General features: G+C 67.4%; 45 protein-coding genes and 1 pseudogene (1 of these 46 only partly in view). 22 read left to right on the top strand and 24 right to left on the bottom strand.

The annotated features are described in order from the left end of the window. Positions 1 to 705 precede the first annotated feature (705 nt). Positions 706 to 1,137 carry an RrF2 family transcriptional regulator gene (locus tag CVUC_RS19675; protein ID WP_010920478.1) on the top strand — a complete coding sequence of 144 codons (432 nt, stop codon included), beginning with the start codon at positions 706 to 708 and terminating at the stop codon, positions 1,135 to 1,137. 136 nt (positions 1,138 to 1,273) lie between these two features. Here CVUC_RS19675 and CVUC_RS19670 read toward each other — a convergent pair whose 3' ends face one another. Both CVUC_RS19670 and CVUC_RS19665 read right to left on the bottom strand, forming a co-directional pair. Beyond that, entirely contained in the window at positions 1,274 to 1,705 is a 432-nt protein-coding gene (locus tag CVUC_RS19670) for a CBS domain-containing protein (RefSeq protein WP_012640541.1), read from the bottom strand. A gap of 72 nt (positions 1,706 to 1,777) precedes the next feature. Then, complete coding sequence (locus tag CVUC_RS19665; protein WP_010920480.1) at positions 1,778 to 2,434, bottom strand: rhomboid family intramembrane serine protease; 657 nt, start codon at positions 2,432 to 2,434, stop codon at positions 1,778 to 1,780. Positions 2,435 to 2,580: 146 nt separating this feature from the next. On the opposite strand from CVUC_RS19665, the gene hfaA reads away from it, so the two are divergent. The 11 genes from hfaA to CVUC_RS19610 all read left to right on the top strand — a co-directional run bounded on the left by hfaA (position 2,581) and on the right by CVUC_RS19610 (position 16,825). Continuing rightward, positions 2,581 to 3,024, top strand: coding sequence for a holdfast attachment protein HfaA (gene hfaA, locus CVUC_RS19660; protein WP_010920481.1), 444 nt, complete (start codon positions 2,581 to 2,583; stop codon positions 3,022 to 3,024). Further along, on the top strand, positions 3,021 to 4,034 hold the full coding sequence (hfaB, locus tag CVUC_RS19655; RefSeq protein ID WP_010920482.1) for a holdfast anchoring protein HfaB: 1,014 nt from the start codon (positions 3,021 to 3,023) through the stop codon (positions 4,032 to 4,034). The genes hfaA and hfaB overlap by 4 nt, the downstream gene beginning before the upstream one ends. Then, positions 3,952 to 5,199 carry a holdfast anchor protein HfaD gene (hfaD, locus tag CVUC_RS19650; protein WP_096033921.1) on the top strand — a complete coding sequence of 416 codons (1,248 nt, stop codon included), beginning with the start codon at positions 3,952 to 3,954 and terminating at the stop codon, positions 5,197 to 5,199. The genes hfaB and hfaD overlap by 83 nt, the downstream gene beginning before the upstream one ends. 117 nt (positions 5,200 to 5,316) lie before the next feature. Continuing rightward, positions 5,317 to 7,143: an ABC-F family ATP-binding cassette domain-containing protein gene (locus CVUC_RS19645; protein WP_096033922.1), complete on the top strand. Its 1,827-nt coding sequence runs from the start codon at positions 5,317 to 5,319 to the stop codon at positions 7,141 to 7,143. A gap of 214 nt (positions 7,144 to 7,357) precedes the next feature. Further along, on the top strand, positions 7,358 to 9,439 hold the full coding sequence (locus CVUC_RS19640) for an MASE1 domain-containing protein (protein WP_096033923.1): 2,082 nt from the start codon (positions 7,358 to 7,360) through the stop codon (positions 9,437 to 9,439). A gap of 92 nt (positions 9,440 to 9,531) precedes the next feature. After that, positions 9,532 to 10,536 (top strand): ABC transporter substrate-binding protein, encoded by a 1,005-nt coding sequence (locus CVUC_RS19635; protein ID WP_096033924.1) that lies wholly within the window; start codon positions 9,532 to 9,534, stop codon positions 10,534 to 10,536. Further along, on the top strand, positions 10,533 to 11,282 hold the full coding sequence (locus CVUC_RS19630) for an ABC transporter ATP-binding protein (RefSeq protein WP_096033925.1): 750 nt from the start codon (positions 10,533 to 10,535) through the stop codon (positions 11,280 to 11,282). The genes CVUC_RS19635 and CVUC_RS19630 overlap by 4 nt, the downstream gene beginning before the upstream one ends. Next, positions 11,279 to 12,037: an ABC transporter permease gene (locus tag CVUC_RS19625; protein ID WP_096033926.1), complete on the top strand. Its 759-nt coding sequence runs from the start codon at positions 11,279 to 11,281 to the stop codon at positions 12,035 to 12,037. Before CVUC_RS19630 ends, CVUC_RS19625 begins: the two co-directional genes overlap by 4 nt. 61 nt (positions 12,038 to 12,098) lie before the next feature. After that, complete coding sequence (locus CVUC_RS19620) at positions 12,099 to 12,713, top strand: hypothetical protein (protein ID WP_096033927.1); 615 nt, start codon at positions 12,099 to 12,101, stop codon at positions 12,711 to 12,713. After that, positions 12,710 to 13,798, top strand: coding sequence for a DUF2336 domain-containing protein (locus CVUC_RS19615; RefSeq protein ID WP_096033928.1), 1,089 nt, complete (start codon positions 12,710 to 12,712; stop codon positions 13,796 to 13,798). Before CVUC_RS19620 ends, CVUC_RS19615 begins: the two co-directional genes overlap by 4 nt. Positions 13,799 to 13,894: 96 nt before the next feature. After that, positions 13,895 to 16,825 (top strand): M16 family metallopeptidase, encoded by a 2,931-nt coding sequence (locus tag CVUC_RS19610; protein WP_096033929.1) that lies wholly within the window; start codon positions 13,895 to 13,897, stop codon positions 16,823 to 16,825. 61 nt (positions 16,826 to 16,886) lie between these two features. Here the strand turns inward: CVUC_RS19610 and CVUC_RS19605 are convergent, their stop codons facing one another. Next, a complete protein-coding gene (locus CVUC_RS19605) occupies positions 16,887 to 17,801 on the bottom strand; it encodes a hypothetical protein (RefSeq protein WP_096033930.1) in 915 nt (304 codons plus the stop codon). Positions 17,802 to 17,975: 174 nt separating this feature from the next. Here CVUC_RS19605 and CVUC_RS19600 point away from each other — a divergent pair, with 174 nt between their 5' ends. Further along, entirely contained in the window at positions 17,976 to 18,521 is a 546-nt protein-coding gene (locus tag CVUC_RS19600; protein ID WP_024265825.1) for a PAS domain-containing protein, read from the top strand. On the opposite strand, the gene CVUC_RS19595 is transcribed toward CVUC_RS19600, so the two are convergent. From CVUC_RS19595 to CVUC_RS19585, 3 genes are all read right to left on the bottom strand, one after another. Beyond that, the gene (locus tag CVUC_RS19595) at positions 18,518 to 19,462 is read right to left on the bottom strand and encodes an aldo/keto reductase (protein ID WP_096033931.1); all 945 of its coding nucleotides are present in this window, start codon (positions 19,460 to 19,462) and stop codon (positions 18,518 to 18,520) included. The two genes, CVUC_RS19600 and CVUC_RS19595, sit on opposite strands and share 4 nt — an antisense overlap. 9 nt (positions 19,463 to 19,471) lie before the next feature. Then, positions 19,472 to 21,139, bottom strand: a complete 1,668-nt coding sequence (locus CVUC_RS19590; protein ID WP_096033932.1) for a choline dehydrogenase — start codon at positions 21,137 to 21,139, stop codon at positions 19,472 to 19,474. Positions 21,140 to 21,429: 290 nt separating this feature from the next. Beyond that, entirely contained in the window at positions 21,430 to 21,960 is a 531-nt protein-coding gene (locus CVUC_RS19585) for a gamma carbonic anhydrase family protein (protein WP_096033933.1), read from the bottom strand. A 179-nt stretch (positions 21,961 to 22,139) separates the two neighbouring features. Here CVUC_RS19585 and CVUC_RS19580 point away from each other — a divergent pair, with 179 nt between their 5' ends. From CVUC_RS19580 to CVUC_RS19565, 4 genes are all read left to right on the top strand, one after another. Next, entirely contained in the window at positions 22,140 to 22,298 is a 159-nt protein-coding gene (locus CVUC_RS19580) for a hypothetical protein (protein ID WP_024265826.1), read from the top strand. Then, positions 22,286 to 23,074, top strand: a complete 789-nt coding sequence (locus tag CVUC_RS19575; RefSeq protein ID WP_012640545.1) for a PhoH family protein — start codon at positions 22,286 to 22,288, stop codon at positions 23,072 to 23,074. Before CVUC_RS19580 ends, CVUC_RS19575 begins: the two co-directional genes overlap by 13 nt. Before the next feature lie 84 nt (positions 23,075 to 23,158). Further along, entirely contained in the window at positions 23,159 to 25,159 is a 2,001-nt protein-coding gene (locus tag CVUC_RS19570) for an OPT family oligopeptide transporter (protein ID WP_096033934.1), read from the top strand. Positions 25,160 to 25,165: 6 nt separating this feature from the next. Beyond that, positions 25,166 to 25,813, top strand: coding sequence for a glutathione S-transferase family protein (locus CVUC_RS19565; RefSeq protein WP_096033935.1), 648 nt, complete (start codon positions 25,166 to 25,168; stop codon positions 25,811 to 25,813). On the opposite strand, the gene CVUC_RS19560 is transcribed toward CVUC_RS19565, so the two are convergent. The 5 genes from CVUC_RS19560 to CVUC_RS19540 all read right to left on the bottom strand — a co-directional run bounded on the left by CVUC_RS19560 (position 25,810) and on the right by CVUC_RS19540 (position 29,499). Beyond that, positions 25,810 to 26,499, bottom strand: coding sequence for a GNAT family N-acetyltransferase (locus tag CVUC_RS19560; RefSeq protein ID WP_096033936.1), 690 nt, complete (start codon positions 26,497 to 26,499; stop codon positions 25,810 to 25,812). The genes CVUC_RS19565 and CVUC_RS19560 overlap by 4 nt on opposite strands. 115 nt (positions 26,500 to 26,614) lie before the next feature. After that, positions 26,615 to 26,821, bottom strand: a complete 207-nt coding sequence (locus CVUC_RS19555; RefSeq protein ID WP_012640547.1) for a DUF3126 family protein — start codon at positions 26,819 to 26,821, stop codon at positions 26,615 to 26,617. A gap of 262 nt (positions 26,822 to 27,083) precedes the next feature. Further along, a complete protein-coding gene (locus tag CVUC_RS19550; RefSeq protein ID WP_010920502.1) occupies positions 27,084 to 27,866 on the bottom strand; it encodes a glutaminyl-peptide cyclotransferase in 783 nt (260 codons plus the stop codon). Then, positions 27,867 to 28,706, bottom strand: a complete 840-nt coding sequence (gene cysE, locus CVUC_RS19545) for a serine O-acetyltransferase (protein WP_164468180.1) — start codon at positions 28,704 to 28,706, stop codon at positions 27,867 to 27,869. It abuts the gene before it with no gap. Positions 28,707 to 28,782: 76 nt separating this feature from the next. Continuing rightward, the gene (locus CVUC_RS19540; RefSeq protein WP_096033938.1) at positions 28,783 to 29,499 is read right to left on the bottom strand and encodes an NUDIX domain-containing protein; all 717 of its coding nucleotides are present in this window, start codon (positions 29,497 to 29,499) and stop codon (positions 28,783 to 28,785) included. Between the two features lie 4 nt (positions 29,500 to 29,503). On the opposite strand from CVUC_RS19540, the gene CVUC_RS19535 reads away from it, so the two are divergent. Next, positions 29,504 to 30,118, top strand: coding sequence for a nitroreductase family protein (locus tag CVUC_RS19535; protein ID WP_096033939.1), 615 nt, complete (start codon positions 29,504 to 29,506; stop codon positions 30,116 to 30,118). Positions 30,119 to 30,127: 9 nt separating this feature from the next. Here the strand turns inward: CVUC_RS19535 and queF are convergent, their stop codons facing one another. Continuing rightward, positions 30,128 to 30,583 carry a preQ(1) synthase gene (gene queF, locus CVUC_RS19530; RefSeq protein WP_010920506.1) on the bottom strand — a complete coding sequence of 152 codons (456 nt, stop codon included), beginning with the start codon at positions 30,581 to 30,583 and terminating at the stop codon, positions 30,128 to 30,130. A gap of 68 nt (positions 30,584 to 30,651) precedes the next feature. Between queF and CVUC_RS19525 the strand changes: the two genes are divergently transcribed. Together CVUC_RS19525 and CVUC_RS19520 are read left to right on the top strand one after the other, a co-directional pair. Continuing rightward, positions 30,652 to 31,473, top strand: a complete 822-nt coding sequence (locus CVUC_RS19525) for an SDR family NAD(P)-dependent oxidoreductase (protein ID WP_164468181.1) — start codon at positions 30,652 to 30,654, stop codon at positions 31,471 to 31,473. A 245-nt stretch (positions 31,474 to 31,718) separates the two neighbouring features. Further along, positions 31,719 to 32,411: a TorF family putative porin gene (locus tag CVUC_RS19520; RefSeq protein ID WP_010920508.1), complete on the top strand. Its 693-nt coding sequence runs from the start codon at positions 31,719 to 31,721 to the stop codon at positions 32,409 to 32,411. A 180-nt stretch (positions 32,412 to 32,591) separates the two neighbouring features. Here the strand turns inward: CVUC_RS19520 and CVUC_RS19515 are convergent, their stop codons facing one another. The 5 genes from CVUC_RS19515 to CVUC_RS19495 form a co-directional block, all read right to left on the bottom strand. Then, positions 32,592 to 33,863 (bottom strand): CynX/NimT family MFS transporter, encoded by a 1,272-nt coding sequence (locus CVUC_RS19515; protein ID WP_096033941.1) that lies wholly within the window; start codon positions 33,861 to 33,863, stop codon positions 32,592 to 32,594. Beyond that, positions 33,860 to 34,012: a hypothetical protein gene (locus CVUC_RS19510; protein ID WP_024265828.1), complete on the bottom strand. Its 153-nt coding sequence runs from the start codon at positions 34,010 to 34,012 to the stop codon at positions 33,860 to 33,862. The genes CVUC_RS19515 and CVUC_RS19510 overlap by 4 nt, the downstream gene beginning before the upstream one ends. Continuing rightward, positions 34,012 to 36,420: a TonB-dependent siderophore receptor gene (locus CVUC_RS19505; protein ID WP_096033942.1), complete on the bottom strand. Its 2,409-nt coding sequence runs from the start codon at positions 36,418 to 36,420 to the stop codon at positions 34,012 to 34,014. Before CVUC_RS19505 ends, CVUC_RS19510 begins: the two co-directional genes overlap by 1 nt. Before the next feature lie 171 nt (positions 36,421 to 36,591). Then, positions 36,592 to 37,308 carry a GntR family transcriptional regulator gene (locus CVUC_RS19500; RefSeq protein WP_096033943.1) on the bottom strand — a complete coding sequence of 239 codons (717 nt, stop codon included), beginning with the start codon at positions 37,306 to 37,308 and terminating at the stop codon, positions 36,592 to 36,594. A gap of 358 nt (positions 37,309 to 37,666) precedes the next feature. Further along, on the bottom strand, positions 37,667 to 38,308 hold the full coding sequence (locus tag CVUC_RS19495; protein WP_096034803.1) for a TetR/AcrR family transcriptional regulator: 642 nt from the start codon (positions 38,306 to 38,308) through the stop codon (positions 37,667 to 37,669). A 75-nt stretch (positions 38,309 to 38,383) separates the two neighbouring features. Between CVUC_RS19495 and CVUC_RS19490 the strand changes: the two genes are divergently transcribed. After that, the gene (locus tag CVUC_RS19490) at positions 38,384 to 39,400 is read left to right on the top strand and encodes a hypothetical protein (protein WP_164468183.1); all 1,017 of its coding nucleotides are present in this window, start codon (positions 38,384 to 38,386) and stop codon (positions 39,398 to 39,400) included. Positions 39,401 to 39,614: 214 nt separating this feature from the next. Here the strand turns inward: CVUC_RS19490 and CVUC_RS19485 are convergent, their stop codons facing one another. Next, on the bottom strand, positions 39,615 to 40,427 hold the full coding sequence (locus CVUC_RS19485; RefSeq protein WP_164468282.1) for a MetQ/NlpA family ABC transporter substrate-binding protein: 813 nt from the start codon (positions 40,425 to 40,427) through the stop codon (positions 39,615 to 39,617). A gap of 134 nt (positions 40,428 to 40,561) precedes the next feature. Here CVUC_RS19485 and CVUC_RS19475 point away from each other — a divergent pair, with 134 nt between their 5' ends. Then, a complete protein-coding gene (locus CVUC_RS19475; protein WP_096033945.1) occupies positions 40,562 to 40,810 on the top strand; it encodes a hypothetical protein in 249 nt (82 codons plus the stop codon). Positions 40,811 to 40,813: 3 nt separating this feature from the next. On the opposite strand, the gene CVUC_RS19470 is transcribed toward CVUC_RS19475, so the two are convergent. The 6 genes and pseudogenes from CVUC_RS19470 to CVUC_RS19445 form a co-directional block, all read right to left on the bottom strand. Beyond that, complete coding sequence (locus tag CVUC_RS19470) at positions 40,814 to 41,161, bottom strand: hypothetical protein (protein ID WP_193343181.1); 348 nt, start codon at positions 41,159 to 41,161, stop codon at positions 40,814 to 40,816. A gap of 146 nt (positions 41,162 to 41,307) precedes the next feature. Next, positions 41,308 to 41,982: a methionine ABC transporter permease gene (locus CVUC_RS19465; protein ID WP_096033947.1), complete on the bottom strand. Its 675-nt coding sequence runs from the start codon at positions 41,980 to 41,982 to the stop codon at positions 41,308 to 41,310. After that, positions 41,979 to 42,977, bottom strand: coding sequence for a methionine ABC transporter ATP-binding protein (locus tag CVUC_RS19460; protein ID WP_010920519.1), 999 nt, complete (start codon positions 42,975 to 42,977; stop codon positions 41,979 to 41,981). Before CVUC_RS19460 ends, CVUC_RS19465 begins: the two co-directional genes overlap by 4 nt. 93 nt (positions 42,978 to 43,070) lie before the next feature. Continuing rightward, positions 43,071 to 45,143 (bottom strand): hybrid sensor histidine kinase/response regulator, encoded by a 2,073-nt coding sequence (locus tag CVUC_RS19455; protein WP_096033948.1) that lies wholly within the window; start codon positions 45,141 to 45,143, stop codon positions 43,071 to 43,073. A 168-nt stretch (positions 45,144 to 45,311) separates the two neighbouring features. Then, positions 45,312 to 47,758: pseudogene (locus tag CVUC_RS19450) on the bottom strand (prolyl oligopeptidase family serine peptidase). Positions 47,759 to 48,250: 492 nt separating this feature from the next. After that, a protein-coding gene (locus CVUC_RS19445) for a Xaa-Pro dipeptidase (protein WP_096033949.1) crosses the window boundary here: on the bottom strand, positions 48,251 to 49,205 show its 3' portion. Its footprint extends 344 nt past the window's final position; 955 of the gene's 1,299 nt are visible here — the last part of the coding sequence; its start codon lies off the right edge, out of view; it ends in the stop codon at positions 48,251 to 48,253.

Below are 49,205 nucleotides of genomic sequence, written 5' to 3'. Positions count from 1 at the left end.
CAATTCAACAATGTCAAAGACCCGAACCGCCTCAGCGGCCCCATCGTTTAGCGCCCGATGTCGGCGGAGGCGGCTATCTATCCAACCCCGAATTCCGTGTCAAATCGTTTTTTTCAAAACTCTCTGACTTTCTCCGCCGGTCCGGCCCGAAGGCTTTCTGCGGAGCCGGCAGCTTCTAAAGAAGTCACCGGAGCCAGTCAAGCGACTTTTTCAAAGAAAAAGCTGAGCTCTTCTGGGAGAAATACTTGGAAGCTCTTGCGAACATCTTTTGTATTTCAAGGAGCGCGGCTTCTAGCGAAACCGAATTCCTGGGTCAACCGAACTTTTCATTTTTGTTTTCCTCACCAGCCAGGCCAGATCGGAGCGCAAAAAACACCGTTGGCGCGCCATAGGAGCGCCGCGAGATCGAAGAGATTCGACTGAGGCTGCGGAGATTAGCGATCCACGTTTCGAAACACAAGCCCCGAGAGACTTAAGTTCCGGTCCGTGGCGCGCCGCCCCGAAGCGAGGGGCGGCTTCTAGGCCCCCTCCCCCGAGGCGGCAAGCGCGAAATCAGCGTTTCATCCCCATCCGCCCGCATTCCCTGTGCATGAACAACGTCATGCAAGACTTGCGCGGCGACCGCGCCTCGCTCAGAACGCGGACCAGTCTATAGAGCGCGCGCGCTATAGACCCCTGCTCGCTCGATGAAGGCGCCCTGCAACCATGCTGTCTCAGAAGGCTCGCTACGCGCTCCGCGCCATGATCGAACTGGCGCGGGCCGATACCCAGGTCACCGCCGGCGAGCTCGCCGAGCGCGCCGACGCGCCGCGCAAGTTCCTGGAAGCGATCCTGCTGTCTCTCTCGCGCGAAGGACTGGTCATCAGCCGGCGCGGCAAGTTCGGTGGCTATGTGCTGGCGCGCGACGCCGACGCGATCAGCTTCGCCGAGATCATCCGCCTGGTCGACGGCCCCCTGGCGCTGACCCCATGCGTCAGTCGAACCGCTTTCCGACGCTGTGAGGACTGTCGCGACCTGGCCACCTGCGCCTTGCGCGAGGCCTTGCTGCGTGCGCGCGACGCCACGGCTGCGGTGCTCGAAGGCTACAGCCTGGCTGACGCCGCCAACGGGGCGGGCGCAGAACTCATAGAAGGCTGACAGCGCTTCATGTTCGGATCGGACACATATAGAGCGCCTTGAAGAGAGCGCCCGACGCTGCCGTCAGGTCGCCCCCGTCTCTCTCTATATATAGACGACCAGCCTTCAGACGCCGTCGAACGTCCGTCGGCTGGCCTTAGCCCGCGGCGATATAGGCCTTCAGCCCCTCAGCCTCGGCTTGGGTCGCCTGGATCTTGTACTTCACCAGATCGCCGATCGAGATGATCCCCGCCAAACGATCGTTCTGTACGACCGGCAAGTGGCGAATGCGGCGGTCGGTCATCCGCTCCAGCAGCGCATCGATGGTCTCGTCGGGCTGAGCGAAGACCACATTGGCGCTCATGCAGCCGCTGATCGGCTTGGTAAGCGCCGCCGCGCCTTCCTTGGCCACCATCCGGACGATATCGCGCTCGGAGACGATGCCGACGACGGCTTCCTTGTCGTCGACCACCACCATGGCGCCGACCTTTCGGGTATGCAGCAGCGCCGCCGCAGCGCCGACCGTCTCCTGAGGCGAGGCGGTAAACACGAGATCACCCTTGTCTTTGAGGATCTGAGAAACCAGCACAGCATGTCCTCCCTTGTTCTTTATAGAACGAGGGTCCTCCAAAGCGGCCTTTCAATCAATGGGGCTCGACGATCAGTGCGGATCGGCGATCTGAGCGCTCGGTCCGGCCCAGCGGGCGAAAGGCCCGATCAACAGGACGCCGACCGCAAAGCCGATCAGATGGGCCTCCCAGGCGACGCCGCCCGCGCCCATGGTCAGAAGACTGCCCGTGACGGCGAGGACCAGGTTGACCACCAGCCAGCCGAGGCCCAGCGAGATCACACGCGGACCAAACATCGGTCCAAGCTGGCCGGGCGCGCTATCCATCGTGCGCGCGGCTGCGCCCATCAGGCCAGCGATCGCACCGGAAGCGCCAACCACCGGGCTCATGCCCTCAGGATGGATCGCGGCGAAGCCCACCCCCGCGATCACGCCGCAGACGAGGTAGAACAGGCAGAAGATTCCGCCTCCCCGGACATTCAGTCCCAGCACGCGGGAGACCGGCGCCCCGAAAGCGAGACCAAAGGCGGCGTTCATGATCGCGTGAATCCAGCCGCCATGCACGAACAGCATGGTGACCGCGCCGGTCCAGCGTCCTTCCCAGAACTCGCGCGGGACCAGGGCCAGGGAGTAGATCACCTCCTGGCTGGCGCCCTGCAGCAGAAGGTGCGGAATGATCACGGCCGCCGCCACCAGCAGCGCCGGCCAGGGCGCGTTCAAGATCGGCTCGGGGCGCTGGGGCTGGTCCATGACTTCTATCTAGGGGCTCGCGCGACGATTCGAACCCCGTCGCGGGGCTTAACCATTTTTTCGAGACCTTGGGGCTATCCCTCATGCTGTATCTTTTTGGCACGAGGGTTGCTTGCCGCTCCGTGTCGACAGTCGCGGAGCCTCTCATGGCCTGGCATCGGAACATCAAGACGCGTGGGGCGATGGTCGTCGCCGCCGTCACGCTCGGCGCAAGCGGCGTCGCCGCGGCCCAATCGATGTCGACCAATTCGGCTTCGTTCAACGCCGGCTATGGCCGCAGCTCGGGCCAGGAAAGCCGGATGGTCGAGTATTCGACCCGCGACGCCAACGGCAACCGGGTGGTCGTGGACGGCGTCATGCTGACCGGCTCGGACCAGAGCGTTTTCTCGTCCAGCCGCAGCTCGGGCTCGCTGGACGCCTATTCGGGCGTCGGCGCCGTGGGCGGTTACGCCGGCTCGACCGCGATCGGCAACAATCTGACGGTCATCACCCAGGGCAACAACAACACCGTCATCGTCAATTCCAGCCAGGTGAACAGCGGCAATGTCACCGCCGGCGCGAACGTCGTGAAGGGCGGTACTCCGAAATGATGGTCAAGCGCACAGGCGCGGTCCTGGCCCTGCTGGCCACCGCGGCGCTCAGCGCCTGCGGCAGCACGCCGGTGGCTTCGACGGCGGGCAACTACGCCAAGCCCATTGGCACAGCGCCGGTGACGGCCAATCCCACCGACTACTCTTCCGCGCTCGTCTGCCTGAACCAGTATGCGCGCACGAACCGTATCGTCGCCCCGCGCATCGCGATCGGCCGGATCGCCGACTATACCGGTAAGGAAGAGTCCGACGGCTCGGGCCGCAAGGTCACCCAGGGCGCCTCGCTGATGGCGGTCTCGGCCTTCGCCAAGGCCGGCATGCCGCTGGTCGAACGCTTCGACACCTCGGTGTCGGAGTTCGAGCTGAAATACGCCAACAACAAGCTGATCTCGGATCGCCCCAACCCCGCGCCCGACGCGCCGGCCGACTTCCGCAAGATCCTGGCCGGCCAGGTGCCGGGCTCGGACTTCTATGTCATCGGCGGCATCACCGAGCTGAACTACAACATCCGCTCGGCCGGCATTGACGCCTATGCCGGCGACAAGGACACCGACGGCCTGAAGGGCAACTTCCGCCGCCGCGTCTTCATCATGAACATCGCGCTGGACCTGCGGCTGGTGAACACCCGCACCCTCGAGGTCGTGGATGTCATCTCCTATCAGAAGCAGGTGGTCGGTCGCGAAGTCAGCGCCGGCGTCTTCGACTTCCTCAATGGCAATCTCTTCGACATCTCGGCCGGTCGCGGGGCGCTGGAGCCGATGCAGCTGGCGGTCCGCGCCCTGATCGAGCGCGCCACCGTCGAGATGGCCGCCAATCTCTACGGCATGCCCGGTCCGGAAAGCTGCCTGCGCTTTGATCCGTTCGGTGACGCCACCGTCGGTCAGACGGGCGCCTTCACGCCGGCCTACAACAATCTGGGAACGAACAATGCGCAGACCCGCGATGACCCGTCTCGCTGGAACGCTCGCCGCGATCCCGATATCCGTGATGCTAAGCGGGGTCGCTACTAGCCAGACGACGACGCCGAGCCCGGTTCTCAACAACCAGATCAATCTGGGCGAGATCTTTTCGGAGCAAAGCCTCAACGTCCAGACGGTGAGCGACGGCGTCACCGCCAGCACCACCGCCCAGGCCAACGGCGTCTCGGTCGGCGTGACCAACGCCGACGCCGCTGTGACGTCGAACCAGGACAATCAGGGCGTGGTCTATGGCCATAGCGTGGTCGATGTCGCCGCCAGCGCCGGTGCGTCGAGCGCGGTTCGAACCACGGCGGTCGGCAACGCCGCCGCCCTTTCGGCCTCGAACGGCACGATCTCGGCCTTTGCGGTGCAGACCAACTCGGCCGGCGTCACCGCGCGTGGCCAGGTCGAGGCCGCCACCGCCGAGGCCGCCGACCTGACCGTCTCGACCCTGGCGATGGGCAACAGCGCCGGGGTGACCCTGGACAACGGCTCGGCGGGCGCGCGGATCAGCCAGTCGACCACGGCCAACGTGCTGGCCGACGGCGGCGCGATCGTCGGCTACGTCTCGGGAACCAGCGCGGTGACCGCCACCACGGCGGGCAACAACATCAACGTGACCGGCGCCAACCAGTCGGCGGTCCGGGCGATCACCGACCAGGCCAACACCGCCGACGTGACCCAGGCCAGCAAGTTCACCGCCTACGGCAACAGCTACATGACCGCGACGGCGGCCACGGCGACGGGCAACAATCTGGCGGTCAGCAATGACGGCCCGCTGGCCGACGTGGCGGCTCACCAGTGGAACACGTCGTATGTCCGCGGTCAGGCCGAGGGCACGTCGTATCTGTTCGGCGCGGCCCAGACCACGGCCTACGCCGCGGGTAACTCCGCCCAGGTCAACAATGTCGGGGCCGAAATCGTGCTCGACAACATTCAGACCAATACGGGCGGCGGCGTCGAGGCGACCGCCAGCTTCGGCGGGCACGAGGGCTATGACGCGGTGACGACGGCGACCGCCATGGGCAATGCGGTGACCGGCTACGCCTGCTCGCGCTGCAACGGCCGCATGAGCGTGACCAACACCCAGAACAACAGCGCCGATGTCGGCGCCAGGTCCTCGACCACCGTGTCGTCCAGCGGCCGCCAGGTGACGGGCGTCTCGACCGCGATCGGCAACAACGCCAGCTTCAACGTCAACGCGCCCGGGAACTGAAGTCCCGGGCCCTCGACGCGCTGCGATCGAGAATTTGGCGTTCCTTCGGTCGCGGGCCTGCTATAGGCCCTCTCCTCCCGCGACATTCCGCAGCCTAGACCCAGTATCCAGACGATCATGGCCTCTCCCGCCCGCGCGCCCGTACTCGCCCTCAAGGATGTCCGTCTCGCCGACGGCGCCAAGCCCCTGTTCGATGGGGTGGACCTGGCCCTGGAGCCGCGCGTGCGCGCCTGCCTTGTCGGTCGCAACGGCGCAGGCAAGTCGACCCTGCTGAAGATCCTGGCCGGCCAGGGCGTCGAGGCCGACAGCGGCGAACGCGCCGTCCAGCCCGGCGCCAAGGTCGTCTATGTCAGCCAGGAGCCGGAGATCACCGGCGAGACCCTGCTGGACTATGCGACGGCGGGCGGCGCTCAGGACTACGAGGCCCAGGCCGCCCTGGCCGATTTCGGCCTGGACCCCGACAAGAGCGCCAAGGGTCTGTCCGGGGGCGAGACCCGCCGCGCCGCGCTGGCCCGCGCCTTCGCCGAGCAGCCCGACGTGCTGCTGCTGGACGAACCGACCAACCACCTCGACATCTTCGCCATCCAGACGCTGGAAGACGAACTGGCCGCCTCCAAGTGCGCGGCCCTTATCGTCAGCCACGACCGCGCCTTCCTCAACCGCGTGACCGAGCGCTGCTTCTGGCTGGAGCACCGTAAGATCCGCCGCCTGGACAAGGGCTTCTCGGAGTTCGAGGCCTGGGCGGAGTCGATCATGGCCGCCGACGCCGAAGAGGCGCGGCGCCTGGACAAGGTGCTGGAGCGCGAGAACGCTTGGCTGGCCCGAGGCGTCCAGGGCCGCCGCGCCCGCAACGAGGGCCGCCGCCGCGCGCTTCTGGCCCTGCGCGCCGAGAAGAAGGACCGCCAGAGCGAACTGCGCGGGACCATGACCATGGCCGTGGAGTCGGCCGGGACCTCCGGCAAGCGGGTGGTCGAGGCCAAGGGCGTCACCAAGCGTTTCGGCGACCGGACGATCGTCGAGAACTTCTCGACCCGCATCCTGCGCGGAGATCGCGTGGCTCTGGTCGGCCCCAACGGCGCGGGCAAGACCACCCTGGTCAAGCTGCTGCTGGGCGAGCTGGAGCGTGACGCGGGCACGGTGCAGTTGGGGACCAATCTGGAGGTCTCCTATATCGACCAGGCCCGCATGGCCCTGTCGGACAAGATCACCGTCTGGGACTTCCTGACGCCCGGCGGCGGGGACTCGATCATCGTGCGCGGCCACCCCAAGCATGTGGCCGGCTACGCCAAGGAATTCCTGTTCACCGACGCCCAGCTGCGACAGCCCGTCACCAGCCTGTCTGGCGGCGAGCGCAACCGCCTCTTGCTGGCCCGCGCGCTGGCCAATCCCACCAATCTGATGGTGCTGGACGAGCCGACCAACGATCTGGACATGGACACGCTGGACCTCCTGGAGGACCTGCTGGCCGATTTCGACGGCACGCTGATCCTGGTCAGCCACGACCGCGACTTCATCGACCGGCTGGCCAGTTCGACCATCGCTTTGGACGGCAAGGGCGGTGTCGTGGAGACACCCGGCGGCTGGACCGACCTGATGGACCAGAACCCGGACTTCTTCAAAGCCTCCAAGTCCGGAACCGCCTTCGCGCCCGTCTCCAAGGCGGCGACCAAGCCCGCCCCCGCCGCGCCGGCCGCTCCGAAGAAGAGCGCCAAGCTGTCCTATAAGGACCAGCGCCGCCTGGAGGAATGCGAGGCCCTGATCGCCAAGAGCCCGGCGATCATCGCCAAGCTTGAGGAAGCCCTGGCCGATCCGAACCTCTACACCCGCGATCCCGCGACCTTCGACAAGACGATGAAGGCCCTCGACAAGGCGCGCGCCGACCTGGAGCAGGCCGAGATGGAGTGGCTGGAGCTTGAGGAGAAGAAGGAAAATCTGGCGGGCTGACCGGACGGCGCACGGCCAAGCTCAGCGCCAAGCTGTGCGACGAAATGACACATCCGGCGATTGCTAGGCCCCTGGGGCGCGTCCGGTCTTAATGTGGGCGCCGTGACGGTCGTCTGATCACGGCGTGACCGATGCAAGGCCCTGCACAGATCTCGGGCCTGAACTGGATCAACGCCGAGGCGTGAGGCGCGGATCGCTTGGGGACAGTTTCAAGATGGCGCAGCGTATAGCGTCTCACGAGGAACGGCGGCAGACAGCGCTTCTGTTAGCGCTATCGTTCGCGGTCGCCGCCGCGATCGTGTTCAGCGAGAACCTCACCCGCACGACGCTGGGCGTCGCCGCCTTCTGGCCCGCCAACGCCTTTCTGGCCGCCGGCCTGCTCACCCTGACAAGCGTTCGCCGCCTGGTTCTGATCGCGGTGTTCGTCATCTTCCATGTGGCGGTGTGCCTGCAGGCAGGCGACGGGCCGCTCAAGGCTCTGGTTTTCGCCACGGTGGACGGACTGGAGGCCGGCGCGGTCTGGGCGGCGTTCCGCAGGTTCTGGAACGGCGCGCCTCGGGTGCGAACCCTTCGCGCTCTGGCCCAGCTGCCCGCGATCACAACGCCCATCGCGGCCGGTTCGGCGCTGATCTGCGCGACCGTCCTGCATTTCGGTTACGGCGCGCCCTTCGCCGAGAGCCTGGTGGATTGGCTCCTGCGCAGCGCCTTGGGCCTGGCTGTCGCGCTTCCGGCCACGCTGGTGCTGATCGACGCCGAACATCGGCGTTCGTTCCAGCGCCCTTGGTCAGAGAAACTGCTGCTGATGTTCAGCGTCGTGACGGTGGCCCTGCTCTGCGCGCATCCGGCTGCGGGCGCGCCCCCCGTCTTGATGTTTCCGGTGACTCTGGCCGCCGCCTACAGGCTTGGCGCACGCGGCGCGGCCCTCGCGGCGTTTCTGACGATCGGGATCATCATGCCGATGGTCATATCGGTCGGCTCTTCCTCCTTCAACTCGGCCCAGGACCCCGTCATCCAGGCCCGGACGATCCAGGTGTTCATGGGCGTCCTGTTCTACACCTGCCTGGCCGCCGGGCTGGCGTTCGGCCAGCAGAACCGGCTCAAGCGCCTGCTGTTGCGCCGCGAGCAGTTGACCCGCGCCGCGCGCGGCCGCGCTCTGGCCGCCACAGAGGCCAAGACCGAGTTCCTGGCCACCATGAGCCACGAAATCCGCACGCCGCTGAACAGCGTGCTGGGCTTTGCCCAGCTGCTTGCGGCGCGCGAGGACTTGCCCCCGGACGCTCGGCGCCAGGTCAATCTGATCGACAGCGCCGGCGCGGCGCTGCTGACCGTGGTCGACGACATCCTGGACTTCTCGCGCGTCGAGGCGGGCCAGATCGAGCTGTTGCCGGGACCCACATCGGCCGCCGCGCTGCTGCGCGACACGGTCGCGATCATGGCCCCCGAGGCGCGCGCCAAGGGCTTGTCGATGGATGTGGAGATCATCGACCCCATCGGGGTCTTGCACGATCTCGACGCCGACCGCCTGAGGCAGGTTCTGATCAACCTGCTGAACAATGCGGTGAAGTTCACCGAAGAGGGCCGCATCGACGCTCGGCTGATCATCGAACCGGGCGATATCGAGGACAGGCTGCGCTTCGAGGTTCTCGACACGGGTGTCGGGATCGAGCTCGACAAGCAGGGTCTGCTGTTTCAGCGCTTCTCGCAGACGGACAGCTCACCCAGCCGCCTGCACGGCGGCCCGGGCCTTGGACTGGCGATCGCCAAGGCGCTGATCGACGTTATGGGCGGCAAGATCGGCGTGGACAGCGTGCCCGGTCGCGGGTCGTGCTTCTGGGTGGAGCTCAGCGCCCCGGTCGCCGAGCCGGCCCCAGCGCCTGAGCCCGCGAAACCGCCGGCCCCGGGCGCGGCGCGGATCCTGATCGTCGACGACCATCCCATCAACCTCGAGATCGGCGCAGCCTTGCTCACGCTGGTCGGATACGAGGTCGATCTGGCGGAGAACGGCAAGCAGGCCGTGGAGAAGGCGGAAGCCGGCGCCTACGACCTGATCCTGATGGACATCCACATGCCGTTGATGGACGGGCTGCAGGCGACACGCGCGATCAAGGCCCTGCGCACGTCCACCGGAAAGGCGCCGATCATCGCCATGAGCGCCGACGCCCTGCCCCGCCAGGTGGAGCGCTGCTACGCCGCCGGCATGGTCGATCACGTCGCCAAGCCCATCCAACGCGAGGTGCTTTACGCCAAGATCGAGCGTTGGCTGCATCCGCTCCGCGATGGCGACAAGCCCGCCTAGGCTCGCCGGACGCGGCCGTTGCGTCTGGGTAGTTTGGGTTGTGGCTTGGAACTGCCCGCCGACACCCCTAACTTGGCCGAGGATAACGGGAGATGTCCTCGATGCAGCGCCGCGCCTTTGTCGCTCTGGGCCTGATGGCCATGCTCGCCGCCTGTTCGCCCGCGAAGAAGGAAGACGCCGCCGCCGGTCAAACGCCCATCAAGCTGGCCACCGACTGGCGCGCCCAGGCCGAGCTGGGCGGCTACTATCAGGCGCTGGCCACGGGCGAGTACAAGAAGCGCGGACTGGACGTGACCCTGATCCAGGGCGGCCCGGCCGTGAACGTGCCGCAACTGCTGGCCACCGGCGCGGTCGATGTGGGCGTCGGCTCCAACAGCTTCATCATCATGAACCTGGCCAAGGAGAACGCCCCGGTCAAAGCCGTGGCGGCCTTCATGCAGAAGGACCCCCAGGTCCTGATCGCTCACCCGGACCAGGGCATCAACGGCATCGCCGACATGAAGGGCCGCCCGATCCTGCTGTCCGACGCCTCGGTCACGGCCTTCTGGGTCTGGCTGAAGGCCAAGTACGGCTTCACCGACGATCAGGTACGCAAGTACAACTACTCGTCCGCGCCGTTCCTGGCCGACAAGCGGGTCGTCCAGCAGGGCTACGCCACCAGCGAGCCGTACCTCATCGAGAAGGAAGGCAAGATCAAGCCGGCGGTGTTCCTGCTGGCCGACAGCGGCTATCCGGCCTACGCCTCGTTCGCCCTGGTTCCCGACAGCCTGATCGCCAAGAACCCGGCCGCCGTGCAGGCCTTTGTCGAAGCCACCGCCGCAGGCTGGACCTCGTATCTCTACGGGGACCCCAAGCCCGGCGACGCGGCGATCCTGAAGGACAATCCGGAGATGACCCAGGATGTCCTCGACCAAGCGCGCGAGAAAATGCGGTCCTACGGCATCGTCAGCGCCAACGGCGGCAAGGGCGATGTGGGCCAGATGACCGACGCGCGCTGGGCCGAGTTCTTCAAGGTGACGTCCGAACAGGGCGTCTATCCTGCGGACATGGACTACAAGAAGGCCTACACGCTGCAGTTCCTGCCCAAGGGCCCATGAGCGCGCCCATCGCCAGTCTCTCCGCCGTCGAGGTCGACTACGCCCGCGGGCGCGCGCTAGGTCCGTTCGATCTGGCGCTCGCGCCGGGCGAGATCGTCGCTCTGGTGGGCCCCTCCGGCTGTGGAAAGTCCACGGCTCTGCGCCTCCTCGCGGGCCTGGAACAGCCCACGCGCGGCGCCGTCTCCCGCCTCGCAGGCAAGGGCGAGACCTCGGTGGTGTTTCAGGCGCCGACCCTGGCGCCGTGGCTTTCGGCGCGCGACAATGTCGCGCTGCCGCTGGTCCTGGCGGGAACAGGCAGGGCCGAGGCCCTGGCGGCCGCTGACGCCGCGCTCTCGAAAGTCGGCCTTGGCGCTGCGCTGAGCGCCAGGCCCAGCCAGCTTTCCGGCGGCATGGCCATGCGGGCATCCCTAGCCCGAGCGCTAGTGACACGCCCTCGACTGCTGCTGCTGGATGAGCCCTTCGCGGCCCTCGACGAGATCACCCGCCGGGCGCTGGCCGACGATGTGCTGGCCCTGGCCGCAGAGCGCGCGCCGGCCCTTGTGTTCGTCACCCACAATGTCGAGGAGGCCGTCTATATGGCGCGGCGGGTGGTGGTCATGACACCGGGCCCCGGCCGCATCGCCGGCGAGGTGGCGATCGACGGGCCGCTTCAGCGTCCTGCCGGCTTCCGCACCACCGAGACCTTCCGCACCGCCGCCGAAGCGGTGTCGACGCTTCTGGCGGCGGCCTCGGAGCGCGCGGCATGAGCCGGATCCTCGCGCCGCTGATCCTGATCACCGCCCTGCTGGCCGGCTGGGAACTGGCCTGCAAGGCCCTGGCGGTTCCGGCCTATCTGCTTCCGCCGCCCAGCGCGATCTGGGAGGCCTTGGTGGCGTCCTGGCCGCTTCTGCTCGGCTCGGCCTGGGCCACCCTGTCCACCGCCTTGCTGGCGCTGATCATCGCCAGTCTGATCGCCTGCGGGCTCGCGCTTCTGGTAAGTCTCAACGGTTTCCTCGAAGACGCCGTCCGCCCGATCGCGGTCACCCTGCAGGTCACCCCCCTGGTCGCCATCGCGCCCCTGGTCACGATCTGGGCGGGCATCGACCATCCCGAGCGCGCCGTCATCGGCCTGGCGGCCGTCGTGGCCTTCTTCCCGATCTTCTCCGGCGCTCTCAGCGGCCTGAAGTCCGTTGATCCCGACCTGGCGCGTTTGTTCGATCTCTACGGCGCCACGCCGCTGCAACGGCTGGTGCGCTTGCGCCTGCCCTCCGCCGTTCCGGCGCTCCTGGAGGGGCACAAGGTCGCCGCCGGCCTGGCCGTCATCGGCGCCGTGGTCGCCGAGTTCGTGGCGGGTTCGGGCGGCGCCCAGGGCCTGGCCTGGCGAATCCTGGAGTCCTACAATCGCCTGCAAACCGCCAAGGTCTTCGCGGCCCTGTTCACGCTGGCATTGCTGGGCGTGGTCCTGCATGCGGCGATGGAAGCGCTGGAACGTCGACTGCTGAACTTTTGGCGGGGGCGTTAGGCCAAGATTAAACGCCGCAGCCTAGGAGAGGAGTCTGACAAGACTCCGCCTGGATTGCGCCATGCGCTTCGCCGTTCTCATCGCCGCCCTTGCCTGCGCCTCTGCTGCGCACGCGGACGGCGCGCGCGAGAACCGCTACGGCCCCGCGCCCGCCCGTGCGCCGACTGCGATCGACGGTCGCGCCCCGCTCTATAACGGCGCCAGCTATGGCGGCCGCACCCTCGGTTGGACCGGCAAGCGGGACACCGCCGCCGCCACCGCTGGAACGGCGCAGCAGCAGCAGCCCTGGTGGTCGCGCCAGCAGGCGCAACCGCAAGCCCAGCGCCCGCAGGCGGCCGCCGCGACCGGTCCGGCCGGCGTCACGCCTCAGGCCCCTGCGCCCAGGGCGCCATTGCCGCAAAGCCTGTACGACACCCCGCCGCCGAACGCCCTCGGCGCGTCGGCGCAGCCCGCCGTAGCCGCCGCCCCGGCGTTCCAGCCGGGTCAGGTGGGCGCTCGGACCTACTCGGTCGGGCGTCAGTTCGGGATGTCGCCCGACCCGATCCCCGCCGCCGGCCCGTCCCGCATGGTGCTCATCGCGCCCCCTCCCGTCGAAGACGAAGAGGAGGCGAGGCCGAGCGTCCAGAACGGCGGTGAGTGGTCTGGCCCCGCCGAAAAGGATGGCGACCTGCAATGAAGTCGCGCATCCACGACCTCATCGCCCTGGCCAACGAACCCTCCAGCGCCAAACGTCGCGAGCTGCTACGCGGCGTGACGGACCTGTTCTTCCAGGGCGAAGGGTACAACAGCGTGGAGATGGGCCTCTTCGACGAGGTGCTCAGCCAGCTGGCCGGCGACATGGAAGAAGCGGTCAAGATGGAGCTGGCCCAACGCCTGGGCGAGGCGGAAACCCCGCCGCGCGGCCTGTCTCGCGCTCTGGCGGCCGACACGATCACCGTGGCCGCGCCCATTCTGCGCAACTCCCGCGCCTTGACCGACGACGACCTGCTGCACGTGGCCCGCACCCAGGGTCAGGATCACCTGCGGGCGATCTCCCAGCGCAGCAGCGTTTCCAGCGTGGTTTCCGACGCGATCGTCGCGCGTGGCGATGACCAGACGCTGGGGGTTCTGCTCCGCAACGAGGGCGCGGTCCTGTCGCGCGAGGCGCACGAGACCGTCGTCGATCGCGCCGCCGCCAACCCTGCGCTCCATGAGGCGGTGATCGACCGGCAAAGCCTGCCCGTCGACCTGTTGAACGAGATGTACTTCATGGTCGAGGCCCGGCTTCGGGATCGGATCATGGAGAAGAACGCGGGCATGGACCCCGCGACGCTGGAGGAAGCGCTGGCCGCCGGCCGCAAGCGGGTCGCCGAGCAGGACGGCGCCCTGCCTCCCGATCACGCCGAGGCCGAACGCGAGTTCCGCACCCTGCGCGCCAAGGCGCAGATCTCGCCGCAGATTCTGGCCAACATGCTCCGCGGCAAGAAGACGACGCTTTTCCTCGTCGCCCTGGCCGACATGGCGCAGGTGGACTTCCATACGGCCCGCAAGATTCTCGAGCGGCGCGAGATGGACGCCCTGGCGGTCATCTGCAAGGCCGCCGACTTCGACCGGTCGCTGTTCCTGACCTTCGCCCTGCTGATCCTCGAGCAGACCGACGACGTGATGATGCGGGCCAAGGCGTACGGCGAGCTCTACGCCAATCTGCCCCGAGACTCGGCCCTTCGCACGATCCGCTTCTGGCGTCTGCGTCGTCAGACCGGCGACGTCGCCGCCGCTTAGGGGCGACCGGGCGCAAAGCCGCCCACCTCGCGCCTTGCGTGCGCCATGCGGGACCGTCAAGGTGCGCGCCTTGTTCTCTCCTGCTCTGGATTCTCGATGATCAGCGCTTCGCGCCTGGCGATTGTCGCCGCCGCCGGTCTTTCGGTCGCTGCCTGCTCGCAACTTCCCAAACCTTCGATCCCGCTTCTGAAGAAGGACGCGGGTCAGGCGTCCGCGCCCAAGTCTCCCGACGCGCCGGCGTTGGCGGGCCCCAAGGTCACCGATCTGAAGCCGGGACAGTGGGCGCAGGAGCTTTCCGACGTCGCGCCCGATCCGGCCTGGCGCTTTGGGGTGTTGCCGAACGGCATGCGTTACGCCCTGCGCAAGAACGCCACCCCGCCCGGTCAGGCCGCGCTGCGTCTTTGGATCGACGCCGGTTCGATGATGGAGGCCGACGATCAGCAGGGCCTGGCCCACTTCCTCGAGCACATGGCCTTCAACGGCTCCAAGAACGTGCCCGAAGGCGAGATGATCAAGATCCTGGAGCGTCATGGCCTGGCGTTCGGCGCCGACACCAACGCTTCGACCAGCTTCGACGAGACGATCTATCAGCTGGATCTGCCCAAGACCGACGACGACACCGTCGACACCTCGCTGATGCTGCTGCGCGAGGCGGCCGGCGAATTGACGATCGCGCCCGAGGCTGTCGATCGCGAACGCGGCGTGGTGCTGTCTGAAGAGCGCACGCGCGACACCCCCGGCTATCGCGTCGCCATCAAGACCCTGTCGGCGCAGATGGAAGGCCAGCTGCCGCCCAAGCGCATTCCGATCGGCAAGACCGAGGTGCTCAAGACCGCCCCGGCCCAGCGGATCCGCGACTTCTATGAGGCCTATTATCGCCCGGAACGCACTGTTCTGGTGGCCGTCGGCGACTTCGACGTCGACGCCATGGAAGCCAAGATCAAGGGCAAGTTCGGCGACTGGGTCGGCAAGGGTCCGAACGGCAAGGATCCCGATGTGGGGCCGGTGGCCAAGCGTGGCCCCACCGCCAAGATGTTCGTCGAGGCGGGCGCGCCCTGGTCGATCCAGATGACCTGGACCCGCAAGCCGGACGGCCTGCTGGAGACCAAGGCGGTCGATGAGCGCGACACGCTGGAGAACCTGGGCTTCTCGGTTCTGAACCGCCGCCTCCAAGCCGTTGGCCGCTCGGCCGAGCCGCCGTTCATCGCGGGCGGCGCCTTCAAGGGCGATCAGTTCGGCGCCGTGCGCGTCACGACCTTTGGCGCGACGGCCCAGCCCGGTCGCTGGCGCGAGGCCCTGACCGCCCTCGACGCCGAGCAACGCCGCGCCATCCAGTACGGCGTCCGCCAGGACGAACTGGATCGCGAGATCGCCAGCCTGCGGGCCGGCCTCGTCGCCGCCGCCGCCGGTGAAGCCACCCAGCGCACGCCAAGCCTCGCCAACCAGCTGGTCGGCACTCTGGGCGACGGCGAAGTGGTCACCTCGCCCAGCCAGAACCTCGCGGCCTTCGACCTCTTCGTGAAGGGCCTGACGGCCGAGCGCGTCAACACGGTGCTCAAGAGCGCCTTCGTGGGTTCGGGCCCGCTGCTGGTGCTGGCTGCGCCCACCGCCGTCGAGGGCGGCGACCCCGCGATCCTGAAGGCCTATGAGGAGCTGAAGGCCCAGCCCGTCGCGCCGCCTGTCGCGCCAGGGGTGACGGTCTGGCCGTACTCCAGCTTCGGCCCGACCGGCAAGGTCGCCGAGCAGAAGGAGGTCAGCGACCTGGACGCCGTCCTGGTGCGGTTCGACAATGGCGTCCGCCTGACGGTCAAGCCGACCAAGTTCCGCGACGATCAGGTGATCGTGAAGGTCCGCGCCGGCCACGGCCTGCTGGACATGCCGTCGGACAAGCAAAGCCCGCTGTGGTCCGGCTCGGCCTTCATCGAGGGCGGCCTCAAGCAGATCACCGCCCAGGACATGGAGCGCGTCCTGACCGGCAAGATCTGGAACGCCCAGCTGGGCGTCGAGGACGACGCCTTCACCCTGAACGGCCGCACCCGGCCCGAGGACCTGTCGACCGAACTGCAGGTTCTGGCGGCCTTCGCCACCGAACCGGGCTGGCGTCCCGAGGCGTTCAACCGCATCAAGACCAGCTACGGCACGCTGCACGATCAGCTGCAAAGCACCACGGGTGGCGTGCTGGGCCGCGATCTGGGCGGCCTGATGCATGGCGGCGACCAGCGCTGGACCTTCCCGTCGCGCGAACAGATCGCCTCGGCCTCGCTGGACGACCTGAAGGCCGCCGTCGCCAATCCGTTGGCCAAGGGCGACCTGGAGGTGGTGATCGTCGGCGACACGACGGTGGACAAGGCGATCGCTGCGGTCGCCGACACCTTCGGCGCCCTACCCGCGCGGCCGGGCGATCCGCCGCTGCCCGGCGCCGAAAAGGCCCCCTTCCCCGCCCCGTCGAAAGAGCCGGTGATCCGCACCCACAAGGGGCGTCCCGATCAGGCGGCCCTGTTCATGACCTGGCGGACCGACGACCTGTTCTCGAACCTGCAACGCTCGCGGGACGTCTCGGTGCTGGGTCAGGTCATGCAACTGCGCCTGACCGACGAACTGCGCGAGAAGCAGGGCGCGACCTACTCGCCCAACGCCACGGCGACCGCCAGCGTGGTCTTCGAGGACTGGGGTTATCTGGCCGTCAGCCTGGAGGTCCCCCCGGAGAAGCTTGACGGCGTGGTGGCGTCGATCCGCAAGATCGCGGCCGACCTGCGCGACAAGCCGGTGAGCGCCGACGAGCTTGATCGGGCCAAGAAGCCGCGCATCGACGCGATCGAAAAGGCCCGCGTCACCAACGAGTACTGGGTCGGCGCCCTGTCGGGGGCTCATACCGATCCGCGCCTGCTCGACGCGACGCGCTCGGTGATCGCGGGCCTGTCCCGCGTGACGCCGGCGGACGTGCAGAAGGCGGCTCAGACCTATCTCGCCGACGAGAAGTCCTGGCTGCTGCTGGTGAAGCCGGAAGCCGCGGCGGCGACCAAGTAGAGCCAACAAAAAAGGCCCCGGTGCAAACCGGGGCCTTTCCGTTTTCTGGGACCGTCAGCGTCTAGTAGACGACGCCGCCCACGCCCCCGTCGAGGCTGAAGCTGGTCGAAAGCGTCTGACGCTCCTGCACCGTCTCCTCGCGATAGGCGGTGTAGGTTTCGGTGGTCAGCATGTTGAGGATCTTCACGCCGGCGCCAAAGCGGCGCAGCAGCGAGCGCTCATTGCAGTCGCGGGCGGGAAGCTGCGGCCGGCACGAGACGATCGCCTGACCGGCGGCGGCGCCGCGCGCGTAGTAGAGCGCCTCGCCCTTGCGGCAGATGAAGGTCTGTCCCGGCGCGCCGGTCGAGATGTCGATGTGACCGCCATACTCGGCGATCACGTACTGAAGCCGGGCGCCGGCGATGCAGCGGTAGAGTTCGCCGTCATAGGCCTCGTCGATCTCGCGATCGGGCGTGACCTGCGAGGCCGCATGCGGCACGTCGCGATCATCCAGGCAGACGGCGCGGACGATGACGCGGCGGGTGCGCGTGCGGGTCGCCTCATAGGCCTGACGACGGCGAACCTCGGCGCCCTCGACATTGAGGCCCTGGATGTATCCGGTCGCCATAGGCCCCGAATAGTAGCCGCCGTGGCCACCACCGCCGTAATAGTTGACGACGCCGCCGGCGGTCGAGCCGGCGCCGGACGTCGCGCCCGAATTGGCGATGGCCGTGGCGTTGGTGGTGGCGTTGACGATCACGGTCGAGCCGATGTTCACGTTGACGCCGGGAATATTGACGTTGTGACCGCCCCCGCAGCAGCCCGTCGGCGGCGCAGGCGGCTTGGGCGGCGGCGGCGGCGGCTTGCAGCACACCGGCGGCGGCGGGCACGCCTTGGTGCAGCCGGCGGCGTAGGCCGCGCCTCCCAACAGCAGGCCGCCCAGCATCGCCCCCAGGGCGATCGTCCATGCGCGCGTGTTCAGTTTCGGCGCCTTCATCCGGCGTTTCCCTTCACCTCGGGTCGTACCGCTTACGGTTAAGCAAGAATCGGGCCGAGGCGGCCGCCCCCCTGGATCTGCGCCAGAATGGGACGGTCGAGCCCTTGGCCCGGTTCTCCCAGCAAGCCCCGTGCGGTCGAAAACAGCCGCGCAAGGACCCGCCAGGGGACGACGATGTTCCATCCAAGCACGGAACGGTTGATAGACTATTGGCGCGCCAAGAAGGGCCAGGCCGCCCTGCCCCGCCGCGCCGACATCGATCCCGGTGAATTCCTGGAGCTTTTGCCCCAGGTGTTCGTGCTGGGCCGCGAGGGCGGCAAGCTGCCCTTCCGACTGGCCGGCGGCTTTGTGTCGGACCTCCACGCCCGCGACCTGCGCGGCCATGACGCCCTGTCGCTGTGGGCCCTGGCCCATCGCCTCGAACTGAAGAGCGCCCTGGACGTGGCCCGCAAGCGGCGCACGCCCGTGGTGGTCACCGCCGATATTCGCGCCCACGGCGTGCCGTCAGTGGGGATGGAGGTGCTGTTCGCCCCGCTTCAAGGGGCGAGCGGGGAAACCGACCGGTTCCTGGGTCTCTACCAGCCGATCGCCATGACGGCCCGCCTTATGGGCCGTCCCGCCTATGAGCTGGGCCTGCGGGAGATCAAGCCGCTGGGCGACGGCAACCAGGACATGCCGCGTCTTCGCCTGGCCACGCTGGACGGTCGCCGGATCGCTTAACGCCCCGCCGCATCCAGCGTCGCCCAGATGTCATCCGGCAAGTCCAGCCGGGCCGCGCCCATCAGGTCGTCGAGTTGTTCGACCGTCGTCGCGCTGGCGATCGGCGCAGTGATCGACGGATGGCGCATGATCCAGGCGAGCGCCACCTGAGCTGGCGAGGCGCCGACCGCTGCGGCGGCCTCGTCCAAGGCCGCTAGCACCGCCCGCCCCTCGTCGTTCCAGTAGTCGCGCAGGATGGTCCGGCCTCTCGCCCGCCCCTCCAGGTCGCCCTCGCTGCGGTACTTCCCGGTCAAGAACCCGGCGGCCAGGCCGTAGTAGGGGATGATCCCCAGCCCCTCGGCGTTGGCCAGCTCGGCCAGGGCGCCTTCGACCTGGTCACGGTCCACGAGATTGAACTTTGGCTGGATCGTCTCGTAGCGCGCCAGTCCGCTCGCCGTGGAAACATCCAAGCTGGCCTTCAGACGTGCGGGCGAGACGTTGGAAGCGCCGACCGCGCGCACCTTGCCCGCCCGGATCAGACGATCGAACGCGCTCAGCGTCTCATCCTGCGGCGTTTCGGCGTCATCCTGATGGGACTGATAGAGATCGATATAGTCAGTCTGGAGACGGCGCAGAGACTCCTCGACGGCCGCTTCGATGTTGGCCGCCGAGAGGCCTGGCCGCTTGGGCCACATCGCCACCTTGGTCAGGACCAGCACGCTGTCGCGCTTGCCGGAAGCCTTGAGCCAACGACCAATGACCGCCTCGGACTCCCCGCCCGCATGGCCAGGAACCCAGGCGGAATAGACATCCGCCGTGTCGACGGCGTTGAAGCCGCCGTCGATGAAGGCGTCGAGTAATCGATGCGACATCGCCTCATCGGCGGTCCAGCCGAAGACGTTACCGCCAAAGATCAGCGGCGCGGTCGACAGGCCCGAACGGCCCAGCGGGCGATGTCGCATGAAGGTCCCCTACTCCGCCGCCACCGCGCGGCCGTCCTCGAACACGGGCACGTCCATCGGCGCGGCCGGCGTCTTGCCGCGGATTAGGTCGGCGGCGCGTTCGGCGATCATGATGGTCGGGGCGTTGGTGTTGCCGCCGATCAGGGTCGGCATCACCGAGGCGTCGATCACACGAAGCCCCTGGACGCCCTGAACCCGAAGCTGGTCGTCGACCACCGCCATGGGATCGCCCGCCACGCCCATGCGGCAGGTGCCGACGGGGTGATAGATCGTCTCGGCCTTGGACCGGATCCAGGCGTCGAGATCAGCGTCCGACTTCACGTCCGCCCCCGGGGCGTACTCGGCGTCGCGATAGGGATCGAAAGCGGCCTGGGCGACGGTTTCGCGGGCGATACGCACCCCCTCGCGGATGGCGCGGCGGTCCTCCTCCGTGGCCAGATAGTTGCCCAGGATGGTCGGATCATCGAACGGATCGGCCGAGCGCAAACCAACCTTGCCCCGGCTTTCCGGACGCAGCTGGCAGACGTGCAGGGTAAAGCCGTCCTTCTCGACCACGACCTTGCCGTGGTCCTGCATGATGGCGAGCACGCCGTGGATCTGCAGGTCGGGGCGGTCAAGGTCGGGGCGCGACTTCAGGAAGGCGCCGCTTTCCAGGAACTGCTGCCGGCCCAGCCCCTTGCCGAAGAACATGTAGTTCATGCCCACGCCCAGCTTGTTCAGCCCCTTGTTGGCCGAATAGGCGGTCTTGAGGTTCTTGGCGGTCCAGGAGACGCAGACGTCCAGGTGATCCTGCAGATTGGCGCCGACGCCCTTAGACTCGTGGGCCACCGCGATGCCGTGCGGCGCCAGGTCTTCCGGCGCGCCGATCCCCGACAGTTGCAGGATCTGCGGCGACTGCACCGCGCCTGCGCTCAGCAGCACCTCGGCGTCGGCATAGGCGACCTGCTTCTCGCGCGACTTGCCGACCACGTACTCGACGCCGACGGCCCGGCGCTTGTCCAGGATGATCCGCGTGGTGCGGGCCTCGGTGACGCAGGTCAGGTTCGGCCGCGACAGGGCGCCCGACAGATAGGCCATGGCGGCGCTCCAGCGCTGACCATCGCGGATGGTCAGGTCGTAGGGCCCAAAGCCCTCCTGCTGATAGCCGTTGAAGTCCTTGGTGGTCTTGTGCCCCGCCTGACGGCCGGCCTCGACCAGGGTGCTGTAGAACGGGCTGTCGGACTCGCCCTTCGACACATGCAGCGGCCCCGAACCGCCGTGATAGGCGTCGCCGCCGGCGTGGTGGGTTTCCGAGCGCTTGAAATAGGGCAAGACCTCCGAATACGACCAGCCGGTCAGGCCCATCTGGCGCCACTGGTCATAGTCGCGCGCATGGCCGCGGATATAGATCATGCCGTTGATGGCCGAGCTGCCGCCCAGGCCCTTGCCGCGCGGCCACCAGAGCTTGCGGTTGTCGAGGTGCGGCTCGGCTTCCGTCCAGAAGCCCCAGTTCTGCTCGCCCTTGTCCTTGATCAGCTGACCAACCCCGGCCGGCATCTTCACCAGGATCGACTTGTTCTTGCCGCCGGCCTCCAGCAGCAGGACCTTGATGTTCGGATCCTCGGTCAGGCGCGCGGCCAGGACGCAACCGGCCGAGCCGGCCCCGATGACGATGTAATCAAAGCGCTCGCTGGCCATAGCCCCGACGCCCTCCCTCGAAGGTTATCATTGTTAAGGCAGAGATTGGTCTGGGTTTGAGCCGCGCGCAAGCGCTTGCTGAACGCGCCGCCCTCGCGCCGCGCGTTTCCGCCTTTCCGCCGTCTCCAATACGGCCTATACTACTTATGCACGAATTTGGGCGCCATTCGCCCCTACCCACTCGCCGCGACCTGGATCGCCGCGAGAACTTCTCGCGCTCATGTGCCCAGCGCGAGAAGCGGGAGCGCCGCCTTGCATCCCCCCAAGCAAGCGGGCGGCGCTCCCAACCCCTATTCGACGATCTTCAGATCGCGCGCGTAGCGCTTCCAGTTCTCGACATAGTGCAGCGCCGAGGCCTGCAGGATCATGGCGTGTTGTTCGCCGATCTCGCGGACGACCTTGCCGGGCGCGCCCATCACCATCGAGTTGTCGGGGATCTCCTTGCCCTCGGTGATCAGGGCGCCGGCGCCGATCAGACAGTTCTTTCCGATCTTGGCGCCGTTCAGGACGATCGAACCAATGCCGATCAGCGAGCCGTCACCGATCGTGCAGCCGTGAAGCATCACCATGTGACCGATGGTCACGTTGGCGCCGATGGTCAGGGGCGCGCCAAGATCAGTGTGGAGAACCGAGCCGTCCTGGACATTGCTGTTCTCGCCGATCGTAATCGGATCGTTATCTCCGCGCGCGACCGCACCCCACCAAATACTCGCGTTCTTCTTGAGAATCACGTTCCCCATCACGCTCGCCGACGGGGCGATCCAGTATTCGCCTTGCGCGGGAAGCGTCGGCGTCGTGGCGCCCAAGGAATAGACAGTCATCCGTATGCCTCGTTTTCTTGCGCGCGATTTCCGAGTTAACGACCCGGAAACCATGATGCGCCATTGTAGTTGGGCGATTCGAGAGGGAACATTCCTCCAGCGGGAATCATTTTCCTTTCGTACCGGGCCTGGAGACAAGCGCTTCTCGCCCGCCCGCTGACGAAGACGAGGTGTGACTCTTGGCGTTTCGGCGTACAGCACCGTCTCCTGGGACTTCCCCCTTGGGAAGCGCGCCCGAGCCGCCCCGCCGCGCACGCGACTTCGTGAAAACCCAGCTCACCGCCAAGGACGACGCCTCACGGGCTCGTCCTTTTTTCTTGTCTGAATGGAGGCTTTGATGACCAAGCGAGCCCTGAAGCGGATGGCGCGCGAAGGCGCACACGAGACCGGCCAATATGACGACGCCAAGGTGCGTCGCCTGCCGGTCGATCATCGCGGTTGGTCACCCCTGCCCCAGGACGGAGCCGCGAGCGGCGACAGTCGGGACCAGAGCTACCTAAAGACCATAAAACCCAAATCGCCGGGCCAGGCGCAGCTGATGGAAGCCATCGACGAGAAGAACCTCGTCATGGCCCTGGGCCCGGCCGGCACCGGCAAGACCTATATCGCCATCTCCAAGGCCGTGGAGGCGCTGGAGGCCGGCCGCGTCAGCCGCATCGTGCTCTCGCGTCCCGCCGTCGAAGCCGGCGAGTCGATCGGCTATCTGCCCGGCGACATGGAGGACAAGCTGGCCCCCTATCTGCGCCCGCTCTACGACGCCCTGACCGATCGCCTGTCGGTCAAGCGCATGCGAGCCCTGATGGCCGAGGGCGCCATCGAGATCGCGCCGGTCGGCTTCATGCGCGGCCGCACCCTGAACAACGCCTTCGTGGTGATCGATGAGGCCCAGAACTGCACCTACATGCAGCTGAAGATGCTGCTGACGCGGCTGGGCTGGCATTCGACCATGGTGGTGACCGGCGACCCGAACCAGTCCGACCTGCTGCCCGGCATCTCGGGCCTCGCGGAAGTCGCGGCCAAGTTCGACGCGGTCCCCAACATCGCCGTGGTGCGCCTGGCTGATCGCGACATCGTCCGCCACCCGCTGGTCGCGGAGATGCTGGGCGTCCTGTGATTTCGTAACAGCACACGACACTGAAGGCTTGAGTTTGAGGCGGTCGGGCGTGCAAGGTCCGGCCGCCTTAAGCTTTTGTTGGACATGTTGATGGCCGATACGACTGCGCCGCGCACGGAACTCACCCTTCGCGGGGTCCTGCTCGGCATTCTGATCACCTTGGTGTTCACCGCCGCCCAGGTCTATCTGGGCCTCAAGGTCGGCCTGACCTTCGCCACCGCGATCCCCGCCGCCGTCATCTCGATGGCCCTGCTGCGGGCGTTCAAGACCTCGACCATCCAGGAAAACAACATCGTCCAGACGATTGCGTCCGCGGCCGGCACGCTGTCGGCGGTGATCTTCGTGCTGCCGGGCCTCCTGATGATCGGCTGGTGGGCCAATGTACCGTTCCTGCCGACGTTCGGCGCCTGCGCCGTCGGCGGCATCCTGGGGGTGATGTACACGATCCCGCTGCGCCGGGCGCTGGTGACCAACTCCAACCTGCCCTACCCCGAAGGCGTCGCCGCCGCCGAGGTGCTGAAGGTCGGCGCCGGCTCGCGCGAAGGCGCGGCTGAGGGCAAGGCGGGTCTGGCCGCCATCGGCTTCAGCGCCTTGGCCTCGGCCCTGTTCGGCGCCCTGGGCGCGGCCAAGCTGTTCGCGGCCGAGATCGCCGCCTACTTCAAGTTCAAGATCGGTGCGGCGTCGGGCGCGACCGGCATCGGCGCCTCCAGCTCTCTGGCCCTGATGGGCGCGGGTCACCTGATGGGCATCACGGTCGGCGTCGCCATGTTCGCGGGCCTGTTCATCGCCTGGGCCATCCTGGTGCCGATCCTCACCCTCGTCACCCCCATGCCCGAGGCCGACGCCGCGACCCATGCCCTGACGGTCTGGAAGAGCCAGGTCCGCTTCCTGGGCGCGGGCGTCATCGGCGCGGCCGCCATCTGGACCCTGGCCAAGCTGGTCGGCCCGATCACCTCGGGGCTCAAATCAGCCTTCGCCGCCGCCCAGGCCCGCAAGGCCGGCGGCGCCAAGCTGCCCCGCGTCGAGCAGGACATTCCGATCGGCATCGTCGGTCTGGTCTCGGTGCTGCTGCTGGCGCCGGCCGGCTGGTTCCTGGCGCACTTTCTCACGGGCGGACCGATCGCCAGCCTGACGACGCCGCTGGTCGCCATCGGCATCGGCTATCTCGTCTTCGCCGGCCTCCTGGCCGCCGCCGTCTGCGGCTACATGGCCGGCCTGATCGGCTCGTCCAACAGCCCGGTCTCCGGCATCGCCATCCTGAGCGTGCTCGGCGCTTCGCTGATGGTCGGCATGGTCGGCCGCGGCGTCATCGGCCCGGACGTGACCAAGGCCCTGATCGCCTTCGCCCTGTATGTCACCACCTGCGTCCTGGCCGTGGCCGTGGTCGCCAACGACAACCTGCAGGACCTGAAGACCGGCCAGCTGGTCGACGCCACCCCCTGGAAGCAGCAGGTCGGCCTGATCATCGGCGTGCTGGCCGGCTCGATGGTCATCCCGTTCGTGCTGGAGCTCCTGAACCGCTCGTACGGCTTTGCCGGCGCGCCGAATCTGCAGGCCATCTCGGACGAACCGCTGGCGGCGCCCCAGGCCACCCTGATCTCGACCCTGGCCAAGGGCGTTCTGGGTGGAAATCTCGACTGGGGCCTGTTGGGCTATGGCGCCCTGATCGGCCTGGGCCTGGTCGCCGTCGACGCGATCCTGCGCAAGACCAGCCACGAGCGCCTCAGCCTGCCGCCGCTGGGCGTGGGCCTGGCGATCTATCTGCCCAGCTCCGTCACCGCCCCGGTGGTGGTCGGCGCCCTCGCCGGCTGGCTGTACGAGAAGGTCGTGTCGAAAGACCGCGCCGCCGAACCGTCCCGGCGCCTGGGCGTGCTGATCGCCTCGGGTTTCATCGTCGGCGAAAGCCTGTTCAACGTCTCCCTGGCTCTGCTGATCGTCTCGACCGGCAAGGGCGATCCGCTCGCCCTGCCCTTCGCGCCGTCCGAGCACGTCGGGATGTTCCTGTCGCTGGCGGCGGCTGCGATCGTGGTGGTCGGCTTCTACCGCTGGGCCCGCAAGGCCGGCGCGAAGGCGATGGAGGCTTAGGGGCTCATGTTGAAGGTCTGGGGGCGCGGCTCCTCCTTCAACGTTCAGAAGGTGCTTTGGCTGGTGGGAGAGCTTGGTCTTTCCCACCAGCATATCCCCGCCGGTGGCGACCATGGCGGGCTCGATGAACCCAGCTTCCTGGCCATGAACCCGCATGGACGAGTCCCTGTCATCGATGATGGCGGCGTTATGGTGTGGGAATCCCACGCCATTCTTCGCTATCTAGCAGCGCGATATGGCGGTTCCGAATGGTGGCCCGCATCGCCGGTCGATCGCGCCCAAGCCGACGGTTGGATGGACTGGGCCCAAACCGCCTTACAGCGCGATTTCCTGACGGGCGTGTTCTGGGGGTGGTATCGTACGCCGGAACCCGAGCGCGACAATGACGCGATCCGGACCGCCCTCGCCGCCTGCGCCAAACATTTCCTTCTGCTCGACCAGATACTGGCTAACCGACCGTTCCTCGGCGGCGACCAGCCTGGCCTGGCCGACATTCCATGCGGGACGCACCTCTTTCGCTACTACGCTCTTGAGATCGACCGCCCAAGAACGCCCAATGTCGAGGCATGGTACGGGCGTCTGCAGGCCCGTCCGGCTTATCGAGAGGCCGTGATGATTCCGTTCGACGAAATGAAAGGCCGGCTAGCCTACTAAGCCTCGCCAGGCCGAAGAATCGTGAACATCAGCTCCCGCCGCCCCCGATAGCCCAGCGACTCATAGAGCCGGATCGCCGTCGCATTGTCGGTATAGCTGTGCAGGAACGCCTTCTCGCCGCGCGCCAGGATCCGGGCGGTCACCTCGCGCAGCAGCCGCGCCGCATAGCCCTCGCCGCGATGGTCGGGGTGGACGCAGACGCCGCTGGCCTCGGTATAGCCGTCCGGGCGCATGCGCTGGCCGGCCATGGCGATCAGTTCGCCGTCCAGCCGTACGCCGATGAAATCGCCTAGCTGATGCGTGCGCGAGAAGAACGGCCCGGGCTTGGTCAGGGTCGCCAGGGCCAGCATCTCGGGCCCGTCGACATCGCCAAGGTCCAGCATCTCGAAGTCGACCTCCCAGGCCGGCACAACCTCGACCGCCTCCATCTGCAGGCAGACGGCGTTGGAGACCACCTCGGTTCCGGGAACCGGCGGGGTCGCATCGGGCGCGATCAGGCCCACGGTCCCATGCTCGCACACCAGGGCGCCGAGGTCGGCCAGCGCCTCGGGACCTTCATCCTCCAGGCCCGCGAACAGACCGTAGTCGGGATGCATCCGAAAGGCGCGCCCGCGCCGGATGGCCAGATGGCTTTGGCGGCCCATCAGGGTCGAACAGACGGGGCGATCGAGAACGTGAAAGGTCATGGCCCCATTCAAGCGGGGCGAGGGTCGGCGATCAACGCCCGACCGGGCCGCGCATACAAGGATCGCGGCCGCCGCGCGCCCCGTCGATCACCGACAGGGCGCGGGCGAGAAAGGCTTAGTCGAGGTCTTCGCCGAGAATGGCCATTTCGAACATGAACGAGCCGTCCTCGTCCTCGTCCTGGAAGACGACGCCGATGAACTCGCCGGCGACTTCGACCTCGGCCGAGTCCTTCTGCTTGGGACGCGGCTTCACCTGGATGTGCGGGTTGCCGAAGGTGCGCTTCAGGTGCTTTTCGAGCTTGGCGACGGTTGTGGCGTCCACGGGGGGATCCTCATTGATGGCTGGGCGCCCGGGGCGCTCGTCCGCGCGAAACTAGCGCCCGCCGCGAGAACGGCAAGCCGCTTAAGGTGGAGAAGGTGTGGACGCCCGCGCCTGAAGCCCCCTCGCGGCGTCTAATCCGCCGCACATATAGTTTGGGCCCCGGCGCGTCGCGCAGCCGGGACCCAGGTCCGCCCACTAGGTCGGGGGGCGTAGAGGGGCGAACGTGATTTAAACGCCAGCGCCCGGACGCGGTTCCCGCAAACTAGTTCGCTTCGGTCAGCTTGATCTCGAACAGCTTGGGCCACAGCTTGCCCGTGACGAACAGACGATCGCCGGCGGCGTCATAGGCGATGCCGTTCAAGACATCGTCGCGGTCGCCCCGCACGCCGGCTTCCGGCAGGAGGCCGGCCAGTTCGATCCAGCCCTTCACCCGCCCGGTCGCCACGTCGATCCGCGCGATGCGGGTGGTCTGCCAGACATTGGCCAGAAGCTCGCCCTTCACCCACTCCAGCTCATTGAGCTTGGTGACCGGGACGCCGTTGTCGGTGACCTGGATCCGGCCCGTCTCCTTCAGCGTCTCGGGATCAAGAAAGCGGATGAAGGCGGTGCCGTCGCTCATCATGATCCGCTTGTCGTCGCGGGTCAGGGCCCAGCCCTCGCCGGGATAGCTGAACTCGCCCAGCGTCTCGAAGCTGTCGATGTCGTAGATAAAGCCGACCTGGTCGGTCCAGGTCAGCGCATAGACCCGGTTCTTCCAGTCGACGATGCCTTCACCGAAATAGCGGGAGTCGATGGTCCGCTCGGCCTCGATGGCGCCGGTTTCCAGGTTCCACTTGCGGATGAACGACCGGCCCTGCAGGCCCGTGCTCTCGAAGATGAAGCCGTCGCGATAGAGCAGGCCCTGGGTGAACGCCCGGGTGTCATGCGGATAGCTCTTGACGACCTTGTAGCCGCCCACCGGCGCCGGGGCCGCCAGCACGGGCGCGGCCAAACCGATGGCGGCGGCCAGCACCAGGCCGCCGAGGCGACGCAAAAGCAGTTTCACTCAGATCTCGTAGCTGGAGGTCGAATAGACCGCTTCGGCCAGGGTGTGGTCCATGGTCTTGGCGGGTTCTTCGCAGGTCGGGCAGTTGACCAGGCGTGCGGGCACGCCGGCCGCCGTGCAGTGGGCCGGCACGGGTCGCAGGACCACCGAGCCCGAGGCCACCTTGGCGTAGTCGCCGACGGTGATGTTACCCAGCACCTTGGCGCCCGCGCCCAGCAGCACGCCCTTGCCGATCTTGGGGTGGCGATCGCCGCGCTCGGCGCCGGTGCCGCCCAGGGTCACGCCATGCAGCATCGAGACGTCGTCGCCGACCACCGCCGTCTCGCCGATGACGATGCCGGTGCCGTGGTCGATGAACACGCCCTTGCCGATCTTGGCGGCGGGATTGATGTCGACCTGGAAGACCTCGCTGGAGCGGCTTTGCAGATAGAAGGCCAGGGTCTCGCGGCCCTGGTTCCACAGCCAGTGCGACACGCGGTGCGTCTGCAGCGCCAGGAAGCCCTTGAAGAACAGGAACGGCTGGACATAGCCCTTGCAGGCCGGATCGCGCTCGAACACCGCCTTGAGGTCGGCCTCGGCCGCCTCGACGATCGACGGGTCATCCTCGAAGGCGTCGGCGGCGAACTCGCGCGCCGTCATCGCCCGCATTTCCTGGTCGCCCAGCTTCCGCGCCAGCTGGAAGGTCAGGGCGTCGGCGAGGTTGTCGTGGCTGAGGATCACCGCGTTCAGCAGCGACGCCAGCGCCGGCTCGGCCTTGGCGGCGTGTTCGGCCTGGTTGCGCAGCGCGACCCACACCGGCGTTTCGGTGTCGGACGTCACCACTTCGAGATGCTTCGGCATCGGGATCTCCCTTCCCAGGCGCGAGGCCAGCATAGCGCATCCTGTTTGAAAATGCTCTAGGCCAACGAACGACGCCTTATGCGAGGATCAAAGCGGCCAGATCGGCCGGCAGTTCGCCTCGCACCGCCATATGGTGCGTTCTCAGCAACAACGCCACTGTAATTGCGTCGGGCATATGGCCTGCGGTCGCCGCGTCCAGCGCCTCGCGGAACGGCACCCGTGCGACGGCGAAGTCCTCGGTCTCGTCCGGCTCGCCCGCGGTGGGCGACAGACCCATGGCCAGAAAGCCGTAGGCGATCTCGTCGGTGACGGAGTTCGAGAGCTCCATGCGCAGGATCAGCCGCCAGTCGGCGGCTTGCAGTCTGACCTCCTCGGCCAGCTCGCGCTTGGCGCCGTCCAGTGGGTCCTCGCCGTGCGGTGCGCCGCCCTCGGGCAGCTCCCAGCTATAGTTGGCCAGGGAAAAGCGGTTCTGGCCGACCAGCGTCACCGTGCCGTCGTCGTGCAGCGGCACGATCCCGATCGCCTGGTTCTTGAAGCCGACCTTGCCGTACAGCGCCGGCCGCCCGGTGGGCGCGATGGCCTGATACTCGGTCAGGGTGATCCACGGATTGTCGTAGACGACCTTGCTGGACGAGACGCCCCATGGCTTTCCATGCGGCCTGAGCCAGGCGGGCTTGCGGTCCGGTTCGTCGGCCAAGTCGCTGATCCCCCATCTAGGCCGCCCTGCGGCCACAGGCCTTGTCGCGGCCGCCTCGCGGCCATAGGTCTGCGACTTACAACGCTTCGGAGACATCGTCTTGGCCGGTTCTGTTCCCCCCGCCCCCGAGTTTGGCCAGACCCTGCCGATCGAGGCCGCGCCCGAGGTTGTGGCCTTCCTGGCCAAGCGCCGCTCGGCCAGCGCCATGACCTTGACCGCGCCGGGTCCCAATGACGAGCAGTTGAGCGAAATCCTGCGGATCGCCGCGCGCGTGCCCGATCACGGCAAGCTGGCCCCCTGGCGCTTTATTGTGCTGACGGGCGAGGCCAAGGACGCCTTCGCCGAACGCATCGCCCCGCTCGCCGACAGCCAGGCCAATCCGACCAAGGCCACGGCGGCGCTGCGCAAGCTGACCCGCCCGCCGGTCTGTGTCGCAGTGATCTCGCGTCACATCCCGGGCGAAATCCCTGAGTGGGAGCAGCGCCAGAGCGCCTCGGCGGTGTGCCACCAGATGCTGCTGGCCGCCGCCGCCCTGGGCTGGGGCGCCAACTGGATCACCGACTGGTACAGCTATGACCCGCGCGCGACCGCGCTCCTGGGCCTGGCGGACGGCGAACAGGTGGCCGGCTACCTCTATCTCGGCACGACCACCGAGCAGCCGCAGGAGCGCCCGCGCCCCGACGTGGCGGCGATCACCAGCTACTGGTCAGCCTAGCGGGGGTCTTCAGCCCCGACCGCGATAGGGCGCAACGCCCTGATCCGGGACCCATAGCCCTTCCGGCGCGGGTCCGGTCTGCCAGAACACGTCGATCGGAATGCCGCCGCGCGGATACCAGTAGCCGCCGATCCGCAGCCAGCGCGGCTGCGCGATCTCGACGATCTTGCGCGCCACCTTGACCGTGCAGTCCTCGTGGAACGAGCCGTGATTGCGGAAGCTGGTCAGATAGAGCTTCAGCGACTTGCTCTCGATCAGCCAGTCACCCGGCGCATAGTCGATGACAAGGTGCGCGAAATCAGGCTGGCCGGTGACGGGGCACAGCGAGGTGAACTCCGGCGCGACGAAGCGGGCCAGATAGAGCACGTCGCTCTGCGGATTGGGCACGCGCTCAAGGACGGCGGCCTCGGGGCTTTCGGGCGCGTCGACGACGCGGCCCAGCTGGGTGACGTTCAGATCGGTCATCGGCGCGATTTAGGCCTCCGCGCCTCCCGAGACAAGCGCGCGGCGCCCCGCTACAAGGTCGCAAACAGATGTTCGGGAGAGACGCGATGTTGGGACGGGACTTCGAAGGGTTCACCGTGGTGGTCACCGGCGGCTCCACGGGGCTGGGTCGGGCGATCGCCGTGGAGACCGCCCGGCGCGGCGCGGGCCTTGTCGTGATCAACTTCGCCCGCAGCGCCGAGGAAGCCGAAGAGACCGCAAGGCTCGTCCAGGCCGAAGGCGCCAAGGCGGTTTTGGCGCAGGGCGACGTGTCCAGCGATGAGGATTGCCGCAAGATCGCGGCCGCCGCCGCCCCCTCGGGCCGCATCGATGCGCTGTTCAACAACGCCGGCATGACCAAGTTCGCGCCGAACCATGCCGATCTCGACGCCGTCAACGCCGAGGATTTCCTGCGGCTCTATTCGGTGAACGTCGTCGGCGCCTTCCAGATGGTCCGCGCCGCGCGGTCGCTGCTGGAGGCAGCGCCGGCGCCGGGGGCGGTCGTGAATACGTCGTCCATCGCCGGCGTGGTCGGCAACGGCTCATCGGTGCCCTACGCCGCCTCCAAGGGCGCGATGACCACGATGACGTTGTCGCTGGCCCGCGCGCTTGCGCCGCGCATTCGCGTCAACGCCGTCTGCCCGGGCTTCATCGACACACCGTGGTTCGAAAAGGCCATGGACGCCGAGCGAATCGATCGTCTTCGCGCCGGCGCGGCTGCGGCGACACCGTTGAAGGTCGCCTCCACCGCCGAAGACATCGCCGGCGCGGCCGTCTTTCTGGCGTCCCCTGCGTCGCGGCATGTCACCGGCGAGACCCTGTTGGTCGACGGGGGGCTCCACCTCGGCGGCGCAAGCCTTTCCATGCGGTAAAGACACAGCCAAGCTGGATTCGCTTTTCAGGCGCATGTGACCAAGCAGCGCCTGGATTGCAGCAAAATCGTCACACATCGCCCAAAGTTTGAGCCCTAGGCGCCCTTCTCGCTGGCGTTCACCGTCCCCCGATTGCACTTAAGGACGTGCCTCCAACTAATCAGTCGGGGACGCAAATGCGCTTACAGGCGCTGTCGGGGGCCGGGAACCAACCTGGCTGACGACACAGACAAGGGGATAGAGTTATGAAAGCCATGAAGATCGCGCTGGCCGCCGCTGTCGCCACGGTCGCCCTCGCGGGCGCCGCCTCGGCTCAAGAGCTGAAGGCCTCGTACAACCTCGGCATCACCAGCGACTACGTGTTCCGCGGCGTGAGCCAAACCCAGGAAGATCCGGCCATCTCGGGCGGCATCGATCTGTCGTACGGCATCGGCTACGCGGGCGTCTGGGCTTCGAACGTCGACTTCGGCGCGGATGATCCGACGGCTGAAATCGACTTCTACGCCGGCATCAAGCCGACCGTCGGCGACACCTCGTTCGACCTGGGCGTGCTGTACTACGGCTATGTCGACGACAAGGGCCTGACCCCGGGTTCGTACAGCTTCGTCGAACTGAAGGCCGCCGCCTCGCGCGCCTTCGGCCCGGCCACCGTCGGCGCGGCCGTGTTCTACTCGCCGGAATATGCGGGCAAGGGCGGCAGCTCGACCTACGTCGAGATCAACGCCGCCATGCCGGTCGCTGACAAGCTGACCCTCTCGGGCGCCGTCGGCAACCAGAGCATCAAGAACTACAAGGACTACAGCACCTGGAACCTGGGTCTGGCCTACGCCCTGACCGACAAGCTGTCGGCTGACCTGCGTTACCACGACACCAGCGAGCACGGCCTCGGCAAGATCTATGACAGCCGCGTGGTCGTCAGCCTGAAGGCCGCTTTCTAAGCGACTTTCCTAGAGCCCTCTAGCTTTAGATGAGATCATCTAGAGCGTTTGAGAGGGCTCTAACTGTTTGATTTTAGAGCCTGTTTATCTGGTTTAGATGGTTCCATCTAAACCAGACAGGCTCTAAGGGTAGACATGGAAGCCGCCCCGGTTCGCCGGGGCGGCTTTTTCGTATCTGCGTCAGGCGATCGGCGTCCGCGGCGGCCGCATCGCCAGCACCGCGACGAACACCACCGCCGTGACGGCGGCGAAGAGCTCAAAGGTCGGGGCGAAGCTGCCCAGTCGGTCGCGCATGGCGCCTGCGATGAACGGCCCTGCCGCTGAGACCGCGCCAACCAGACAGGTCAGCGAGAACAGCTCCAGATTGCTCTGGCGGCCATAATAGTTGAGCAGCAACACCGTCACGGCCAACACCGTCAGGCCAAAGCCCACCCCTGTCCCGATCGCATAGACCAGCATCAGGGCGGGCGTCGCCGCCTTGGCCAACGCCAGAAGGCCGATCACCAGCATCGCCTGGGCGAACACCAGCAGCCAACGCGGATCCACCCGGTCTCCCAGCGCGCCGCCTGCGAGGCGTGCGAGGGTCTGCATCAGGGCCTCGAGACTCAGCATCTTGGCCGCCAGGGCGCCGGCCGCCACGGCCGCCACGCCCGCCGCGACGCCGATCTCGGTCAGGTGCGACACCGATACGCTGGCGACCGTCACGCCGGCCAGCAGGTGCGAGAAGTAGGCGGCGACCAGGATGTAGAATTGCGGCGTGCGCAGCGCCTGGCGGACGGTCCATTCGTGCGCGGTGCGATAGACGCGCGCATTGGCGGGCGCCTGTCGCGCCGCCTGCTCGACCTCGACATCGACCTCTCGCGCGGCCGCCGCCAGCCACTGGGAGCCGCCGACCATCAGGGCGCATAGGCCGCCCACGGCGGCCGCCAGGACCGCCTGCACGATCCAGAAAGCCCGCCAGTCGTCGCCGCTGGCCTGCATCAGGCTCAGCACCATCCACGGCCCGGCGGCGCCGCCCAGCGATCCGAAGGTGAAGTAGAGGCCAAAAGGCAGGGCGCGCTCGCGAAACAGCGACGACAGCACATGCGTGCCCGGGATCAGGGCCGCCATCTGGAAGCCGACGCCGCACGCCGCCGCGCCCACATAGTAGCTGATCAAGCTCTCGGCGTTGGCCAGGCCGACGAATCCGCCGGCCAGCACCACAGCGCCCACCAGCAAGGTCCCCCGCACCCCGATCCGCCGGATCAGGATCGCCGGCAACCAGGACGACGCCCCGGTGAAGACGCCCAGCACCGAAAAGCCCAGGAACGCCTTCTCAAAGCTCCAGTTCAACTCGCCGATCATGGCCGGCAGAACCACGCCCAGCGAGCCGTAGGTCGAGGCGGTGATCAAGAACAGCAGCAGGCTGAACGCCGCCAGCAGCAACCAGGGGCGGAAGCGGGACGCGGTCACCGGCCTCCCTCCTCACCCGCAAGGCGGGGGAGGTGGCGCGCCGCGAAGACGCGGCGTGACGGAGGGGGCGTCCCCAGCGGCTGCGCCCCCTCCACCGCTTCGCGGTCCCCCTCACCCGTTTCACGAGGGAGGATGCGTTGCTCAATCATCAAAAGGTCCGCTTCAGGGTGGCCCGCCACTCGCGCCCCTTGCCGGGCAGGGCGCCGAGATTGGCGTAGGTGTCGGCGTCCGGGGTGAAATAGAAGGTGTCGAACAGGTTATCGACATTGACCGACAGAGTGTAAGGCCCCCGGCTGACGAAAGCCGACGCATTGACCACTTCATAGGCCGGATAGCGCACGGCGTTCTGCACCGTGCCCGAGGTGCGCCCCACATGGCTGGCGCCCAGCGTCGCCCCGGCCTGCCCCCAGTCATACCCCTTGCTGGTGTAGGTCCCGTAGAGGCTGAGCACCGACTTCGGCGTCAGGGTGTAGGCGTAGTCGCCGCTGCGCCCCGGCAGGCCGGCGAAGCTCCAGACCACATACGAGCCGCCATAGGCCTGGGGCCCCGGCACGCCGGCGGTGTAGGCCGGGATGTACTGGAACGAGGTGTCCGGCCCCTTGATCGTCGTGCGCTGGTTGTTGCCGGCGAAGGTGAAGGACAGCCGTTCGGACGCCAGCCAGCGCACCTCCAGCTCGACGCCCTTGGCGCGCGTGCCCTGCACGGTGGGCGGGGCGATGGCGCCGGTGATCTGGGTGCGGTTCTGGCGATAGGCCGCCAGCGAACCGATCAGGGTCCCACCCAGCAGCTGGAACTTCACCCCGGCCTCGGCGAGGTCGGAGCTGGACAGCCACGAGCCGTCGGCCACCAGACCCGGCGCGATGTCGCCGCCCTGGCTCATCTCCAGCGCCGCGGCCTTGGCGTAGCTGGCGTAGGGCATCAGGCCGATCGGCAGCTTGTAGGTCAGGCTGGCGTTCCAGGTCGCCTTGTTGCGATCGGCCGTCTTGCGGCCTGTGACCGTGTAGCTGAGGAAGCCGGTGTCCTGGCTTTCGACGCTGTAGCGATCCCAGCGCCCGCCCAGGATCAGGTTCAGCCGACCGATGTCGATGTCGGAGGTGACGAAGGCGCCGGTCTGTTTCCAGGTCGAGCGGTTGTCGTTCTCCCACTTCAGACCCACGCCGCCGGGCTCGTCGTCGAAGGGGCTGTCGATGATGTCGGTCGGCGTGGCGCCAAAGCTGATATCGCGGCGGTCCAGGGCGATCATGCCGCTGTTGTAGCTTTCGCGTCGGCGTCCTTCGAACCACCGATGCGAGCCGCCGACCAGGGTGCGGGCGCTGGCCGCGCCGAGGGTGGTCGGGAAGGCGTAGGTCAGGCGGACTTCGCTGACCTCGGCGTCGATCGCCGACGGATAGCCATAAGAGACGTAACGCTTGTTGTCCTGGCGATCGTGGAACAGCTGCAGCTTCAGCGCCCGATCCTCGCCCAGATCCTTGGCCAGGTCGAAATACAGCGTCTGGGTGTCGGTCTTCGAGAAGTCGGCCGGGCTGATATAGACCGTGCGGCGGTCCAGCTTCGTCGTGCCGACCCCTACTTCCAGCGTATGGACCGCGTCGGTGCTGAAGAAGCCGTAGTACGGGATGTAGAGCGCGCTGGCGAAGGGATAGAAGCCCACCTCGTTAGGCGTCAGGCGGCCGTTGCCGTCAGTGTCCTTCAGCGTGGTGTCGCGACCGGTGATGTAGGTGCGGTTGTCGATCAGGTCCTGGGTCAGGCGGTTCCAGCCCGGCGTCTGCACGTCGCCCCGAGAGCGGAACAGCATGCCGCCAAAGGCGGTGCTCCAGCCCTCGCCCAGATCGAAATCGGCCGACAGTTCCAGCGTCTGGTGACGCGGATAGATGCCCTTGTAGAAACTGTGGCTGTCCTCGGCCTCGCCGTAGACATAGACGCCGCCCTCAGCGCCGCCGAGGCTCACCGGCGCCCCGAACTGGGCGGTGAGCAGCTTCTTGTTGTAGCTGCCGACGGTGGCGGTGACCTCCCCTTCCGGTCCGGCCAGGAACCGGCCTTCGTCGCGGGCGGACTTGGGGATGAAATTGACCAGGCCGCCGACCTTGCCCGCGCCATAAACCGGCGTCGGCGGACCGCGCAGGATCTCGATCCGCGCCGCCCCGCCGATCGGGGTCGAATAGGTGCCCCGGTTCTCGACGCGCTTGAAGCCGCGGAAGTAGTTTTCGGCCAGGGTGCCGCGAATGTTCAGCGAACCGGGCACGCCATAGAAGCTGGCGGTGTGGGTTCCGGGCGCGACCTTGGTGGCGGCGTCCAGGGTCAGAACGCCATAGCGCTCCAGCGTCAGGTCGCTGACCAGGCTGGCCGAGCGCGGGGTCTCGATCAGAGGCTTGTCGATCCCGAACACCGTCTGGCTGGGCTGTTTCTCCAGCAGGCCCGCCTTGTCCCGCGCCACGATCACCACCGTATCGACGCGGTCGGACAACTGCGCGTCGGCCAGGGCGGGCGAGGCGGCGGCCAGGGCCAGCAGGCTGGCGGACAGAAGGATGCGCTGAGACGACATGGATCGAGCCTTCACCGCGCCGGGTAAGAGCCCCGGCGGTCACGGCTCGATATCTGGGGATGTCTTGACCTTCGTCAAAATGCCTTCTGACATTTCAGAGGGAATTATGATGAGGGTGTGACCCGAATGCTGCAGCTTACGTAAAGGGAATGATGACCCTTGGGACCGGGTGCGGAGGCCTACGATCTAGGATCGAGCGCCGGCCTCGGGCTGGACATCCAGAATCCGCAGCATCGCCCGCCGCGAGCCCTCGACGTCGCCGCTGGCGATGACCCGCGCGACCTGACGATGCTCCTCGATCTCGTCCAGCAGCTCCTGTTCGGACGCGCCGTTGAACGAGAACACCCAGAAGCGAGCGGCCTTGTGCTGCAGCGGGATCAAAATGCGGGCCAGGGCCAGATTGCCCGAGGCGCGCGCGACGGCGGCGTGGAAGCGCAGGTCCATCGCCACCAGGGCCGGCAGATCGCAGGTCCGCGAGGCCTCGTCCCCGTCGGCGAAGACGTCGTACATCGCCTGGGCCTCGGCCTTGCTGGCGTTCCTGGCGGCCAGTTGCGCACAGTGCGGCTCGATCAGCACGCGCGCCTCATAACCCTGGCGCAGCTCCACCAGGTCCAGCGGCGCGACCGTGGTCCCCGAACGGGCGCGGCGGATGATCAGCCCCTCCAGGGCCAGGCGTCCAAGGGCGTCGCGCACGCCCGCCAGACCGGTGTCGTAGTGCGCGGCCAGCGACTGCTCGTCCAAGCGAGCCCCGGCCGGCAGTTCGCCCAGGATCAGGTCCAGCAGGATGCGCTCATAGACCTTGGTCTTCTGCAGCTCGGGCGCCCAGTCTTCCAGGCCCGAGGAATTGGCGACATCCAGCACCAGACGACGTCCGGCGGGCGATTTCAGCGACGGCGAGGCCATGGAGAATCCGTGAGCGGCGGGCGCTGATAGGTAGGGTGAAATGTCAGACAGCGCCAGATGATCCTCGCTCCCAGGAAGAGCTGTCGGCTCGAAGAGACGACGGAGAGACAAGAGGCCGGGACGTGACAGCTCCCCCCCTCCGGCCGCTACGTCCAGAATCCCAGCCCACTGGATGGCCAGCGCCGCGCGAGCTGATCAGTCCGCGCCATGCCATGGGATGCATGAAGGTCCGCTTCCAGAGCAGGTGTCGTTTGCTGCTTACGACCCTAAGCGGGGGGCTGCGCCTTGCCGCCTTGTCGAGCGGAGCCGAAGTGGCCTTCCGGTCTGGCCGACTTCAGACGCCAGTCCTCTTCCAGGTTCAGGTTTCCAGACCGCTCGCCATGGTCTCGATCGCGGCGGCGATCTGCGTCCAGCCGTCGTCTGACTTCAGATCTAGTCCATTGAACCAGCGTATTTTGCGACGGCGCAAGGCGAGATAGGCGATGCCCCCAGCCAGGACGGCGCTGGCGGCGCTGAGGCGCGTCTTGTCGGCGACATCAGGAAACAGCTCGGCCATGAGCCGCAGGCCGAGCAGCTCGCGAGCCTCCTCCATTATGGCGGTCAACTCATTGCGCTCAACCAGTTCCCATACCATCAGCTCCAGCACCACCGGCCGGGCGAGCAGCGCCCGGGCGTTGCGCTCTAGGATGCGGGCGGCGCGGGCCCCGACGGGCAGCGCCAGCAGGGCCTCCACGGTGTCGCCTTCGCAATGGTCCTCGAATGTGGGGAAGAAGTCAGGGGCGAAGGCGATGGCGCGGATCAGGCCCGGAAGGTCGCCGAAGTAGCGGTAAATCAGCATCTTATCGACGCCCGCGCGGCGGCCGATCGCCGAAGGTGTCAGAGCCGAAAAGCCGCCCTCGACCAGCAAGGCCTCCGTCGCTGCGCGCAGCCGCGCCTCGGTGTGCGGCCGGTTTCGGGCAAGTCTGGCAGCCTTTGGGGGCGCATCGGCGGGATTGTCCATGGGCCCCTCATAGCAAGTCTCTTGACGGAGACAAAATTCCACTTAGTCTCCAACCAGAGACTTATGGGGAAATTCATGACGGCCTTCCTTCAGGCGCCGGCGCTCGCCCGCAACCGCTCGACTCTTCTTGTGATCGCCGCAGGCATTGTCGGATGGGTGGTGTTGAACCTGGCCGTGCTGAAGCTGGCGAACGGCTTCCTGCCCTTCGACCGGCCGAACATGGCGGGTGCGCCCTTCGGGGTCCAAATGGCGATGCCGACACTGGGCCTGATTGAGCAGCTGGCCCTGATGGGGCTGGTCTGGCTGCTGACCCGCAAGCGCGAGCCCGTCGACATGGCGGCGCGAGCTCCAGCGGTCCGTCGGGCCTGGGCGGAAACCTTGGGCCTGCTGGCCTACGCCATGGCGGCGCAGGTGGGCGGGTGGCTGCTTGGGCCGGCCTTGGGCTATCGGCCCTTCAGCTTCCACATTGCCGGCACCCTGGTGGGTTGTTCGGTCCTAGCCTCGCCCGGAGAGGCGCTGGTTTGGGCGGGTTACAACTTCTTTGCCTTCGCCCTTGTTCCCTACCTCTGGTTCCGTCGGCGCTACACGGACCGGGACCTCAATCTGATCTCCTCCAACCGGCTCAGCGACTGGTTGGTGATCGCCGCCGTGCTGATCGTGGAAAGCGCCGTGCAGCTGGCGGCCATGCCGGGGGTTTTCAAGATGAGCCCCGAGGCCTTCATGAAGGCGGCGCCGATCGCCTTCCTACTGTATTTCTTCGGCACCGTGCTGCCGACCATGGTGCTGATCTACGCCATTCTGCTGCCCCGCTATCTGAAGCTGACGGGCTCGATGGCGCTCAGCGTCATCCTGGGCGGACTGACCTACGCGCTGATGCATCTGGTGGAAGGCTGGTCGCTCTTCACCAGTCCGCGCGACATCGCATTGTCGCTGCTCTTCGTCTTCGTGAGCTATACAGGCCCGGGCATGTTCAAGGCCTATGTGACGCTTCGCACCGGCAACGCCTGGGTGCACGCCCTCGGCTACCACGCGGTCGCCCCCCATGTGATCGTCGACGCGCCCATGATCGCCAAGGTGTTCAGGATAGTGTGACAGGGGCGCCGGTGATCAGGCTGAGATCGGTATGCCGTCGGCGGCGACACCGAAGACTGCTCACAAGCCATGGCGGCCTTCACTTGCGCGCTCCTCCCCCAGAGGGGGAAAACGAAAATGCGCGGGCCTTCCGCCCTGAGGAGACGTGCACCCCTCTCCCTATGGGAGAGGGAGCATGGTCCGCCGCCCCCGCTAGGGGGAGGATTCCGCTTCCTCAGAACGCCGGCACCACCGCGCCCGCGTACTTCTGCTCGATGAACGCCTTGACCTCCGGGGTGGTCAGGGCGGCGGCCAGCTTCTTCACACGCGGGTCGTCCTTGTTGTCTGGACGGCCGACCAGATAGTTCACGTACGGGCTGGTCTTGTCCTCGATGATCAGGGCGTCCTTGCTGGGGTTCAGCTTGGCGTCCAGGGCGTAGTTGGTGTTGATCACCGCCAGATCGACCTGGTTCAGCACCCGCGGCAGGGCCGGCGCCTCCAGCTCCTTGAACTTCAGGTTCTTCGGGTTGCTGGTGATGTCGCGCAGGCTGGTCAGCGGGTTCTTGGGGTCCTTGATGGCGATGACGCCGTTCTTGGCCAGCAGGATCAGGGCGCGGCCTTCGGTCGAGGCGTCGTTCGGGATCGCGATGGTGGCGCCGTTCGGAACCTCGGCGATCGACTTCCACTTGGCCGAATAGGTCCCGATCGGCTCGACATGGACGCCCTGCAGCGGGATCAGGTTGGTGCCCTTGTCGCGATTGAAGCTCTCCAGATACGGCAGGGTCTGGAAGTAGCTGACATCAATGCGCTTTTCGGCGACCTGGGTGTTGGGCTGGACGTAGTCGTTGAACACCTTGATCTCGAGGGTCAGGCCCTGCTGCGCCAGCTTGGGCTTGATGAACTCCAGCACCTCGGCGTGCGGCACGGCGGTGGCCGCGACGGTCAGGGTGTTGGGATCGCTGGCCTTGGGCGCCTTCGGGCCACACGCCGCGACAGACATGGCGGCGAGGCCGAGGACGAGAACAGCGCGGCGGGCGACCATGAACAGCTCCACAAGACGATCTAGGCGATAGGGTTTTGCCCGCTCGGGCATGGCGAGGGAAATCAGATTTCCTGAGACGATCCCGAGCCCCTGCACCGAGATCGCTTGACGTTACGACCAAACAGGTCGCCTGGATGGGGATGGCCAAAGAAACCGTCCACATCGTGCAAGCCTATGTCGCCCGACGCGGCAAGGGGTTGAAGGCCGAACAGCAGATCGGCTGCAAGACCGCCGAGGAGGCGCGGCGCAAGGCCGAACGGCTGGCGCCGCTGCGCGAAGGCGTCGTCGCGTTCTCGGCCACGGCCGATGTCGAGCTGGGCGACTATGACGAAAACCCCGACATCCTGTTCAAGGCCGGCCGCCTGCCCTTCCCGTTCGACCAGGCCTGAACCCTAGATTTCCTCGTCCAGGTCGTTGGCGACCTCTGGCGCGCCATGGATGATCCAGCTGGCGACGAAGTCGGGCTTGTCGCCCGCGAGGCTGGTCACGCCCGCCTCGGCCTTCTGGATCGCCGAGGTCTGGGGCGGCAGGGTGTAGGTGTCGCCGTCGTGCTCGCCCAACAGGTCCAGCACGATGCCCTCGTGCTCTGTGGCGTCGATCACCACGCCGAAGAACTGCTGTCGCTCCAGCACCTCGCCCTCGTCGTCGAGGAAGGTCAGGTTCATCAGCAGGGTCTTGCCCAGCAGGGTCGCGGCGAAGGCGGCGTCCCAGTGGGAATCGGTATGAGCGTGTTCCGTCAAGTTTGTCCTGCCTTCCACCTTAAACCTACAGCGCCCTGCGTCCTTCGAGGCCCGCGACGCGGGCGCCTCAGGATGAGGGCTACAGTGCGGAGTGTTCCTCATCCTGAGGTGCGCGCTCGTGAGCGCGCCTCGAAGGACGCACCGCGTTACCGACGCGACACCTTCCGCACCACCGCATCGCCGATCATCTGCAGCACCTGCACCAGCACCAGCATCAGCACCACGGTCACGACCATGACGTCGGTCTGGAAGCGCTGATAGCCAAAGCGGATGGCCAGATCGCCCAGGCCGCCGGCCCCGACCACGCCGGCCATGGCGGTGTAGGAGACCAGCGCCACAGCCGTCACCGTCGCGGCGGCGACCAGGCCCGGCAGCGCCTCGGGCAGCAGCGCGCCCAGCACCACCTGACGCCGCTTGGCGCCCATGGCGAAGCTGGCCTCGATGACGCCCTTGTCGACCTCGCGCAGGGCGGTCTCCACGAGGCGCGCGAAGAACGGCGCGGCGCCCGCCACCAGCGGCGGGATCGCCCCGGCCACGCCCAGCGAGGTGCCGACCAGCGCCACGGTCAGCGGGATCATCACGATCAGCAAGATCACAAACGGCACCGAGCGCAGGATGTTGACCAGCAGCGACAGCGTGCCATTGGCCAGGCGGTTCTCCAGCATCTGGCCCTTGCCGGTCAGGAACAGGATCACGCCCAGCGGCAGGCCCACCGCCACGGTCAGCACCATCGAGCCGCCCAGCATGGCCAGGGTGTCGAGCGTGGCCTGGCCGATCTCGCTCCAGTCGACATTGGCGAAGGTCATGGTCGAGGCGCTCATTGGGCGGTCTCCCCGGAAAGCGCATCCACGCGCACGCCGGCGGCCTGGAACTGGGCGATGGCGGCGGCGACATCGCCGCCCGTCAGCGCCAGGGTCAGCTGGCCATAGGGCGTCTCGCGCAGGCGATGGATGCGGCCGCCCAGGATCGAATAGTCAACGCCGGTGGCGCGGGCCACCTCGCCCAGCACCGGCTTGTAGGTCGCCTCGCCCTTGAAGGTCAGGCGCACCACGCGCCCGCCGACGCCCGGCGCGGCAGTCACATCGCCCTCGGCCTCGCGCACGAAACGGCGGGCCGTGTCGCTGGCCGGATGCAGGAACACCTCTTCCACGGCGCCCTCTTCCACCACGCGGCCGGCGTCGAGCACCGCCACGCGATCACAGACGCGGCGGACCACGTCCATCTCGTGAGTGATCAGAACGATGGTCAGGCCAAGCTCGCGGTTCAGGCCCGCGATCAGGTCGAGGATCTGTTCGGTCGTCTCGGGGTCCAGCGCGCTGGTGGCCTCGTCGCACAGCAGCACCTTGGGATTGGTGGCCAGGGCGCGGGCGATGCCGACGCGCTGCTTCTGGCCACCCGACAGCTGGGCCGGATACTTGCCGGCGTGGGCCGACAGGCCGACGCGTTCGAGCAGTTCGGCCGTGCGCGCCTTGACCTCGGCGGCGGGCCGCCCGGCCAGCTTCAGCGGGAAGGCGACGTTCTGGGCGACCGTCTTGCCCGACAGCAGGTTGAAGTGCTGGAAGATCATCCCGACCCGGCGGCGCAGAGCCCGCAGGCCCGCCACGCCCAGGGCGGCCACATCGTCGCCGTCGACGATCACCTGGCCTGCGCTCGGGGTCTCAAGGCCGTTGATCAGCCGGATCAGGGTGGACTTGCCTGCGCCCGAAGCGCCGATCACGCCGAAGACCTCGCCGGCCTTCACTGACAGCGAGACCCCGCTGAGCGCGGGGTGACCGCCCTGAGCGTAGGTTTTAGAGACGTCCTGAAAGGTGATCACGCGGCCTAGTCCAAGCAGGGTTGCGGGCGGCCCGGAGCCGCGAGGCGCTCGATTTAGGCGCTCGCCGCGAAAAGGTGAAGGGAAACCGCCGGATCAGCGCGCCATCACCTGGCCGATGCTGTCCAGAAGCGCCGCGATTGTGATCGGCTTGGGCACATGCAGATCGGCCCCGGCCTGCAGCGCCTCCCTGCGATGGACGTCCATGGCGTTGGCGCTGAGCATGATGATCGGTGTGCGCTGGCCCTCCCCTTCCCGCGCCCGGATCGCGCGGGTTGCGGCCAAGCCGTCCATCACCGGCATCTGCATGTCCATCAGCACCACGTCGAAGGCTCCGGACGCCATGGCCTCAACGGCCTGGGCGCCGTTCTCAACCACCGTCACGGCCGCGCCGCACGGCTCGAGGATCAGCTGGACCACGCGCTGGTTGATCGGGTGATCCTCGGCCAGCAGCACCTTGAGTCCTTCGCCCGGCGCCGCCGAACGGGGCGCGTCGATCTCGGCGTCCGGACCCATCTGCGTGCGGCTCAACGGCAGGGTCACCCTGAACAGGCTGCCCGCGCCGGGACTGGACTGGGCCGTGATCTCGCCGCCCATCATCTCGACCAGGGTCTTGCTGATCGACAGGCCCAGACCCGAGCCGCCAAACCGGCGCGTAATGGTGCTGTCGGCCTGGTTAAAGCGCTGGAAGATCATCTCGGCCTTCTCGGCGTCGAAACCGACCCCCGTGTCCTCGACCTCGACGAAAAGGCGCGCCGCCTCGCCATTGCCGGCCTCTTCCACGTCGACGCGAACGATCACCTCGCCCTGGTCGGTGAACTTCACGGCGTTGGAGAACAGATTGCTCAGCACCTGGCCGATCCGCACGCTGTCGCCCAGGAAGCCGCCCGCCGCGGTTGGGCTGCGCTCAAGACGAACCGCCACGCCCTTTTCCTTGGCCCGCAGCCGTGTGACATCCAGGAGCCCGTCCACCAAGGCGCCCAGGTCGAAGGCCTGCGGCTGGAGGGTCATCTGGCCCGCCTCGATCTTGGAGACATCCAGGATATCCGACACCAGCCGCTCCAGGGTCTCGCCCGAGCGGCGGATCATGGCGACCATCTCAGCCTGTTTGCTCGTCAGCGGCGTTTCGTCCAGCGCGGCGGCCAGGGCGATGACGCCGTTCAAAGGCGTGCGGATCTCGTGGCTCATATTGGCCAGGAAGTCATTCTTGGCCCGGTTGGCCGCCTCGGCGGCGTCGCGGGCCTCGGCCATCTCGGCCTGGATTCGCAGCCGCTCGGTGACGTCGCGGGCGACACCGAACACCAGGTCGTCGCAGCGACGGGCGCGCCATTCCAGCTGGCAGTACGAGCCGTCCGCGCGTCGATAGCGGTTCACAAAGCCATTGACCTCATCGTCGACTTCGATCCGGTTGATCTGGACGCGTGTGCTCTGCAGATCTTCCGGGTGCAGCAACGGCAGGAACGGTACGCCCTCCAAGGCCTCGATCGGATAGCCCAGCGCCGTCTCCCAGGCTCGGTTCACCTTCACGAACCGGCCCTGCATGTTGCTGATACTCAGCAGGTCCGCCGAAACATCGAAAAAGTTCGACAGGTTCCGCGATGTCTCGAGCGCCTGTTCGGCCAACAGCCGCGCCCGCGCCTCGCTGGCCGCCAGCTCCTCCTCCGCGCGCCGCCGATCGATCGCGAACGCGGCCAGTTGCGCAGCGGCCTCGATGAAGGCGATGTCTTCCTTGTTCGGCTTGCTGACCTCGCGGTGATAGATCGCGAAGGTCCCGGCCACCGCACCGTCGGACGTCTTGATCGGCTCGGACCAGCAGGCGGCCAGGCCCGCTTGCGCCGCCAACTCCTGATAGCCGACCCAGAGCGGGCTCGACTGGATGTCATCGACCATCACGCGCCGCCCCAGATAGGCCGCCGTGCCGCAGGAGCCGACCGAGGGGCCGATCTCCACGCCTTCGATCGCCTGATTGTAGAAGGTCGGCAGACTGGGCGCCGCGCCCATCAGCAGACGACGGCGATCAGCGTCGAGCAGTAGGATGCCGCAGAGGATCGTGGGATCCTCGGCCTCCACGGCCTGCACGATAGCCTTCAGGGCCGACGCGAGGGGCTTGCCACCGGCGATGAGATTCATCGTCCGCCGAAAGGCGCGGTGGGCGGTCGTTCTTCTCATGGCGGCGTCTCCCGGACCTGACCTTGCCACGGGCGGCGCAATCGGGCGATCGGATCAGACACACTAAGCCGCTGCAGGGCCGCGACACAACGGCGCGGAGACGGCCGGCGGCCGCCTCCTCACCCTCTGTTCAATCAGCCCCGTCAGACGCGGTCGGCGACGCCTGTCTTACTTGGCGTCGCGCTTGGGCGCGTTCTTCACGTACTTGTCCATCCACTGGGCCATTTCCCACAGGGTGTGGCCGGTGGACTCCCGCGCGCGATAGCCGTGGGCTTCGTTGGGCAGGGTCACGTAGCGCACCGTCGCCCCCGCCCCCTTCAGCGCCGCATAGAAGCGCTCGCTCTGCACCGGGAAGGTGCCCGAATTGTCGTCGGCCTCGCCGTGGATCAACAGGATCGGGTCCTTGATGTTCGGGGCGTAGGTGAACGGGCTCATCTTCGTATAGGTGTCGGTCGCCTCCCAGTAGGTGCGCTGCTCGGCCTGGAAGCCGAACGGCGTCAGGGTGCGGTTATAGGCGCCCGAGCGGGCGATGCCGGCCCGGAACAGGCGCGTGTGAGCCAGCAGGTTGGCGGTCATGAACGCGCCATAGCTGTGGCCGCCCACGGCGATCCGGTCACGATCAGCCACACCCATGGCCACCACCGCGTCCACGGCGGCCTTAGCGTCGGCGGTCAGCTGCTCGATATAGGTGTCGTTGGGCTCAGCGCCGTTCTGGCCGATGATCGGGAACGCCGGATTGTCGAGGATGGCGTAGCCCTGGGTCAGCAGGAACAGGTGGCTGGAGCCGCCCGGACGGGTGAAGCGGTTGCCCTCGTCCACCGTCTGGCTGGCCACGGCCGCGTCAGTGAACTCGGCCGGATAGGCCCACATCAACAGCGGCAGCGGGCCGTCCTTGGTCTTGTCATAGCCCGGCGGCAGGTAGAGCACGCCCGACAGGGTCACACCGTCGGCGCGCTTGTAGGTGATGGTCTGCTTGGTGACGCCCGCGAACTGCGGCGCGCGGTCGGGGAAGCTGGTCAGGGCCTTGGCCTTGGCGCCCGGCGCGACGGCGTGGATGTAGAAGTTGGGCTGTTCCTTGGCGCTCTCACGGCGGGTGATCACCGTCTTGCCGGCCTCGTCGGCCAGGGCGACCGGGACCTGGTAGTACGGGGCCTGGGCCTGCCAGAGCTTGGTCACCTTGCCGTCGGCCAGCGACATGCGGCCCACGAACGGGAACTCGCCCTTGGCCGAGGCGCCGTCCCCGACCACGAACACCGACTTGCCGTCCGGGGTGAAGTGCAGCAGGTCCTCGCCGCGCGCGTCACGGCGGGTCACCGCGCGGCCCGGATCATTGTAGCGGTCCTGATAGTTGCGATCGACGATCACCCGGCCGGTCCCCGGCTTGGAGGGGTCGATCAGGATGAGCTTCTGGTTGCGGGTCTGCCACCAGCGGCTGGTGAGCAAGGCCACGTCGCCCCGCCCCCATTCGACGCCGCGATAGCGCTGCTCCAGGTCGATCAGCTTGGTCGGCGTCCCATCGAACGGCGCGGCCTGCATGAAGACGCTGTCGTGGATCGCCACCTTCTTGCGCGGGTCGCCGCCGTCCTGGGCCTCGGCCCAGACCAGGGTGGCCGGGGCGTCAGCGCGCCACGAGACCGAGCGCACGCCGGTCGGCACGGCGTCGAAGGCGGGCGGCAGGTTGTCGGCCAGCGGACGATCCACCAGGGTCTTCACCGGCTGGCCGCCGATCGTCGAGACCGCGATCTCGGTCGGGAACTGGCCGGCGGGGACGAGGTAGCTGTAGGGGCGCTTCAAGCGGTTGGTCAGCACATACTGGCCGTCCGGCGAGACGCTGAAGCTCGAGATAACCCCCGGCTTGCCCACCGCCGTCGCCTTGCCGTCGGCCAGGTCCACGCGGGTCAGCTGCGCGGTGAAGTAATAGTCGAACAGCGCCTCGTCATGGGCGTTGGTCAGGAGGTCCTGATAGGTGCGGATGGCGGCCGTGCGGCCCTTGGACTCCTGGATGGTCGGGCCGCTCGGCGTCAGGTCCTTGACCGGCGGGGCGCCGCGCCCGGTGGGTACGGCCTGAACCAGGAAGCCCGAGCCGTCCGGCAGCCAGTCATAGCCCGCGCCGAACACGCCGCTGATAGCGATGTCCGAGGCCTTGCGCGCCGTGGCGGCCTTCGCGTCCACGACCCAAAGCTCCAGGCTCTGCTTGCCGTCCATGATGAAGGCCATCTTGCCGCCGTCCGGCGACCAGCTGGGCGCCAGGAAGCGCGCGCCGGCCGGCAGGGCCACGGCCCGCGTCTTACCGGTCACGACAGGGCGTTCATCCAGGCCGAACGGGCCTCGATCGGGCCGTTATTCCGCGGATTGAGGCGATAGCCGCCCAGCCGCAGGATCGGCTCGGACACGGCGGCGATCGACGGCAGGTTCTCGCGGCCCAGCTGCGCCAGGATCTTGCGGTCGGGGCTGACGGCGATGCTGGGCGTCGGGGCGGCGTCGAGAATCTGCGCGATCGGCGCGGGCGGCGCCTGATAGCCGTCGGCGGCCAGCGCCGCGCCGGAGGACAAAGCCGCGAAGGCGACCGAGGCGGCCAGCGCGATCGCGCGGCGCCGGAAAGACGTCTGGAACATGGGGCCCTCACCTGAAGCGCGCGCCTGATCCGGCGCGTCAATCGAAGGGCATGATTATGCGGACAAGAGCCGAGAGGGAACTGTTTTTGGCCGCGCAGAAGCCCGAAACACGCCGCTCACGCACGTTTTTTTGCCGCCAGGCGCGAATTTCGATTTCCTCGACGCCACATCGTTTCCAGCGGGAAATGTTATCGGCCACCAGCGCCGGCCCCGCCGGAATCACGCGGGTGAAAAAGCTTCGTATCTCTCCCCCCCTCTGGGGGAGGGGGACCGCCGAACGGCGGTGGAGGGGCCAGCCGGATGAGTCAGGCCCACCGCAGGATCAGGTCAACCCGCATCCCGCCCCCTGGATAGAACCCCGCCGTTCGAGCCCCCTCCAACCGCGTTCGCGGGTCCCCCTCCCCCGATGGGGGAGGAGAAAGTCGCGTGAGATCGCCTCTCGCACCCTATGGGCCGTCAGACTTCTCCGCCCCGCCGAACGCCACCAAGCGCCTACGGGGCCTTCACCACCGCGCCGCCCTTCATCACGAAGACCGGCTTTTCCAGGGTGGTGACGTCGGCCAGCGGATCGCCGGCCACCGCGATCATGTCGCCATAGCGGCCCACCGCCACCTGGCCGACATCCTTGCTGCGGCCAAGCGCCTCGGCGGCGGTCAGGGTCGCCGACTGGATCGCCTGCAGCGGCGTGGCGCCATAGCGGACCATCACCGCGAACTGCTTGGCGTTGTCGCCGTGCGGATAGATACCGGCGTCAGTGCCGTAGACCATCTTCACCCCGGCCTTCAGCGCCTTGCGGAAGTTCTCGCGCTGCAGCTCGCCGATGTCGCGGTCCTTGCGCAGATTGTCTTCCAGGACGCCGTTCTTCTTGCCCTCGGCCTGGGTGTAGTCGGTGTTGTAGATGTCCATCGAGAAGTAGGCGCCCTTCTGGACGGCCAGCTTGATGCCCTCGTCGTCGACAAGGCTGGCGTGCTCGATGGTGTCGACCCCGGCCCGCACCGCCTCGCGGATGCCCGAGGCGCCGTGGGCGTGGGCGGCGACCTTGATGCCGGCCATGTGCGCCTCGTCGACGACGGCCTTCATCTCCTCATAGGTCAGCTGCTGCTGGCCGGGCTCGTTACCGCGCGAGAAGACCCCGCCCGTAGCGCAGATCTTGATCACCTGGGCGCCGTACTTCTTCAGCGTCCGCACGGCCTTGCGCGCCTCGTCCGGGCTATCGCTGTTGAAGGGGTTCTTCTGGTCCATCGACGGCGGGAAGAAGGTCGAGTCGCAGTGACCGCCGGTGGCGCCGAACGAGATGGCGGCGGTGACGATCCGGGGACCGGGCACATAGCCCGCATCGATGGCCTCGCGCAGGCCCACATCGTCATAGTCGGCCGCGCCGACATTGCGCACCGTCGTAAAGCCGGCCTCCAGCGTCTTCTTGGCGTTGGCGGTCTGCACCACGCTC

The sequence above is a fragment of the Caulobacter vibrioides genome, from assembly GCF_002858865.1.
GTDB classification, from domain to species: Bacteria; Pseudomonadota; Alphaproteobacteria; order Caulobacterales; family Caulobacteraceae; genus Caulobacter; species Caulobacter vibrioides.
Note: the sequence above shows the minus strand (reverse complement) of the source record. Positions and strands in the feature narration are given on the sequence as shown.

Coding starts and splice junctions, on each gene's coding strand:
- CVUC_RS19675 (WP_010920478.1), top strand. CDS start 706: ATGCTGTCTCAGAAGGCTCGCTACGCGCTCCGCGCCATGATCGAACTG.
- CVUC_RS19665 (WP_010920480.1), bottom strand. CDS start 2,434: ATGGACCAGCCCCAGCGCCCCGAGCCGATCTTGAACGCGCCCTGGCCG.
- hfaA (WP_010920481.1), top strand. CDS start 2,581: ATGGCCTGGCATCGGAACATCAAGACGCGTGGGGCGATGGTCGTCGCC.
- hfaB (WP_010920482.1), top strand. CDS start 3,021: ATGATGGTCAAGCGCACAGGCGCGGTCCTGGCCCTGCTGGCCACCGCG.
- hfaD (WP_096033921.1), top strand. CDS start 3,952: ATGCGCAGACCCGCGATGACCCGTCTCGCTGGAACGCTCGCCGCGATC.
- CVUC_RS19645 (WP_096033922.1), top strand. CDS start 5,317: ATGGCCTCTCCCGCCCGCGCGCCCGTACTCGCCCTCAAGGATGTCCGT.
- CVUC_RS19640 (WP_096033923.1), top strand. CDS start 7,358: ATGGCGCAGCGTATAGCGTCTCACGAGGAACGGCGGCAGACAGCGCTT.
- CVUC_RS19635 (WP_096033924.1), top strand. CDS start 9,532: ATGTCCTCGATGCAGCGCCGCGCCTTTGTCGCTCTGGGCCTGATGGCC.
- CVUC_RS19630 (WP_096033925.1), top strand. CDS start 10,533: ATGAGCGCGCCCATCGCCAGTCTCTCCGCCGTCGAGGTCGACTACGCC.
- CVUC_RS19625 (WP_096033926.1), top strand. CDS start 11,279: ATGAGCCGGATCCTCGCGCCGCTGATCCTGATCACCGCCCTGCTGGCC.
- CVUC_RS19620 (WP_096033927.1), top strand. CDS start 12,099: ATGCGCTTCGCCGTTCTCATCGCCGCCCTTGCCTGCGCCTCTGCTGCG.
- CVUC_RS19615 (WP_096033928.1), top strand. CDS start 12,710: ATGAAGTCGCGCATCCACGACCTCATCGCCCTGGCCAACGAACCCTCC.
- CVUC_RS19610 (WP_096033929.1), top strand. CDS start 13,895: ATGATCAGCGCTTCGCGCCTGGCGATTGTCGCCGCCGCCGGTCTTTCG.
- CVUC_RS19605 (WP_096033930.1), bottom strand. CDS start 17,801: ATGAAGGCGCCGAAACTGAACACGCGCGCATGGACGATCGCCCTGGGG.
- CVUC_RS19600 (WP_024265825.1), top strand. CDS start 17,976: ATGTTCCATCCAAGCACGGAACGGTTGATAGACTATTGGCGCGCCAAG.
- CVUC_RS19595 (WP_096033931.1), bottom strand. CDS start 19,462: ATGCGACATCGCCCGCTGGGCCGTTCGGGCCTGTCGACCGCGCCGCTG.
- CVUC_RS19590 (WP_096033932.1), bottom strand. CDS start 21,139: ATGGCCAGCGAGCGCTTTGATTACATCGTCATCGGGGCCGGCTCGGCC.
- CVUC_RS19585 (WP_096033933.1), bottom strand. CDS start 21,960: ATGACTGTCTATTCCTTGGGCGCCACGACGCCGACGCTTCCCGCGCAA.
- CVUC_RS19575 (WP_012640545.1), top strand. CDS start 22,286: ATGGAGGCTTTGATGACCAAGCGAGCCCTGAAGCGGATGGCGCGCGAA.
- CVUC_RS19570 (WP_096033934.1), top strand. CDS start 23,159: ATGTTGATGGCCGATACGACTGCGCCGCGCACGGAACTCACCCTTCGC.
- CVUC_RS19565 (WP_096033935.1), top strand. CDS start 25,166: ATGTTGAAGGTCTGGGGGCGCGGCTCCTCCTTCAACGTTCAGAAGGTG.
- CVUC_RS19560 (WP_096033936.1), bottom strand. CDS start 26,499: ATGACCTTTCACGTTCTCGATCGCCCCGTCTGTTCGACCCTGATGGGC.
- cysE (WP_164468180.1), bottom strand. CDS start 28,706: ATGCCGAAGCATCTCGAAGTGGTGACGTCCGACACCGAAACGCCGGTG.
- CVUC_RS19540 (WP_096033938.1), bottom strand. CDS start 29,499: ATGTCTCCGAAGCGTTGTAAGTCGCAGACCTATGGCCGCGAGGCGGCC.
- queF (WP_010920506.1), bottom strand. CDS start 30,583: ATGACCGATCTGAACGTCACCCAGCTGGGCCGCGTCGTCGACGCGCCC.
- CVUC_RS19525 (WP_164468181.1), top strand. CDS start 30,652: ATGTTCGGGAGAGACGCGATGTTGGGACGGGACTTCGAAGGGTTCACC.
- CVUC_RS19520 (WP_010920508.1), top strand. CDS start 31,719: ATGAAAGCCATGAAGATCGCGCTGGCCGCCGCTGTCGCCACGGTCGCC.
- CVUC_RS19510 (WP_024265828.1), bottom strand. CDS start 34,012: ATGATTGAGCAACGCATCCTCCCTCGTGAAACGGGTGAGGGGGACCGC.
- CVUC_RS19500 (WP_096033943.1), bottom strand. CDS start 37,308: ATGGCCTCGCCGTCGCTGAAATCGCCCGCCGGACGTCGTCTGGTGCTG.
- CVUC_RS19495 (WP_096034803.1), bottom strand. CDS start 38,308: ATGGACAATCCCGCCGATGCGCCCCCAAAGGCTGCCAGACTTGCCCGA.
- CVUC_RS19490 (WP_164468183.1), top strand. CDS start 38,384: ATGACGGCCTTCCTTCAGGCGCCGGCGCTCGCCCGCAACCGCTCGACT.
- CVUC_RS19475 (WP_096033945.1), top strand. CDS start 40,562: ATGGCCAAAGAAACCGTCCACATCGTGCAAGCCTATGTCGCCCGACGC.
- CVUC_RS19465 (WP_096033947.1), bottom strand. CDS start 41,982: ATGAGCGCCTCGACCATGACCTTCGCCAATGTCGACTGGAGCGAGATC.
- CVUC_RS19455 (WP_096033948.1), bottom strand. CDS start 45,143: ATGAGAAGAACGACCGCCCACCGCGCCTTTCGGCGGACGATGAATCTC.